Source organism: Bacillus sp. PS108 (assembly GCF_037963335.1).
GTDB lineage: Bacteria > Bacillota > Bacilli > Bacillales > Bacillaceae > Bacillus > Bacillus subtilis.
Genome location: NZ_CP150155.1, coordinates 3,995,834 through 4,053,504 on the forward strand (window position 1 = coordinate 3,995,834; position 57,671 = coordinate 4,053,504).

Here is a 57,671-nt window from a genome sequence, read left to right on the forward strand (position 1 = left end):
ACAAGCGGAACGGCCACCACATATTTCACACCGAGGGTTTTGCATGTTTCCATCATGCCTTTAAATTCAGTGATGATCTCGTTGTGGCCCTTTTCATCACGGTTGTTGAAGAAAACAAGCGCGTTTAGGGCAAGCGGTTTGATGTGATGGGTTTGAAAATATTCCGCAAGATCTGCCAATGAATGATCTTTTAAGTACTCGGGCAGCTTATCCATTGTGCGGATTTCAATATAATCATAGCCGTGCTTTTCGCATAGTTCTAAATCCTGTTTAAGGTTTGAGTTTTCCAATGTTGTCGCTTCATTAAAACAAAGTTTCATGCCAGACTCCCCCATCTGCGTTTTAGATATGAAGGGAGTTCGGCAGGAAGGCTGTCGCCATATCCCGCCGAACTCCATGCTCAGCTTATGCCAGACCTAATTCTTCTTTCATTTTCTTAAGCATAAATCGGCTTGATTCATCCGCTCTTTCATCGACCCAAGCAAATACGGCATTCGTCGCAATTCCGTCGAACTTCATCTCTCTCAGTTTTCTGAAAATCGTATCAAAATCAACCTCGCCTTGACCAATGTCCAAATGCTGGTGAACCGTTACTTTCGCGTCAGGCGGATTGACGATATAGCGAAGACCATGAGCCGCTTTATGATTATAGGTATCTGCAAATAAAACATGTGTGAGGCGGTCGCCGGCTTCGTCAAACATGGTCTCGATGTCGCCTTTGCCGTCATCATAGAAGAACGTATGCGCAGTCGAGTAGACAAGATTGATCCAATCCTTGTCAAGCGCGCGGATCATATCCATCGCACCTTTGTGCGTTTCGATAAAATCGTATGGGTGGGCTTGAAGATTAAGTTTAATACCTTCTTTTTCAAAGACTGGCAGAAGCTCATCCATGGATTTGATAAATTTTTCTTCACTTGTTAAAGGATCATATTTTGAACCGCTGAATTCGCTGTTCATCAAATCCACTTCAAGTTCAACCGCAATTTCGATTGCCCGTTTCCAATTGCGCACCGCTGCCTGCCGGCGGTCTTCATCAGGACCCGCCCAGTGGTAAAGAGGAAGAAGCGATGAAAGCTTAACACCTGTATCTCTTAAAAGGCGCTTTAATTGTTTGATCTTTGCTGAATCGACTTTCGGATATTTATAAAACGGGCAAAAATCCTCGCGCGGAGACAATTCGATATATTCATAGCCAAGCTCCGCCGTTTTATAGACCGTTTCCTCTAAAGTTAAATCATCACGATACATGGATGGATCCAATGCTAACTTCATATTTTCACTCCTCTGTTTTTTAGTTTTGAACTGTTGTAAAAGATTGATAGAATTCCGGTTTTTCCTTCAATTCAACCTTTTCTTTTTGTCCAGATTCCTGGGCTTTTACACACGCGTCAGTCGTGACAGCAGCAATATAGCCGTCCCATGCCGTCGGTCCGCTGACCTCGCCTTTCTTTTGAATCGAATCAATAAAGTCTTGGATTTCCACATCGTACGCAGCGACAAAGCGTCTCTGCCAATCCATCAAAATATCAGTGCTAAATTTGCCTTCTTTTCTCAAGCTGATGCTTGATGGCTCGGGAAGCTTGATGATGCCGTCTTCTCCGACGATTTCGCATTGAATGTCATAGCCGTATTTACAGTTCACATAGATTTCAGCATTGATGACGATACCGCCTTTTGTTTCAATCACAACGATTTGCGGATCTTTTAAATGCGGCAGCGCGTTTTTCGATTTTTTCGGGTAGATGACTTGAACGGACTCGTAGTCATCGTTGACGAGCCAGTGCAGCACATCAATTTCATGAACAAGCGTGTCGACTACGGCCATATCGGTTGTGTAGTTATCTCCTACAGTCGGGTTGCGGTGCGCGCAGTGAATCATAAGCGGTTCGCCAATCACATGGTTATCAAGTGCTTCCTTCAGCTGTACGTAACCGCTGTCATAACGGCGCATGAAGCCGACTTGAACAAGGCGTTTGCCCACTTTGATTTCTTCTTCGACAATGCGCATGCATCCTTCAGCCGTTGTCGCGAGCGGTTTTTCACAGAACACATATTTCTGGGCTTTAATCGCTTTCAGCACGCTTGACTCATGCGCAGGCCCCCAGCTTGTCACTAAAACAGCGTCTACATTTTCGTCTGCAAGCAAGCTGTCATCATTCGGATAAACCGTCGCGTTTAATTGGTATTGCTCAACGACCTTTTGTGCAGCTTCTTGATTAACATCCGTTACAGCTACAATTTCCGCGCCTGACAGCTTGTTCGTGATACGGTTAATATGTTCTTTTCCGATTGCTCCAGTTCCAATTACGCCAATACGTAAACTCATTGACAGCCACTCCTTCTGTTGATTACATAATTTTGCTTTCTGTTTCTTGCTTTACTTGGCTCTGAGGAGATCCGTAGAGTTCCTCTTGAATTTGTTCAAGCGACTTGCCAGACGTATTCGGCGCAAAGAGCAGCCCGATGATCATACTGGCCGTCACACATCCGAGAAGAATTGCAGCCATCGTTCCAATGCCGAAATTGGTGATAATCATTGGGACAAACAGACTCCAAATCCCTATTGAAATACGGACAAGGAAAAACATCAGTCCTTGTGCGGAAGCACGATATTGCGTAGGAAAGATTTCGCTGGCCCATAACTGATAGTTCGCTTGCTGCCCGGCTCCGTTATTGATGCCGATCACGACAATAAACAGGAGCAGAATCGGCAGGCCTTCAACTGGCAGCAGAAACAGTGTCCACCCGATCACCGCCATGAAAGCGGCGATTCCAAATACGGTTTTTCTATATTTGTCGGCAAAGGGCATGAAGATCAAGGCGACCCCCAATCCTGTGAAGATAAACAGCCCCATTTGCAAAAGGTTGGCCATGTTGGCAGATACACCGCCGACCTGCTGATAAATGTATGGCATAAAGAAGCCCATGACCCCGGCAGCTAAGTTCCAAACCAAGTACACACCCATCAAAAACAATATGCTTTTTAGATACATAGGCTTGAGCAAATCAAAATACGATGTCTTATTCAGTACAGCCGGCTTCTCTGCCTGAGCATCCTCCGGCTGATTTTTTGTCTGCCAGGCGTCTGATTCCGGAAGCCTGATTCTCAGGATGTACGTAATCAGCGCAATCACAAGCAGATGGGCAAATACGATTTTATTCCCCAAGAGTCCCAAGTCACCGACCAGTACGGAGAGGAGCAGTACAACGACAGCGCCCGCGGCCCAAGCGACTTGTGCTACGCCGCAATGCCTGGCCCGATTCTTCTTTGGCGCATTTTCCGCAATAATGGTCCATGACGCGGTTATATCAGCTCCTACTGATAAACCGATAATGATGTAACCGCTTAACAACATGGGGAAATTAACCCCGAACAAAACCAAACAAATCCCTAGTGCATAAACCAGCATACTATTGGTATAAACAACCTTCCGTCCGACTTTATCAGCCAGAAACCCGCCAAGCAGCGCGCCGACAGCGGCAGAAATCGCATTCGCGCTCAACGCGCCGAGCAGCCCGATTTGCGTATCGGATAGCTTAAGGTAACTGACCCATAATGATAAACCGGCGGAGCCTGCCACAATTGAACCGGCATCAATATAGTTGGCCAATGCTGCCGCGATTGTCCGTTTATTGAAGGCTGAATCTCCATTGGTATTGCCCATATGTTCATTCCCCATTAAGCCAGATCCAACAACTGCTGATCAATATAGTTTCTCGCAATCAATGCATACTCCAGCGGGTTTGCAACATCGGGGTCTTGTTCAGCTTCAATGACAATCCATCCGGAATAACTGTGCTTCAACAGCAGCTGATATACTTCTCTAAAGTCAATGCAGCCGTCACCGGGAACCGTAAACATGCCTTTTAAAAATGATTGCCGGAACGATTGTCCTTCGAGCCTGCATTGTTCCATGACATTCAGGCGGGCATCCTTAAAGTGCACATGCTTAATGCGGCCGATATGCTTCTCAAGCATCCCCATGTAATCGCCGTCAGAAATATACGCATGGCCTGTATCATAGAGGAGGTGTACATGCGAAGGGTCAGTTCCTGCCATCAGGCGGTCCACTTCTTCCGCTGTTTGGACACCAGTGCCGAGATGATGATGATAGACAAGCTTCAAGCCATGCTGAGCGGCAATTTCGCCAAGGTGATTCAGCCCTTCGCAAAGCCGCTCCCATTCATCATCCGTAAAGTGCGGCTTCTCTGTGAACACGTTTTTCTCCAAGCTTTGCACGCTGTACGTTTGTTCAGAGACAACTGCGACATCCGCGTTTACTTGCTGCAAATACTCACAATGCAGGGTAAATGTCTTTGCCGCTTCACCAAGTCCGTCACGCAAAATAAAACTGCTGAACCATTTTCCTGCAATGCGTAAGTTCCGAAGCTTCAGCTCTTTGTTCAGGATGGCAGGTTCAGGGAAAAAGCCCCCGACCTCCGTGCCTTGAAAACGTGCGACAACGATATCACTTAACAAATGCTGAAGTGTATTTCCCGCTCCAATTTCAGGCATGTCATCATTCCGCCACCCAATGGGAGCGATTCCCCACAGGATTTCATTTTTGCCCATCTATGGTGCCTCCCCTCTAATACTGCTTCGCAGATTCCAGCTTTTTCTCTTTTGCTTCGTATGCCTTCTGAACGCTTTCTTGTTCAGATACCTCTGCCACCCCGACATGCCACCAGCTGTCATAGCCGTCTGTCATTGTTTTAGGCAGCACCTTCATTTCAATTAATGTTGATACATCCTGTTTCTTCGCATCCTCTAACGCCGCTTTTAATTCTTCTACTGTGTTTGCGCGGTAGGTTTTCGCGCCGTATCCCTCAGCGACTTTCGCGTAATCGACATTCAGGATTTGGTTGTCATCTGTGCGGAACTCGCAATAGTAGCTGCCGCTGCCGTGATCCATTTGCAGGTTGTTGATGCATCCGAATCCTGAGTTGTCAAAGAGCAGCACATTGATTTTCTTGTTGTACTGAATCGCCGTGATCAATTCAGAATGAAGCATCAGGAAGCTGCCGTCTCCGACGATTGAATACACTTCTCTGTCAGGGTGGGCCAGTTTAAGACCGAGTGTCCCGGACACTTCATAGCCCATGCAAGAATACCCATACTCCAGGTGATACGTATTCGGAACATTAGAATGCCACAAACGCTGCAAATCTCCTGGGAGTGAGCCTGCTGAACAGATGATGACGCTGTCTTCAGGAATCGTCTCGTTGATTGTCAGCAATGCCGTTGTTTGCGGAAGCTCAGTATTCAACGCGTCAGCATATTCATTCAGGACCTCTTGAGAAAAATGATTTTTGATTTCCGGATCAAATGCTTCCCGCTTAAACGTCACTTTGCTGAGACGTTCGCGTTCAGCTAGCCATTCGTCCTTCAGCTCCCGGATCGTTGTGCCGAACTCGCTCTCATAGCCTTCAAGCAAGCCATGCAGTTTGCCAAGCGTCACTTTCGCATCCGCTACCACTTGGAATGCATCAAGTTTATACGCCTGCATTCGGCTGACGTTAATGTTCAAAAACTTCGCTTTATCAAAATCAAAAGCGGTCTTAGAGGATGTCGCAAAATCTGTATACCTTGTGCCGATGCCGATAATCAAATCAGCTTGGCGGGCCGCTTTGTTTGCCGCAAGTGTACCTGTGATGCCCATTCCGCCAAGGTTGTTCGCAAAATCTGCCTCAACTGTAGACTTTCCTGCCTGTGTTTCAACTAACGGAATGTTATAGGCTTCAGAAATGGCAACCAATTCATCGCGCGCACCGGAATATTTTGCGCCTCCGCCGACGAGAATCACAGGTTTTTTGCTGGATTTAATCAGCTCCGCCGCACCTTGAAGCTCGCGCTCGCTCGGCTGCATGCGATCAATATAGTGAACCCGTTTGACGAAGAAACTTTCATCAAAATCGTATGCTTCCCCTTCAACATCCTGAGAAATACAAATCGTTGCCGGACCTGCTTTTGCCGGATCAGTCATGACTTCAAACGCGCGCAGCAAACTGCTCATCAGCTGCTCAGGGCGCGTAATGCGGTCCCAGTATCTCGATACAGGTTTCAATGCATCGTTTGTCGTAATCGCCGCACTGTATTCTTGCTCCATTTGCTGCAGTACAGGGTCTGGCTGTCTTGTCGCAAATGTGTCTGCCGGAATCAAGAGAACTGGGATATTGTTTGCCAATGCAGTGCCGGCTGCCGCCACCAAGTTAGCCGCTCCAGGTCCGACGGATGTAGACACCGCATATATTTTTCTTCTCAGCATTTGCTTGCTGTACGCTATGGCCGCATGCGCCATTCCTTGTTCATTTTTCCCTTGATAGACTTTCAAATGGCCTGCATCCTGCTCAAGCGCTTGCCCGATCCCTAATACGTTTCCATGACCGAAAATTGTGAAAATCCCTTCGACAAAAGGCTCTTCCTTTCCATCAACATGGATGTACTGCTGGTTTAAGAATTTAATCAGCGCCTGTGCTGTTGTTAAGCGAATTTTCTTACCCACAAACGATCCCACCTTTACTCGATCTTTTTCAATTATGACTGTGCTTCAATAAGCTGTACGATTTCTTCCGCAGTCGGCATCGCTTCTGACGAACTGTGCTTGCTCACCACAATAGAAGCTGAAGCACTGCCGTATTTCAATGCCGTTTCAATGTCTTTTCCGCTGACAAGGCCATAGATAAAGGCTGACGCATAGGAGTCACCGGCCCCAAAAGTTTTCAGCACTTTTGTCTTGTACGCTTGGGCGCGGAATACCTCGCCGGATTTGCTGTATGCGTAAGAGCCTTCGACGCCGTGTTTGATGACAACGAGGTCGGCTGAATGGCCAAATAAATGATTGACGGATTCTTCATTGCTTCCGCCTGTGCGGTTTTCCATCACATCAAATTCATCGCGTGTGCCGATGACGATATCAGACTGCTCGGCAACCAAAGAATAATAAACGGCTGTTTCATCTGATGACTGCCACGTATACGGGCGGTAATCCAGTTCGAACACCACTTTGACCTGATGCTTCTTCGCGTATTGAACAGCTTTTAATACCGCTTCCCGTGACGGGCTTTTGGCGAGCGCTGTCCCGGAAACAAGCAGCATTTTCGCATTTGCGATATAGTCCTCGCTTACCTCTGAAGGCTCAAGATAAAGATCCGCCACATCATCGCGATACATTAAAATGCTGCATTCTTCAGGGCTGAGGATTTCTGTAAATGCAAGGCCTGCTTTGTGTCCATCTTGATCAACAACCATCTGTGTTGTATCAACGCCGGTCTTTCTCATATAGGACTCTATGAATCTTCCATGCTGGTCATCCGGAATTTTGCCGATGAAGCCCGCTTTTAAGCCAAGCTTCGCGCTGCCGATCGCGATATTCGCAGGTGAACCGCCGACGTATTTGGAAAATGTCATCGTCTCTTCCATTGGGCGGTTGTATTCGACTGCGTTCAGGTCAATACATGCCCGGCCGATGGCAATAATGTCAAAAGCCTTCTCTTCATTGAATGTATACTTCATCGTAAACAGCCACTCCTCACTTGTTAGCGTTCTAAAATCCACTCATGCGCCGGGTCGTTATGAAACTTCCATTTTCGCGTCGGCCCTGCCATGACATTTAAATAGTAGGATGTGTATCCGTCCGGAACGCCTACCGGGTGGTATCCCGCAGGAACGATGACAACGTTTTCATTTTCCACAGTCATTGTCTCGTCAATAGAACGGTCATTTGTGTATACGCGCTGAAACACAAAGCCCTGTCCCGGGTCTAACTCATGGTAGTACGTTTCTTCTAAGAAAGATTCTTCCGGCAAGTTGTCTTGGTCATGTTTGTGAGGCGGGTAGCTGGACCAGTTGCCGCTGTCTGTATAGACTTCAACTACTAATAGACTGTTAGCTGAAGGGTCTGAATCCGGAAGAATGTTATGAACAGTACGTTTGTTTGAAAATTGCCCGCGATGCTCAATTCCGTTGTCTTCCGCTTTGATCAGCTTTGTCGGAAGCTGCTTTTCCGATGGAGAATAGCAAAGCGCCACTCTTGCGTCGCTGACCGCTGTGATCTCAAATGCACGGTCATTTGAAATATAGACGCTGTCTGTCGGTTTTCGTTCAAATACGCTTTCGCGCGTGCCGATATTCTCAAAAGTCGACTCATGATCTGTCACTGTAATTTTCCCCGTTACCGCCACAATACAGATTTCTTGTTTTTTCAATTCTTCTGTATAGCTTGAACCTGATGCAAGATCTAACACTTTAAACTCTACATAAGTGAGATCAGAGTTGGATGTCGTTACTTCGTGCACGAGTTTGACCCCATTAGACACTTCATGCGACTGCGGCTTACGCAACAAATAACTCATAGAGAAGCCCTCCTCTTTCTATTGGCAGAATGAGTCCGAACAGCGCACATGGACGCCGTTCGGCTGTTCGTCGTTTAGTTGAAATCAGGTGCCGGATATCTTGCCGTCACCACTTTTTTACGTGTATAGAAGTCGACGCTGTCTTTTCCGTTCGCATGCAGCGTTCCAAAGAATGAAGATTTCCAGCCTGAGAATGGGAAGAACGCCATTGGAGCCGGCACCCCAAGGTTAATTCCTAGCATTCCCGCATCAATGTTTTCACGGAAGTAGCGGATTGCGTTTGAGTTGGATGTGAACAAGCAGGCGCCGTTCGCAAACTCAGACTTATTGGCGATTTCAATCGCTTCTTTCAGGTTTTTCACACGGATGACAGATAAGACCGGAGCGAAAATTTCATCTTTCCAGATCGTCATTTCTGTTGTGACATTGTCAAAGATCGTCGGGCCGACAAAGTAGCCGTCGTCAGACACATTTTCACGTCCGTCACATACGAGTCTGGCACCTTCTTCAAGACCTTTTTCGATATAGCTGAGCGTGCGCTTCTTGTTGTCTTCGCGAATCACCGGTCCTAAGAACACGCCGTCATCAAGGCCGTTACCGATTTTAATGTCCGCCACTTTTTCCTGCAGCTTCGCCATAAATTCATCGGCGATTCCTTCTTCAACCGTCACAACCGCACAAGCCATGCAGCGTTCACCGGCAGAACCGAAGGCAGCTCCAACGATGTTTGTAACCGTGTCTTCAAGATTCGCATCGTTCAAGACAATCGTATGGTTTTTCGCGCCAGTCAGAGATTGAACGCGTTTTAAGTTTTCGCTTCCTTTTTTGTAGACGTATTCGCCTACTGGCTTGGAGCCTACAAATGAAATCGCTTTAATTTCGGGATGCTCGAGGATGCCGTTCACAACGTCATGCGCACCGTATACGACGTTGAACACCCCTTTCGGAAGGCCCGCTTTTTCAAAAAGCTCAACCAATTTCTCTGTTAACAGCGGAGTCCGCTCAGATGGCTTTAAAATAAATGTGTTGCCGAGCGCGATCGCCATCGGGAACATCCAGCAAGGAACCATCATCGGGAAGTTGAATGGCGCGATTCCGCCGACAACTCCGATTGGGTAACGGTAGTTCGCCGCTTCAACGTCCGTTGCGATGGAAGCAAGTGAGTCACCCATCATCAGGGAAGGTGCTCCAGCGGCGAACTCTACGTTTTCAATCCCGCGTCCCACTTCACCTAAAGCTTCTTTTGTGTTTTTTCCGTTTTCAATGGTAATTAGATGAGCAAGTTCTTCTCTATGCTGGGACAGCAGCTGCTGGAAGTTAAATAGAATTCTGGCTCGGCGCGGAACCGCCACCTTTGACCATGTTTCAAATGCTTCAGCCGCCGTTTGCGCTGCGTAATCAATATCCTCTTTTGTAGAAATCGGCACTTGGCATAGCACTTCTTTCGTCGCCGGATTGACGACATCTTCATATTGATCTGTTTTGCTTTCAACCCATTCACCGTTGATATAGTTTTTTAATTTTCTGATTTCTGCCATTCTTATTGCCTCCTTCATTAGTAAACACATACACTTGTATGGATGGTTCAGGATAGATTCATATCAATATCCACTTTTCAGCAAGCCAAGAATTAAACGCTTTCAAAAAAACCAAAAAAATAAATGGCGGATGCATATTTACATACAAGCAACCATTTCACGCACAACAGGTTACTTTTTGGTCATTTCTTGGTTATATTCTAATCGCATAATACCCATAAGTCAATCATAAACACTACATTTTTTCATTATTTTTATTATATTAATCTTTTAATCAAGTAAGAGAGGTAAGAGAAGCCCGTCGAACCTTGCAAAAGATATACACCGATGTTATCATTTTTTAAGCAACTATTGATTAACTTTTGGTTTTTATTATATATTTATGTTACGTAAAGATTCAAGAAGGAGTTTTTAATATGAAACTGATGCGGATTCAGGAAATGGAGGAGTACATTTTATCGCATGGCACTGTTTCCTTAGATGAGCTGTGCCAGGTGTTCAATGTCTCCAAAAACACAGTCAGACGTGATATCAACAAGCTAACAGAAAAGGGTGCGATTGAAAAAGTATACGGCGGCGTAACATCTATTGAAAAAACCGCATTAGTTCCTTTTGAAAATCGCACCATTCAGCACCAGGATGAAAAAACAAAAATCGCCCATTATGCTTCCCGATTTATTGAAGATCACGATTTGGTCTTCATTGATTCAGGAACGACGACAAAGTCTATTCTTGATACGCTTGATCCAGCCAAAAATGTCACCATCTTAACCAACAGTTTAGACATTATCAATGCGGCGTCAGCTTTGAAGAATATCAACTTAATCATTATCGGAAACAACTATAAGAGAAAAACCCGCTCCTTTGTCGGCATGGACGACCCGGCTATGCTTGATAAGTACAATATCAACAAAGCCTTTATGTCCGCTACCGGAACGACGCTGACACACGGATTGACCAACTCGGATCTGCTGGAGTATGAAATTAAAAAGAGGATTTCGGAAAAAGCAAAAGAAGTGTATCTATTGGCTGACCATTCTAAATTCGGAAAATCAACGCTTCTGACGTATGCACCGTTTGACAGGCTGCATTGCATTGTAACCTCTCAGCCATTAGACGACGAGTACACGCAGTACTGCAATGAGCATCAAATCGGCATTCATCTAGCCTAACGTTTACAATAGTGTTGAGAGTCTATCATCCATTTTATTCTAGGAGGCAGATCATGAAAAAAGCGAAGCTCGGAAAATCAGACTTGCAGGTATTCCCTATTGGATTAGGAACAAATGCTGTCGGAGGACATAACCTCTACCCGAACCTAAATGAAGAAACCGGAAAAGAATTGGTGCGCGAGGCGATCCGTAATGGCGTGACAATGTTAGACACCGCTTATATTTACGGAATCGGCCGTTCCGAAGAATTAATTGGTGAAGTGCTGCGTGAATTCAACCGTGAAGATGTTGTCATCGCGACAAAAGCCGCTCACAGAAAACAAGGCAATGACTTTGTCTTTGATAATTCACCAGAATTTCTTAAAAAATCAGTTGATGAAAGCCTGAAGCGCTTGAATACCGATTATATCGATTTGTTCTACATTCACTTCCCTGACGAACATACGCCTAAGGATGAAGCCGTTAACGCGCTGAATGAGATGAAGAAAGCCGGAAAAATCCGCTCCATCGGTGTATCCAACTTCTCTTTGGAGCAATTAAAAGAAGCAAACAAAGACGGTTTGGTAGATGTATTGCAAGGCGAATACAACCTGTTAAACCGTGAAGCAGAAAAAACATTCTTCCCGTATACGAAGGAGCATAATATTTCATTTATCCCTTACTTCCCGCTCGTATCAGGTTTATTGGCAGGAAAGTATACAGAAGATACAACGTTCCCAGAAGGCGACCTGCGAAACGAACAGGAACACTTCAAGGGCGAGCGTTTCAAAGAAAATATCAGAAAGGTCAACAAGCTTGCGCCGATTGCCGAAAAACACAACGTGGATATCCCTCACATCGTATTGGCCTGGTATTTAGCAAGACCGGAAATTGATATTTTAATCCCGGGAGCAAAACGTGCCGATCAGCTGATTGATAACATCAAAACAGCCGACGTGACGCTTTCTCAAGAGGATATTTCATTTATTGATAAGCTGTTCGCATAAGAAGAAAGCAGCCTTCTCCATTGGAGAAGGCTGTTTTTTTGTGCGATAAATTCCTAAATAACTGATTTTGAAGCAAAACCTTACAAAATGAGCCATAAATCCGATAAAATAAAGGTAGTTTATCTCAGAAAGAAAGTGATTGAGAAAGCAAAAGTATGAAACGTTTATATCATCTAGCTCATATGAAATAAAGCTAACCCAGCTTCTTTTATTTGCTGGTCAGAATAGCGGACCGTTTAGGCGGTCTATGGAGGAAACAGAATGAAACTTAAATATGTAAAAGCCTTAGTCGCAGTAATTGTTGCTTTAGGTGTACTGCTGCCATCAACGATTTCTCATGCAAAGAGCTTTAGCGGCCGCTCATCATCTAGTTACAGCAGCCGAAGTTCAAGCTCGTCATACAGCGGAAGCTATAAATCAAGCCCGAAATCAAGCTACAGCTCAGGATCAAGCTCTTCTAGCAAGAAATCCAAGACGTCTGACGATTCATCATCATCGATTTCGCTTAAAAAGAAGCCTTCGGAAAAGGCAAGCTCATCAAGCTCTAAAAAATCGTCAGGGACCTTTTCCGGCGCTACATCAAAAGTAACCGGAAAGACATACAGCGGAAAAACGTCTAAAGCTTATGTTGGCGGACGTTATGTTTCAGTCAATCATTACTATCACGCAGGTTTCGCGCCATCAGGATGGTTTGGATATTATAGCGGATTTACAATGGGTATGTTCATGATCAGCATGATGCACCCATGGGGTTACACCTATCATCCAGTCGGAGGCCCAGGCTATGTTTCGTATGGCGCTTCACCCATTGCCTGGATCGTTGATATCATTGCTTTGATCATTATTTTAATCATTGTCATCGCGTTGATTCGCGCATTTAAAGCACCGAAGACGTACAGAAGGAGATTTTAGGCAATGAGATTAATATTAAATGAGCAAGAAATTGTAGACGGAATTTGCGTGTATATTTCCAATGAAGAAGATATCTACCCTGAAGACGTTGAAGTAAAAGAACTATCGTACAACAAGCGTACAGGGTTCTTCGCTGAAGCCACATTTGGCCTGCACCACAAGCAGCTTATGTCAGATGACATTTCAGAAGGCATTATTCAGTTCTTAGAGGAATACCACAACTTCAATCCGGACGTTACCGTCGTTGAATTGCAATTTGATAAGAAAAAAGGCTTCTCCGCCTTGGTTTTCGTCAACGAAGCAGAAGAATAAAAATGTCTTAATCAAAACCTTACTCCGCGCGGGTAAGGTTTTTTATAATGGTTTCTCTGAGCATAAAGTTATTTCGTTTTTCCCAAACTCAGCGGATCTGTGATCATCTCTTTTGGCTTTAATGTTTCCGTTTGTTCAAAACAAATGTTTCAAATGAGATAGGAAATGGGTACTAATCTATTAACTTTGTTATACATTTTAGATACTCATTGGCTCAACAACTGAGGAGGAGACATTTGTGAAGAAAGACACAAGGAAATATATGATCTACTTTTTCGGCGCTTTAGGGGGACTGCTATATGGCTACGATACAGGTGTTATCTCCGGAGCACTCCTGTTTATCAATAACGATATTCCTTTAACGACATTGACAGAAGGATTGGTTGTCAGCATGCTGCTCCTTGGCGCGATTTTCGGTTCTGCCTTGAGCGGCACATGCTCAGACCGCTGGGGCAGGAGAAAGGTTGTATTTGTCCTTTCCATCATTTTCATTATCGGAGCGCTCGCTTGCGCATTTTCTCAAACAATCGGCATGCTGATTGCATCTAGGGTGATACTCGGGTTGGCCGTCGGCGGTTCAACGGCACTTGTGCCCGTGTATCTTTCCGAAATGGCACCGACGAAAATTCGCGGGACACTCGGCACAATGAACAACTTAATGATTGTCACCGGGATTTTGCTCGCCTATATCGTTAACTATCTGTTCACACCGTTTGAAGCGTGGCGCTGGATGGTCGGTCTGGCCGCAGTGCCTGCCGTGCTTTTATTAATCGGCATCGCGTTCATGCCAGAATCGCCAAGATGGCTCGTGAAGCGCGGCCGTGAAGAAGAAGCGAGACGAATCATGAACATCACTCATGATCCAAAAGACATCGAAATGGAATTGGCAGAGATGAAGCAAGGAGAAGCAGAGAAAAAAGAAACGACACTCAGCGTCCTAAAAGCCAAATGGATTCGCCCCATGCTTCTGATTGGCGTCGGCCTTGCCATTTTCCAGCAGGCGGTCGGCATTAACACGGTCATCTACTACGCGCCAACCATTTTTACGAAGGCCGGTCTTGGCACATCAGCTTCGGCGCTCGGCACAATGGGGATCGGCATCCTCAACGTCATCATGTGTATCACTGCCATGATCTTAATTGACCGTGTCGGCCGCAAAAAACTTCTGATCTGGGGAAGTGTCGGCATCACACTGAGCCTTGCTGCTTTATCAGGCGTGCTCCTAACGCTCGGACTTTCCGCATCAACAGCGTGGATGACAGTAGTCTTTCTAGGTGTCTATATCGTCTTTTACCAGGCGACATGGGGTCCGGTAGTGTGGGTGCTCATGCCTGAGCTCTTCCCGTCCAAAGCACGCGGAGCCGCGACAGGGTTCACGACTTTGGTGTTATCGGCGGCTAACCTGATCGTGTCGCTTGTCTTTCCGCTGATGCTAAGCGCGATGGGCATCGCATGGGTCTTTATGGTTTTCTCAGTCATTTGTCTTCTCTCATTTTTCTTCGCGTTCTACATGGTGCCGGAAACCAAAGGGCGAAGCTTGGAGGAAATTGAAGCAAGCCTGAAAAACCGGTTTAAAAAGAAGAAAAGCACCCAAAACCAAGTGCTGAATGAGCGTACATTATAAAAAAAGGAATCGTCTCCTTATGGGACGATTCCTTTTTCTGTTTACACCATGACCTTGCAAATATTGTTCGTAAATTCCACGGGGTCCTGAATCGGCAGGCCTTCGATGAGAAGCGCCTGATTGTACAGAAGGTTTGTGTACAGGCTCAGCTTCTCTTTATCTTGTTCAAACGCGTCCTGCAGCGTTTGGAATACCTCGTGATTTGGGTTGATTTCCAGCACTTTTTCCGCCTTCACATTTTGGCTGTCAGGCATCGCGTTTAAGATTTTTTCCATCTCAATTGTCACTTCGCCGTCAGCAGCAAGGCAGACTGGATGTGATTTAAGCCGTTTTGAGATTCTGACGTTTTTCACTTTGTCTGACAGAATGTTTTTCATTTCCTCAAACAGATCCTTATACTTGCTTTCCTCTTCCTCGGACTGCTTTTGATCCTCATCCGTGTCTATGCCAAGGTCTCCGCTTGATACGGACTTGAATTCTTTTTCCTGATAAGAAGCCAGCATTTTAATTGCAAACTCATCGATGTCCTCAGTAAAGTAGAGGATTTCATAGCCTTTGTCAGCCACCATTTCCGTTTGCGGCAGTTTCTCAATGCGGTCGTAAGAATCACCGGTCGCGTAATAAATAAATTTCTGCTCCTCTGGCATTCTGGAAACATACTCGTCTAAGCTGACCAGTTTTTTCTCTTTTGAAGAGTAGAATAATAGGAGATCCTTCAATTGATCCTTATTCGCGCCAAAATCATTGTACACGCCGAATTTCAGCTGTCTGCCGAACGACTTGTAGAACGTCTCGTATTTCTCGCGGTCTTTTTTCAACAGGCTTTGCAGCTCGCTTTTGATTTTCTTGCTGATGTTTTTCGCGATCAGCTTCAGCTGGCGGTCATGCTGCAGCATTTCTCTGGAAATATTCAGCGATAGATCCTCAGAATCGACCATGCCCTTCACAAAGCTGAAGTGGTCCGGTAGCAGGTCTGCGCACTTATTCATGATCAGCACGCCATTGGAATACAGCTCCAAGCCTTTCTCATATTCCTTGGAATAGTAGTCGAACGGCATGTTTTCAGGGATGAATAGAATCGCATTGTAGCGAACCGCTCCATCCACGCTGATATGAACGTGTGTCAGCGGTTTATCAAACCCGTAATGCTTTTCAGCATAGAATTTTTCATAATCCTCATCTGTCAGCTCGCTTTTGTTTTTTCTCCAGATCGGCACCATGCTGTTGACCGTCTGCTCTTCCTGCACCTCTTCAAATTCATTTTCGCTGCCTTCCTTCGGCTTATTAATGGTTGTATCCATTTTGATCGGGTAGCGAATGAAGTCGGAGTACTTCTTGATGATCGCTTTTAAACGATATTCCTCTAAAAACTCGTCATAGCTGTCATCTTCTGTGTTCTCTTTGATTTTCAGGATAATGTCTGTACCGACAGAATCCTTTTCACACGGTTCAATCGTATAGCCGTCTGCACCCGCAGACTCCCATTTATAAGCCTCTTCGCTGCCAAGCGCTTTACTGATGACTGTCACGACATCGGCAACCATAAATGCCGCGTAAAAACCGACACCGAACTGCCCGATAATGTCATGTCCGTCTTTCAGCTCGTTTTCCTTTTTAAACGCGAGGGAACCGCTTTTTGCAATTGTTCCAAGATGCTGTTCAAGCTCATCCTTTGTCATTCCGATCCCCGTATCAGAGATGGTTAATGTTCTCGCATCTTTGTCAGCTGCGACCTTTATGTAGTAACTGTCTTTATCAAACGTAAGCGCATCGTCCGTAAGCGCTTTGTAATAGATTTTGTCAATCGCATCACTCGAATTGGAGATTAACTCGCGCAGGAAAATTTCTTTTTGGGTATAAATGGAGTTAATCATCATATCCAACAAGCGTTTAGACTCTGCTTTAAACTCTTTTTTCGCCACTCTTGATCGCTCCTTTACCATTATGTAAACCCTTTTCAGCATCTATTTATCACATAAGATGACAATTGTCAATTAGATTGATAGATGCATATATATGTAAATTTAACATTAGTTGGATTTGTTTTCACTCTTTTTCTCACTCATTCTCATAAAAAAGAGAGGCTTCATCATCCTCTCTTTTTTTCTGTGTCATTCCAGCGGCCAAACTCCCGCTTCATCCATATATGCACCGGGTAGAAAAACAAACCGAACGGTATCAAAAACAAAAGATTATGCCATGAAGCATTCAGAAATGCGCTTGCAGTCACCGGAAACGTAATCTCTTGCAATAAAAAAGAGATGACAGTCAGCACAACAAATGCAGATGGAATGGTAATGAAGCAATAAAACTTGAGCTCCTTCTTATGCTGTACCTTCAAACATACAAACCTCCCAACAATTTCTAATTCATCTTAACATATGCTGGCCTTTCTTTTCTCGCATGTTTATCACTGCACATAGCGGGAAGACAAATAGAAAAAGGAGGTCTCGTATCATGGGAAGACTTGAAAACAAAACAGCAGTGATCACAGGCGCCGCGACAGGCATTGGGCAAGCGACGGCAGAGGTTTTTGCCAATGAAGGCGCGCGTGTGGTCATCGGAGATATCAATAAAGATCAAATGGAAGAAACAGTTGACGCAATCAGAAAAAACGGAGGACAGGCCGAATCCTTTCACCTCGATGTGTCAGATGAAAACAGTGTGAAAGCATTTGCTGATCAAATCAAGGATGCATGCGGAACGATTGATATTCTGTTTAATAATGCCGGCGTTGATCAGGAAGGCGGAAAGGTGCACGAATATCCGGTTGACCTGTTTGACCGCATTATCGCCGTCGACCTGCGCGGCACATTCCTTTGCAGCAAATATCTGATTCCGCTCATGCTCGAAAATGGAGGCTCCATCATCAATACCTCCTCCATGTCAGGCCGTGCCGCTGATCTTGACCGCTCGGGCTACAACGCAGCAAAAGGCGGCATCACCAACCTGACAAAGGCAATGGCAATCGACTACGCACGGAACGGCATCCGCGTCAATTCCATTTCACCGGGTACGATCGAAACCCCACTGATTGACAAATTAGCAGGCACCAAAGAACAAGAAATGGGTGAAAAATTCCGCGAAGCCAACAAATGGGTCACGCCGCTCGGCCGTCTCGGCCAGCCGAAGGAAATGGCAACAGTGGCCCTGTTCCTCGCGTCAGACGACAGCTCATACGTCACAGGAGAGGACATCACCGCAGACGGCGGCATCATGGCATACACATGGCCAGGGAAAATGCTGATTGATGAGAAATGGAAGAAAGAAACGAAATAAGAGAGGGGATGTCCCTCTCTTTTTGTCTTTCAAAGCAATACAACCTTATACTTTTTCACATCCAAAAACTGCAAAAATTCCCTCGCCAGCACTTCAGGCGGATGCGTCTTTCCTTCATCCAGCCGATACAAAAGCAACCCGATAATCATTGCGGATACATAATGGGCATAAAGCTTTTTCTCTGCGTGAATATCAGTTTGCTGATGCAGATAAAACGATTCCAGCGCTTTGAACATACCAGGTATCACATGAGGAACACCCCATTCCCGATTGAGAAAATGGACAATGGGCATGTTTGACAAAGCAGAAAGCAGACTGGCGAGCGCCTTCTCCGCTTCCTTTAAGGAAAATTCATTCGGGCTGGAGGCAATCGTCAGGTGATCAATGATCTCCGCACATGATCGCTGTATCAGGGTTTGGAGCAATTCCTCCTTATTGGCATAGTGATCATAAAAGGTTGCACGGCGGATATTGCTTTTCCGGGTAATATCCGAAATTGTGATGGCTGCGTAGTCTTTTTTCTCCGCCAGCACGTCCAGAAATGCCTTCTGGAGCGCCTCTCTCGTTCGAACCACACGCCTGTCGATTTGCTTGTCCTTCTCTCGCTCTCCTGGCACAGCTTGTCCAAACAGCCAATAAAATCTCTTTTGAGAAACAAGCTCCCATACCTTTTGGCTGATAGCTTCCGGAGTCGCGGCCGCATCCTCATTCAGCCAATACAGGATAATCGCGTACGTGTACAAGGCCCGGTAATGTCCGTAAATTTCCCGTTCGATCGGCGTCAAATTCACATGGACCGGAGTCAGCAGAACATCCTGCTGAAACACATCCTTAAAAAAACGATGGAAATGCCCTCTGTTCATCATCACAGAAAAAAAGGATCGATGCTCATGAACAAAGGACAGCGTCGGATGCACCGTTTGCCGTTTTTTGTTCAAATGGAGGGTATCCATATGACTGAAGGCGCCAAAAAGCGCTTTGCCCAGCCCTTCCTTCTTGTCTTCGATTAAATCCTCAATGATTGAAAACTTATCCTCATAATAAAGGTAGAGCGATCCGCGGCTCACTTTGGCCTTCTCAGCGATTTCTTTCATTGTGATGTGTTGAATATCTCTTTCTTTCAATAAGGCCAGCAGCGCCTCTTTCACTTGAGCTTCGGCAGATTCCGGCACAAAAGACACCCCCAATCATTAGACAAATGTTCGATATATGTACGGTAACGTATAGATGGTTCACCGTTGTCTTTCTTACAGAAAAGGTACCACCTTATAATAGGTCCGAGAAAAGAAGAAAGCAAATGAGGGGGATTTTACAATGGAACAGCAAGTAAAGGACGACATCCAGCGTGTCTTTCAGCTTCAGAAAAAACAGCAAAAAGCCTTGCGCGCTTCAACAGCGGAACAGCGGAGAGAAAAGCTTCAACGCTTTTTAGATTCCGTCATCGAACATGAAGAAGAAATCATCGAAGCGATCCGCAAAGACGTCCGCAAACCATATCACGAGGTCAAAAAAGCGGAAATCGAAGGAACAAAAAAAGCGATCAGAGATAATATGAATAACCTGGAACAATGGATGGCGCCTAAAGAAGTCGGTTCATCGTTAAGCCCTGACGCAAACGGAATTCTTATGTACGAGCCTAAAGGCGTCACACTCATCCTCGGCCCGTGGAACTATCCGTTTATGCTGACGATGGCGCCGCTTGCCGCTTCTCTCGCAGCCGGAAACAGCGCGATTGTGAAGCTGTCCGATTTCACGATGAACACGAGCAACATTGCCGCTAAAGTAATAAGAGACGCTTTTGATGAAAAAGAAGTCGCGATTTTTGAAGGAGAGGTTGAGGTGGCAACCGAACTACTTGATCAGCCGTTCGACCATATTTTCTTCACTGGAAGCACAAATGTCGGGAAAATTGTCATGACAGCGGCTGCCAAACACTTGGCATCTGTCACACTTGAGCTTGGCGGCAAGAGCCCGACGATCATTGACAGTGAATACGATCTGATGGACGCAGCGAAAAAGATCGCCGTCGGGAAATTCGTAAACGCCGGCCAAACCTGCATCGCACCTGATTACCTGTTCATTAAAAAAGACGTTCAGGACAGGTTCGCGGGGATTTTACAAACAGTCGTCAACGCTGGATTTATGGAGGATGATCATACCCCAGACCGCAGCAAATTTACGCAGATCGTCAATGACCGCAACTTCAACCGCGTCAAAGATCTGTTCGACGATGCCATCGAAAGAGGGGCGGAAGTGGTGTTCGGCGGCGTATTCGATGCCAGCGACCGCAAGATCTCGCCAACCGTTTTGAAAAACGTCACGCCTGACATGAAAATCATGCAGGAGGAAATCTTCGCACCGATCCTGCCAATGATGAACTATGAAGACATCGACGAGGTCATCGATTACGTAAATGACCGCGATAAACCGCTTGCACTTTATGTGTTCAGCAAAAACCAAGACCTGATTGACAACGTCCTTCAGCACACGACATCAGGAAATGCCGCCATCAATGATGTCGTCGTCCATTTTAGTGACGTCAACCTGCCATTCGGCGGTGTCAACACAAGCGGAATCGGCTCCTATCATGGGGTATACGGATTCAAAGAGTTTTCTCATGAGAAGGGTGTATTTATTCAAGCCTCTAAATAATCGTAATGAAGAGAATCTGCATCATCTTGCAGATTCTTTTTTATCGTTCTATTCACCTAAAGACAAAAAGGTAAAATAAAGAAATAAATAGTGATAAAATACCATTTTCATTACGAGACCAAATTCCTCTCGTCTATTTCATTGAAACCGCACAGCCACTAACGTATAATATCCCAGAAAACTTCAAAGGAGAGAACATTATACATGGAAAAACCAGCTGGATTTTGGATTCGGGCAGTTGCCTCTATTATTGATGATTTAATTATCTATTTTTTTGCTTTTATTATGATCCAAATTAACACCTTAATTGTCCTGCCACTCATTGATGCAGGAAGCTCCTATATGACAGAAGGTCAATATAAATTTTATATCCTGATATTCGGAACGATCCCTGTTATCGCCATCATATATATCTTCGGCATTCTTTATTATAGCTTGCTGACTTCTTCAAAAATGCAAGCAACACTAGGCAAAAAACTCATGGGCATCATCGTTGTCAATCAGTATGGCGAGCGAATTTCATTTTGGCATAGCTTTGGCCGTTTTTTCGCTTACATACCATCCGGAATTTTGTATATCGGTTACATTATGGCGGCTTTCCCCTCTAAACTGGCATTACACGATTATATTTGCGGGACAAAAGTTGTCTATAAAAATAAGTATCTTGATTGATCAAAAAACAGGCTGCCGAGTTAACCTCGCCAGCCTGTTTTACTATTTCCCAAAAGCCATCATCGCTTTCATACGAAATGACTTGACCATCATAACATATTAACCCATTTTATAATTCTACTTCACAAAACCATCACAAACTAGAAAACTATGTAAGATTATGAGTAGACGTTTTTTCAGCACCCGAACGAAATGCAGTCACAAACCAAATAACGTTAACAATAGTCGCAGAGAGACTAACTCCGAAAACAACGATTACCTCAGAAAGCAGATGGTCACTAAAGAAACTAAACATCAAGATAAAACCGGCTGAAGACAAATGAATCAAAAGCCCGAAGCCGCAAAGCACCGCCATGACATACCTCATTGCATCGACTCCGAGCATATAAACGAGAAATGGAATGAAATACAATACAAGGATCATACCGACAGCTGACCACATGCCAACTGAATTAAACTGATTGGCCGCCGCTCCCGTTCCGGCCAGCGGCGAAAGTGAAGCCGCCACAATCACGGCGCAAAAAAGAAACGCAGAAATGGTTGTCATGATCGCCACGCTATTTTTTTTAGACATCAAACTCCTCCTTTAATAGAAATATTAACCTTTTTTATTATAAGTAAGTTGAATGTTATATTCATTATATTTTTTAAAAAAATCCAGAACATACAAAAATGATATGATTATTTCTAGTATATTTATATAGTAAAAAACAAAGGATAAAAGACTCATTTTTCTGTAATGTCAGGATTTTATCACCATACCATATTGCATGTACTTGTTTTTCAAAGTATACTATTCCAGATTAATTCAGAGGAGAGAGAAATATACATGGAAAAACCAGCAGGATTTTGGATTCGTTTTTTAGCTTATTTTATTGATGGCATTATTGTATCTGTTCCTAGTTATATTATTCTATTTGTGATCAATTCTGTTTTTGTAGCTGGGGCTGTGGCAACAAACCCTTACATGACGGAAGAAGAGTATTTAGTGAAATACATGACGCTTGCATTTTTGCCTACTATGCTGATCATGATCGTCATCAGTGTGTTATATTACGGGCTGCTCACAGCTTCTAAAATGCAAGGCACACTTGGCAAAAAAATTCTTGGCCTGAAAGTGGTCAATGAACAAGGTGAACGGGTTTCTGTCGGACAGGGAATTGGCCGTTACTTTGCCTATATCTTATCTGGAATCATCTTTTATATCGGGTTTATCATGATCGCCTTTGGAGAGAAAAAAGGCCTGCATGACATCATTTGCAAAACACGTGTCGTGTATAAATAATAGAAAAAAGTCTAGACGCCAATAGGCATCTAGACTTTTGTTTTCTTTACAATAGGCTGCCACGACAGATACGTAGCGCTTCTCCACAGCCACTCAAACGGCCCCATCCGAAAGACACGAAGCCAAAGGTGGCTGAAGGCCATTTGAACGGCACAAACAGCAATTGTAATGAGCACACCCGCAGCAGGGTACACTTTTCCATACAGGCCCAAGCCGTAATGATAAAAAATCCAAGTACACACAATAGACTGCATCAAATAATTGGTAAATGCCATCCTCCCAACAGCGGAGAATGATTGCAGCACTGTTCTCACTCTTGTTTTATGATAAAGATAGACAACCGTTGTAACATAGAAAAACATGAGGAAAGGCGCGCCAATCAGCAGAAATAGTTCCTTTTCCGTTACACTGTACAGCACATGGGCGCCGATGCCGATGACAAGCCCAGCCATCCATAATCGTTTTAATCCTTTGCGATGCTTTTCCGGTTCATGCAAATACCGTGATTTTGCTGCCTCAGCTCCCAGCAAAAACATGCTGAAATAAGGAATGGATGCAAAGAAGAAGTTGAGCGGATTATACGTAAGCATGCCATTCGAAGACATATAAACAAGACGGTCATGGATCCGCTGTTCTGCAATGTCCTTCAGGCTGCCGCTTCCATAAACATGAATCGCTTGTGTTGCCTGCTGTGTTACCGCTTGTACCCATTCCTGTCCGTTTGATTGATCAAAACTTATCAACATGAACGGAATGGAAAACAGAAGATACAAAGAGACCGCCCATATCAGCAGTGTTTTCGGCTTTGCTTTTCGAAACAAGAGCAGGACAAAACCGAGCAAGGCATATTCTGTTAAAATATCCCCGTCCCATATCAAAAAGGCATGAATCGTTCCAAACAAGAGAAGCGCCATTAACCTTCTCACATATAACGGAACAAACCGTTTCCCTTTGTTTTCTGCTCTCTCCATCATGACAACCATGCCAAATCCAAATAAAAAGGAAAACAATAAAATACATTTTGTTTGAATGAAGAATTTCAGTATATCTGCGGCGGCAAAATCAGCTTCAGACCACTTATCCATGAAAAAATTCTCTTTTCCAAGCATAGACAAATACATATCCGGATAACTGAAATGTGCCAGATTGACAAATAAGATGCCGAAAATCGCCATTCCTCTCAGCACATCAAGCACACCGATCCGCTCATTTGTTAAAGTCGGCTGTAATGAAGACATAGCCATCACGCTCCTTTTTTCTGTACCTTAAGGGTATGAAAAAATGAAGCGCGGAAACATCGATTTAGGTGTCAGGCCGGCATGAAAACCTTACAATCTTGTCATCTTTATGGTTTCATCACCTTTAAATCTAATGCTTCGATATTCTGCAAAACGCGATCAAAGCGCAAAGCCTGAGGCTCACATGGGAAGATGTGGCCTTCATACGGGTCGCCCAACGTCCGGAAAAACGGTTCAAATAAACCAGGAACCAATACGCCCACCATCTTAGTATAGTGAGAATCAAGGCGATAGGAGTGAACGGTATTTGCAGGGACATGCAGGAAATCTCCCGGATTCAGCTGAATTTCCTGGCCATCTGCCCACATCGTCATCTGGCCTTCAAGGCAATAAAATGTTTCTGTATGATGTTCATGGTAGTGATCAACGATTCGGTCACCTTTAGGGCCTTCAGAGGATACGACGATAAACTGGCCATCTGTATTTTTTTGTGCAGCCACAATGCGGTGAAGCTGATCTCCCGTCAACAGGCGATCTCCTTCTCCAGATTCAAGAACGTATGGAACGGCTCCATCTGGGAGCTCTGTAAGTTCCGCTAATTTGGCCGAACATGCAGGCTTTTCTTCATCTAGAAATACAATGTCCGCTACAGCGGCTGCTTCTGCAAACCGCTCGTTTGAGACTTCTTCGCTTGCGTACGGCGGATGTTCAGCGTGATCATACGGATTCCCAATAACGGAATACAAGTGCGCTACGTTTCCTTTCATCGTGTAAGACACCAGTCTTGTTCTGTGGCTCTGCATCCGGTAGCTGTGCGGTGTTCCCGCCGGAATGTTGGCATAATCACCTGATATTAATAAATAGCGTTCACCATCAAGTGTCAGTTCCAGTTTCCCGTCCAAAACGAGAATTCCTTCATGTGTGTCCTTGTGGACGTGAAGCGGAAAGGCATCTCCTTTTCCCCCGGAAAGAAGCACGATCTCAAACAAATCACCTGTGCTCCTCCCATTCGCCATCACCGTGGCAACCTGTCTGCCGAACAGATAGCGCTCGCCTTCTCCGCTCCGGAGCAAATAAGGCATTTTTTCTTTAGGCAATGAATGTGTACATAATGTTTTCATATTATCGCTTCCTCCAATTTAGACCAGTCTATATACTATAACTTTTTTTTACTAGACCGTTCTATATAATTGTAGGAGAAAGGATAACAAAATGCTACCCTTTTTTTCTCACCAGCACTGGTATTTGTTCGGCAATGAGAAGAAGAGGCGTTTTGTCTTTATTCGTTAACGAAAGCATGATGCCGCCCTCAATCATCGAATTAATCAGCGTTCCAAGCTGATTTGCTTCTTCTTCTGCAAATCCGTTTTCCATTAATTTTCTGGCAAAAACCGCTTCCCAGCTTTTAAACACCTTCATGCAAACCGTCCGCAGCGGTTCACTGATTAACGCTGTCTCACTCGCCAGCAAACCGACTGGAATACCTTTAATGCTTTCTGTGTTGTCAAATTGGCTGGCTGTTTTTTTGATAAAAAGCTGAATCGCTTCAACAGGATCAGAGGATTCATCCATGCTTTGCTGTATCAGATGTTCAACGATCTTACCTGTATATGTAACCGCTTCAATTGCTAGTTCTTCTTTGCCATTCGGAAAAAAGTGATAAAGCGATCCTTTTGGAGCACCGCTTTCTTTTACAATCTGGTTCAAACCTGTCGCGTGATATCCTTGCAGCTGGAACAGACGTGACGCCGTGTGAAGGATTTTTTCACGTGAATCTCCTCTGCTAGTCATTAAAACATTCCCTCCTAGGTATGGTAGAGCGACTTATATAATATAAAAAAGAACCCTGTGATTGTCAAAAGGGGTAAGACCCTTCCGGATGGGGTAATGTACAAAAACAGCGTCTAGGAGGGATCTCTCAATGACAATCGATCATTCAGTCACAAATACAGAGCAGCTTGAACAACAGAACCCCGCCATAAAAACAAAGCTCAAACTGAAAAAGCTTAAGGATCAGGTGATCGTCATTACCGGCGCTTCAAGCGGTATCGGACTTGTCACGGCGAGAATGGCAGCTGAAAAAGGCGCAAAGGTCGTGGCAGCAGCGCGAAATGAAGAGGCGCTGAAGGAGCTCACTGATGAACTTAAGGAAAAAGGGCACGACGCCATATGGGTAAAGGCGGATGTCGGAAAAGAAGAGGACGTCAACCGCATCGCAGAAACCGCGATCAGCACATTCGGCCGCTTTGATACATGGGTCAACAATGCGGCCGTCTCGACTTTCGGACACGCCATGGACGTCACCGTCGAAGACATGAAGCGCATGTTCGACACAAATTTCTGGGGACCTGTTTACGGAACAAGAGCGGCTGTCAAACACTACACCGGCAGAGGTGTGCCGGGCGCACTCATTAATGTAGGAAGCCTGTTCGGAGACAGGGGAACGGTCATTCAATCCACATATGCATCTGCCAAATTTGCGCTTCACGGCTGGACGGAAAGCATCCGAATGGAGCTCGAAAAGGAACAGGCGCCCGTCTCGGTAACGCTCATCCACCCGGGCAGAATTGACACACCTTATAACGAGCACGCGCACAGCTACCTCGACAAACAGCCGGCTCATTACCGCTCCATGATCTATCCGCCGGAAGCAGTCGCCGAAGCTATCCTGTTTGCCGCCGAAAACCCTAAGCGCGACATGTACATCGGCTCACAGGCCAAAGCCATCGCCATGCTGGGCGCGCTTTTCCCTCGTCTGACCGACAGACTGATGGAAAAAATCATGTATCACAGCCAGCATGCCGAAAGACCGTCCAAACCGCGAGAAGAAAGCGCTCTTTATGATGCGGGCTGCGGTATGCATGACAGAGGCACAAATAAAGGATGGATGAGGTCAAGAAGCTACTACACAAAAGCGACGAAGCGCCCTATTGTATCGGCGGCTGTTGTTGCCGGACTAGTGGCTTGGGCTGCCGCCAAACGATGCAGATAATCTCTGACCATGATAGAAAAACCCATGCTGTTCCAGCGAACCATGGGTTTTTCAGCTGTTAATCGATAAAAGCCTTGTTCATACGCTGCAGCAGCTCGCCAAACATCTCTTTTTCCTGTGTTGACCATTCTTTCAGCATCTGTTCATAACGTTCAAGGCGCTTTTGCTGATCGGCTTTTAATAGTTGTTTGCCGAGTTTTGTAATGGTAAACAGGCTGACTCTCCCATCAGATGGGTCTGAGAAACGATAGATGAGCTCCTTTGCCTCTAATGCAGCTGCTTGTCTTGAAAGAGTAGAAATATCAAGCTTAAACGATTCTGCCAATTCCTTAACACGAGCAGGCCCAAACTCATCCAATTGTCTCAGTAATAAGTACGAAGATCTCTCCAAATTCCCTGTTCTTTTCTCTGATTGATCCAGATAAACAGCTCTCCTGATAAAAGTCGTCAGCTCATATTCAATTAATTCAACTGGATTTTGATTTTGCAATCGCTCTCGCTCCCTATTCCAATCTCCGGCATTGACAACATCATATATACTTGTATAATACAAATGTACATTAACTGAATAAATACAAGTCGTTATATGACTAAATCAATTATTATACTTGTATAGTACAATCATATAAAAAGAAAGTAAAGCGATTCCTCAGAACCATCCTAGAAGCAAGCACCAGAAAGGAGGAAGCTGTTCTGATTGGAGAGCAGCACTTGATGTGAAAGTCATACGAATTATTTTGCAAGTGTTGATATTATATGTATTTTTTATGATCGGGGAAGCCATTCAGCATCTGTTTCATTTATCTGTATCAGGAAGCATCGTTGGATTGGTATTGCTTCTGATCTGCTTGGGCCTCCGTATTGTTCCCGTCTCCATCATTGAAGACGGAGCAGGGTTTTTATTATCCTTCCTTCCATTGTTGTTCATCCCGGCAATGACAGGAGTGATAAACTATCCGTCTCTCATTTCATTCAATGGCCTGATGCTGCTGATTACAGTCGTTCTGAGCACCATCGTCACGATCATTGCGGCTGGATTCGCCAGCCAGCTATTAGAGAAAAAAGCAAAAAAACGGGAGGAGAAAGAGAAATGCAGCAAGCATGTATCGCGATCATTATAATTCTTTTAACAGTTGCCGCTTATTTAGCGATGGTCAAACTCTATAAGCGATTCCCGCTTCCATTTCTGATCCCCGTTCTGACAACGACCATTTTGATTGTAGCGGTTTTGATGATGTTCCATGTTTCCTATGAAGGCTATATGATCGGGGGGAAATGGATCAATACTTTGCTTGGGCCGGCTGTTGTGGCGCTGGCCTATCCGCTTTATAAACAGTGGCATATCATTGTCAAACATTGTATTCCCATTTTAGGCGGCGTCCTGGTCGGATTATGCATGGGAATGATCAGCGGGCTGATCTTCGCAGAAGCATTCGGGATTGATCATGATCTCTTATTATCCATTCTGCCAAAGTCGATCACAACCCCTGTCGCTATTCAGATCGCCGCCGGTCTTGGCGGCGTCCCTTCCATGACAGTCGTATTTGTCATGATTGCGGGCTTTTCAGGCGTTATCCTCGGGCCGCTTTTCCTAAAATGGCTTCGCATACGCAGCTCCCTTGGACAAGGCATTGCATTAGGCAGCGCCTCCCATGCACTGGGCACCTCCAAAGCATTGGAATATGGGGAATTGGCCGTATCCATGAGTTCCGTCTCCATGACGCTTTGTGCGGTGCTCGGCTCATTCTTCGGCCCGCTCGTCGTCTGGCTGTTTCATATTTAACAAAGAAAGACTGCCCCGGGGGAGGGCAGTCTTTTTCGTTTAAGAAGCAAAAAAATCAATCAGCGGCTGAAAGTCCTTAGATAAATCAACGTCATTCGGTTCTGCTTGAAGCAGGCGGTCAATCATACGCTCCAGTTCCTCAATATGATGTTGATCTGTGTATTCAATGAAGTTTAAGCTTTCAAGCCAATCCCGGTATGAATGTTTGGCTTTGCCATAGCTGTTTCCAAAGACAAGGCAAGGTGTTTTGGTGATAATCGAGAAAATCATCGCGTGAAGGCGGTCGGTAATCACCAATTTACTGGAGCCGATGCGGTCCAGCATCTCCATAAAATGCTTTTCACGATCAGCGTAATCGATGGTGTCGACCGTATCCAGCACCGTATCGGTACGCTCTGTGTAAGTTGTTTTTTCTGCCCATTTCTTCATCTGTGAAATAAAATCTTCGTCAGTCACTTTCTCCTTATCCGCTCTTAAAATAAAGAGAACGCCGTCCCGCTCGAGCTCTCGCGGCACAATATCCAAGGAAAGCACCATGTCCGGTGTAAAGATCACATTGGAGTTGAAGGTCTCCTTCACAACATCCAGTGTTTGCGTCTCACGCGCAGCAATCGTTAAGTTTGTATTTTGATGGTACGCATCCTGTGTTTTTTTCTTTTCCTTCTGTCCTTCCTCTGTATCCTCAAAATAAACGGATTGTGGCAGAGAAATTGATTTGTAGTCTTTAAACGCCGAAAAGACCTTTCTTCTGTCTTCCTCAATATCAAGATAAAGGTTTCCTAAATTCCCTCCGCCTGTAAAGCAGACAATATCGTCTTCACGAATGATCTCTTTCACCAGTTCAATGCCCTCATCCGTCGCATAATCCATAATCTCAATGTATTCATAATACGGAAAATGATTTTTGACAAATTTCTCTTCCGCATACGCAATCGCTTGGTCGCCAATGTTTGTGTAACTAGGGGAACCAAACAAAAATACTTTTCGTTTATCATTTAACAGAGCTTCCGGCTCCACATTTGGCGCAATGCCTTTTACTAGTTTTTTGCCTTTGATTTCTTGTACAGTCATATCTGCGTCCTCCTTCTGGGATGAATTCCTCATTGTGTGTTAACTGTCTCTACCCAAAAAGAAGGATGGCTATGCATTGGCATGTGCATCGGCTATATCAGAAACATCGTTTTCGCCAATTTGATAGACGCTGCAATGTCCCGCGCCGTTCTTTCCATATATTCCGCGGCATGTTCAAACGCATCTTCTAGCGGCACGGCTCCGGGGACGATGCTGAAAAGCGCATCGATCCCGTGTTGATAGACGACATCACTGTCTCGTGATACTGATCCCGCAATACCGATGACGGGCACATCGTATGATTTAGCCGCCTTGGCTACGCCGATCGGCGTTTTTCCATGAACCGTTTGGCTGTCGATCCGTCCCTCGCCGGTAATCACAAGATCTGCATCCTGAACGATACTTTCAAAATCAATCGCATTAAGGACAATATCAATGCCTCTTTTCAGGTCAGCCTGAAGATAAGTCAGCAGGCTCCATCCAAGACCGCCCGCTGCACCGGCGCCCTCTGTATCTCGGAAGGTTGATCCGAGCTCTTTTTCTGCCATATCAGCGAAATGGCTTACGTTCTGGTCTAGTACATCCAGCATGTCGGCCGTCGCGCCTTTTTGCGGCCCGAAAACAGCCGTAGCGCCCTTTGGTCCTGTTAACGGATTGTCCACGTCACAGGCAACTTCCAGTTTGACATTCCGCAATCTGGAATCAAGCCCGCTAACATCTATTGATGCAAGCTGAGATAACGCGCCGCCCCCTGGGCCAATCTCGCGGCCTGAGTTATCAAGAAGCCTTACGCCCAATGCCTGAATCATCCCGGCTCCCCCGTCGTTCGTGGCGCTTCCGCCGATTCCGATGATCAAACGCTCCGCTCCTGCATCAAGAGCTGCCCCGATTAATTCTCCCGTTCCCCTTGTTGTAGTGATGAGCGGATTTCGCTTATCTACAGGCACCAGATGCAGCCCTGAAGCAGCAGCCATTTCAATCACAGCTGTTCTCCCATCTCCCATCATGCCAAAGAAAGCTCTCACCGGTTCCCCCAGCGGCCCTGTGACAACTTGCTCTATGATCCTTCCATTGGTCGCATCGACCAGAGATTGAACGGTTCCCTCGCCGCCATCCGCCACCGGCAATTTTCTGTAATCAGCACCCGGAAAGACCGATTTGAAACCTCTTTCTATCGCTTCGGCTGCCTCCAGAGCTGATAAGCTTTCCTTAAAAGAATCAGGTGCAATGATGATTTTCATCCAAATCGCCTCTTTCAAAACATGATTCACTTACGCTAGTTATCTCCAATGTACCATATTTCATTTAGAAATAAATACCATAATGATCGGGAAAAATTTTATTAAAAATTAGAAATGAAAGTGTTTGCATAAAAGAAATATTCACGTTATCATACTTGTATACAAGTATACTTCTTGAGTGAGGAAGGTGAGTGTATGCTAGACTCCAAAGACCTGTTGTATCCCGCAAAATGGCTCTCAAAAGCGTCAACCGGAGTTCGTGTCGCATACGAGCTGAGAATGCGGATCGTTTCAGGCCTGATTGAAAGCGGTACCATTTTATCAGAAAATACAATCGCCGCCGAGTTTTCAGTAAGCCGTTCGCCGGTTCGCGAAGCGCTAAAAATACTCGCATCCGAAAAAATCATCCGCTTAGAACGAATGGGAGCGGTCGTAATTGGTTTAACTGAGAAGAAAATCGCGGAAATTTATGATGTGCGTTTACTATTAGAAACATTTGTCTTTGAACGGCTTGTCAAAATAGACATTGAGCCTTTAGTTAAGGATCTCAGCAAAATTCTTGAAATGATGAAAGTCTCAATCAAATATGAGGACGCTGACGAATTTTCATTTCAAGATGTGCTGTTCCATGAAACCATTATCCGAGCGATTGATCATTCATACATTCAGATGATCTGGAACAATCTAAAACCCGTCATGGAAAGCTTTATTCTTTTATCGATGCGGGTACGGTTAAAGGAAAAGTATGAAGACTTCACAAGGATTTTAGATAACCACGAGCTTTATATTCAAGCCATCAAAACAAAGGATAGGGCGCTGATGATTCAGTCTCTTCACCAAAACTTTGATGATGTGCAGGATAAGGTAGAAGACCTATGGCTCTCACAACAAATGCTGGCAAAAGGAGCTGAATACAACAATGACTAGTTATATGTTAGGAATCGATATCGGCACGACAAGCACAAAAGCTGTGCTGTTCAGTGAAAACGGAGATGTGGTACAGAAAGAAAGCATCGGCTACCCGCTCTATACACCGGACATCTCAACAGCTGAACAAAACCCGGAAGAGATATTTCAGGCAGTCATCCATACAACAGCGAGAATTACAAAACAGCATCCCGAAAAACAGATCTCTTTCATTTCGTTCAGCAGCGCCATGCACAGCGTCATTGCAATCGACGAAAATGACAAGCCGCTGACGCCATGCATCACATGGGCCGACAACCGAAGTGAAGGCTGGGCGCATAAGATCAAAGAGGAATTGAACGGACATGAGGTGTACAAACGGACGGGAACACCGATTCATCCGATGGCACCGTTAAGTAAAATTGCCTGGATCACGAATGAAAGGAAAGAAATCGCTTCCAAGTCAAAAAAATATATCGGCATCAAAGAATACATTTTTAAACAGCTGTTCAATGAGTATGTCATCGATTACTCATTGGCATCAGCGACAGGCATGATGAACCTGAAAGGCTTGGATTGGGACGAAGAGGCACTGCGCATCGCAGGCATCACGCCGGATCACTTATCCAAACTCGTGCCGACAACCGAGATCTTTCAGCACTGCAGCCCGGAAATAGCGATCCAAATGGGAATCGATCCGGAAACGCCTTTTGTCATCGGCGCCAGCGACGGCGTGCTGTCCAACCTCGGTGTCAACGCCATTAAAAAGGGCGAAATCGCCGTCACCATCGGTACAAGCGGTGCCATCCGGACGATTATTGACAAGCCGCAAACCGATGAAAAAGGGAGAATTTTTTGCTATGCCTTGACGGACAAGCATTGGGTTATTGGGGGGCCTGTGAACAATGGAGGCATCGTCCTTCGCTGGATCAGAGACGAGTTTGCCTCCTCCGAAATCGAAACAGCGACACGGCTGGGCATTGATCCATATGACGTGCTGACGAAAATTGCCCAACGCGTCAGACCCGGTTCTGACGGTCTGCTGTTCCACCCATATCTCGCCGGAGAACGCGCTCCGTTGTGGAATCCGGATGTACGCGGCTCATTTTTTGGCCTGACCATGTCGCATAAGAAAGAGCATATGATACGCGCGGCATTGGAAGGCGTCATTTACAACCTGTACACGGTGTTCTTGGCGTTAACTGAATGCATGGATGGCCCGGTAACCCGCATCCAAGCGACAGGGGGATTTGCAAGGTCGGAGGTTTGGCGCCAAATGATGTCGGATATCTTCGAATCAGAGGTTGTCGTTCCGGAAAGCTACGAAAGCTCATGTCTCGGCGCCTGCATTTTAGGCCTGTATGCAACAGGAAAAATTGACTCTTTCGATGCCGTGTCCGACATGATCGGCAGCACATACAGACATACGCCGATCGAAGACTCAGCCAAGGAATACAGAACATTAATGCCGATTTTCATCAATCTATCAAGATTATTAGAAAATCAATATACACAAATTGCAGATTATCAGAGGGGCTTAATCACACACAAATAGTACATGACATGAAGGGGAGGGAATTACCATGCCGTTAATCATCGTTGCACTTGGGATCTTAGCATTACTATTTCTGATTATGGGCTTAAAATTAAACACATTTATTTCCCTGCTGGTCGTATCGTTCGGCGTGGCACTGGCACTCGGGATGCCGTTCGATAAAGTTGTCAGCTCCATCGAAGCAGGAATAGGGGGGACTCTTGGCCACATCGCGCTCATCTTCGGACTCGGTGCGATGCTGGGCAAGCTGATCGCGGATTCAGGAGGCGCACAGCGCATTGCGATGACGCTCGTCAACAAATTCGGTGAGAAAAATATTCAATGGGCCGTTGTCATTGCCTCATTTATTATTGGGATTGCGTTATTTTTTGAAGTAGGACTGGTTCTATTAATTCCGATTGTCTTTGCGATTTCAAGAGAATTGAAGATTTCTATTTTATTTCTCGGAATCCCGATGGTCGCGGCACTATCCGTTACACACGGTTTCCTGCCGCCGCACCCGGGACCTACGGCGATCGCCGGTGAGTATGGCGCTAATATTGGAGAAGTGCTGCTGTACGGCTTTATTGTTGCTGTTCCGACAGTGCTCATCGCAGGGCCGTTATTTACAAAGTTCGCGAAAAAAATCGTTCCTGCATCATTTGCGAAAAACGGCAATATTGCATCACTCGGCACACAAAAAACGTTTAATCTTGAAGAAACACCCGGCTTTGGAATCAGTGTCTTTACTGCAATGCTCCCGATTATCATTATGTCGGTCGCGACCATTATCGACCTGCTTCAAGAAACAATCGGGTTTGCAGATAACGGAGTTTTAGCTTTTATCAGATTGATTGGAAACGCATCGACTGCTATGATTATTTCGTTATTGGTCGCAGTCTATACAATGGGCATCAAGCGCAACATTCCAGTCAAAACCGTGATGGATTCTTGTTCAACTGCCATTTCACAAATTGGCATGATGCTTTTGATCATCGGAGGAGGCGGCGCCTTCAAACAAGTGCTGATCAACGGCGGTGTCGGCGATTACGTAGCAGACTTATTCAAAGGAACGGCATTATCGCCAATCATTCTGGCATGGCTCATCGCGGCGATCCTGCGCATTTCTCTAGGATCGGCGACTGTTGCCGCACTCAGCACAACAGGTCTGGTCATTCCGTTATTGGGCCATTCTGATGTTAACCTGGCGTTAGTCGTACTCGCAACAGGCGCCGGAAGTGTCATCGCTTCACACGTCAATGACGCCGGCTTCTGGATGTTCAAGGAATACTTCGGATTAAGCATGAAAGAAACATTCGCCACATGGACATTGCTGGAAACCATTATTTCCGTTGCTGGACTGGGATTCATTTTATTGTTAAGTTTAGTTGTATGAAATTAAGAAGGAGCTGTAACACATGTTCAATTCGATTGGTGTCATAGGCTTAGGCGTAATGGGAAGCAACATCGCCTTAAACATGGCAAATAAAGGTGAAAACGTCGCTGTCTATAATTACACCAGAGATTTAACGGACCAGCTTATCCAAAAGCTGGATGGACAATCTCTCAGCCCGTATTACGAGCTTGAGGACTTTGTTCAATCGTTAGAAAAACCAAGAAAAATCTTTTTGATGGTCACAGCGGGAAAACCCGTAGATTCCGTCATCCAATCATTAAAGCCTTTGCTTGAAGAAGGCGACGTCATCATGGACGGAGGAAACTCCCACTATGAAGACACAGAAAGAAGATATGACGAGCTGAAGGATAAAGGGATCGGCTACCTGGGAGTCGGCATTTCCGGCGGTGAAGTCGGTGCATTAACAGGGCCTTCCATCATGCCGGGCGGAGATCGCGACGTCTATGAGAAAGCCGCTCCTATCCTGACGAAAATCGCAGCTCAAGTCGGAGATGACCCTTGTTGTGTCTATATCGGACCAAAAGGGGCAGGGCACTTTACAAAGATGGTGCACAACGGCATTGAATATGCAGACATGCAGCTGATTGCAGAAGCGTATACGTTTCTAAGAGAAACGCTTCATCTGCCGCTAGATGAAATTGCATCTATTTTTGAAACATGGAATCAAGGTGAGCTGAAAAGCTATTTAATAGAGATTACAGCTGAGATTTTACGCAAAAAAGACGAAAAAACAGGACAGCCTCTGATCGATGTCATCCTTGATAAAACCGGACAAAAAGGCACTGGAAAATGGACGAGCATGCAGGCGATTGATAACGGCATCCCGTCCACGATCATCACAGAGTCCTTGTTCGCCCGCTACTTGTCATCCTTAAAAGAAGAACGGATGGCAGCTCAAGACGTATTAGCAGGCCCGGAATCCGAAGAAAAACACTTGGATAAAGACACCTGGGTTGAATACGTCAGACAGGCTCTTTACATGGGGAAAGTATGCGCCTATGCACAAGGCTTTGCCCAATATAAGATGTCATCTGAGCTTTACGGCTGGAATCTGCCGCTCAAAGACATTGCCTTGATTTTCCGAGGCGGCTGCATCATCCGCGCTGATTTCCTAAACGTGATCAGCGAAGCATTCAGTGAGCAGCCAAATCTGGCAAACCTGCTGATCGCGCCTTATTTCACAGATAAGCTCCATGACTATCAAACAGGCCTGCGAAAAGTCGTTTGCGAGGGTATCAGCACCGGAATCTCTTTCCCATGCTTAACTACCGCGCTCTCTTATTACGACGGCTACCGCACAGGGCGTTCCAATGCGAACCTCTTGCAGGCGCAGCGCGATTACTTTGGCGCTCACACGTACGAACGGACTGATATGGACGGCGTTTTCCATACGAATTGGTCTGAATAACCTGTCATCAAAAACACGGTCAGTTTTCAACTGAACCGTGTTTTTTTCTTCTATCCCAAACAACAGAAGACATAAGTTATGTTTTAAATATCATAAACAGTGATACAATAATAGCTAGAAACAATCCCCAAGATCATCATGTGACAGCAGCTTGCTGTTCCGTTCTATTCTGCTTTTGGCCATTGTCCTTTGCCCTTGCCCATGGTGTCATAAAATGTTCAAATGCCAAAACGGCCTGGCATTCTGATTTACAAAAATCCCTGAAAACCTTGTCTAATTGAGAATCAGCCTCTCATTTGTTATAAAAGAAATGCATAAATCCTACCTGTCACACCTTTAGTAAGATGAAAAAAAGTAGGTTATGGCTTGACAAAAAATATATATTAATTAATAATTCATATATAATTAGAATTATTATTGAAAGCGAATATGCTTTCTAATACATTTTTAGGAGGAATATACATTATGTCTTTAATCGGTAAAGAAGTACTTCCATTCGAAGCAAAAGCATTCAAAAACGGTGAATTCATCGATGTAACAAACGAAGATTTGAAAGGCCAATGGAGCGTATTCTGCTTCTACCCAGCAGATTTCTCTTTCGTGTGCCCAACTGAGCTTGAAGATCTTCAAGAACAATATGCTGCTCTTAAAGAATTAGGTGTTGAAGTATACTCTGTTTCTACAGATACTCACTTCGTACACAAAGGCTGGCATGACAGCTCTGAAAAAATCAGCAAAATCACTTACGCAATGATCGGTGACCCATCTCAAACGATCTCTCGCAACTTCGATGTTCTTGACGAAGAAACTGGCCTTGCTGACCGCGGAACATTCATCATCGATCCAGATGGCGTTATCCAAACTGTTGAAATCAATGCAGGCGGTATCGGCCGTGACGCAAGCAACCTTGTAAACAAAGTAAAAGCAGCTCAATACGTTCGTCAAAACCCAGGTGAAGTTTGCCCGGCTAAATGGGAAGAAGGCGGCGAAACTCTTACACCTAGCCTTGATCTAGTAGGTAAAATCTAAGGAGTGCATTCAATTGGTACTTGATGCAAACATCAAAGCACAATTAAATCAATATATGCAGCTAATTGAGAATGACATTGTTCTCAAAGTTAGCGCAGGCGAAGATGACACTTCTAAGGACATGCTGGCTCTCGTTGATGAGCTGGCTTCCATGTCATCGAAAATTTCAGTTGAAAAAGCTGAATTAAACAGAACGCCAAGCTTCAGTGTCAATCGTGTCGGAGAAGACACTGGCGTGACTTTCGCCGGTATCCCTCTGGGCCACGAATTCACATCATTAGTGTTGGCGCTGCTCCAAGTGAGCGGCAGACCGCCTAAGGTGGACCAAAAAGTCATTGATCAGGTGAAGAAGATCAGCGGTGAATACCACTTCGAATCTTATATCAGCCTGACATGCCACAACTGTCCTGATGTTGTACAAGCTTTAAACATGATGAGCGTGCTGAACCCGAACATTACGCACACGATGATTGACGGTGCAGCATACAAAGCAGAAGTTGAAAGCAAAAACATTATGGCAGTGCCGACCGTTTACCTGAATGGCGAATCCTTCGGAAGCGGCCGTATGACGCTTGAAGAAATTCTTGCGAAAATGGGCAGCGGCACAGATGCATCTGAGTTTGCTGACAAAGAGCCGTTTGACGTTCTTGTGGTCGGAGGCGGACCTGCTGGTGCTAGTGCAGCGATTTATACTGCACGTAAAGGCATCCGCACTGGGGTTGTCGCTGAACGCTTCGGCGGACAGGTTCTCGACACCATGAGCATCGAAAACTTCATCAGCGTCAAAGCGACGGAAGGACCGAAGCTAGCGGCAAGTCTTGAAGAGCATGTGAAGGAATATGATATTGATGTCATGAACCTTCAGCGTGCGAAACGCCTTGAGAAGAAAGATCTGTTCGAACTTGAACTCGAAAACGGCGCTGTCCTGAAAAGTAAAACAGTGATCCTTTCAACAGGTGCACGCTGGCGCAATGTCAACGTACCCGGTGAACAAGAGTTCAAAAACAAAGGTGTCGCATACTGCCCGCACTGTGATGGGCCATTGTTTGAAGGCAAAGACGTTGCGGTAATCGGCGGCGGAAACTCTGGTATCGAAGCAGCAATTGATCTTGCAGGTATTGTGAATCACGTTACTGTACTAGAATTCGCGCCGGAACTGAAAGCAGACGAAGTCCTGCAAAAACGTCTCTACAGCCTGCCTAACGTTACTGTCGTGAAAAACGCACAAACAAAAGAAATCACAGGTGATCAGAGTGTTAACGGCATCACATACGTAGACCGCGAAACAGGCGAAGAAAAACACGTTGAACTTCAAGGTGTATTCGTCCAAATCGGTCTCGTGCCAAACACAGAATGGTTAGAAGGAACGGTTGAACGCAACCGCATGGGCGAAATCATCGTCGACAAACACGGCGCAACAAGCGTACCAGGCTTATTTGCTGCCGGCGACTGCACAGACAGTGCGTACAACCAAATTATTATTTCTATGGGATCAGGTGCAACTGCCGCTCTCGGCGCGTTTGATTACCTAATCCGTAACTGATATAAGAAAGCCGCTATATTGCCAGATTGGCAGGATAGCGGCTTTTTCTTTTTCTACAGAAAAAACCCGAACCAGGCACTACGGTAAAAGTGCTCGATTCGGGCCAGCTTCTTATAGTTCCTCGCCGTTCGTTTGAATGACATTTTTGTACCACTCAAATGAATCTTTTTTATATCGCTTCATCTCGCCTGTTGTGAAGAGACGATATCAATAATGCCCCAAGGCGTATAGCCCAATTTTTGAATGTAAAGAGCTTAGCCTCCTAGACACCCGCCCTACCTAAAAAGGTGCAAGAGATTCTCTTGCACCTAAATATTAGAATTTCAAACGTGATTTTACTTATAATAATTATAATTATTAAATGTTGCGATCATATCTTCTTGTGTTCCTTTGTTTCCGCGGTTCGTATTAAAGTATAACGTGCCATCATCAAAATCAACAGATTCTATTTCAAAAAGTGTATAGGCACCGCTGGTAATCCGGAAAGATAAGTTGTTACGGGTGAACAATTCTTTCGAAAAGTCAGCTGTTTGAGTTGCTTTTTGTTCTTTAATCAAACTATTTATATCCAAAGGATACGTTAATATAATGCTAACATTAGAGGCATTTCCATTTGCATCTGGTTTTGAAAGCGGCACATATAAGGTTCCTTGATAGAAGGAAATCCCTTGCTGGATGTATTTAGAAACATCTTCTATCTTATTATTTACTATAGCTTTCGTATAATTGAGTTTAAAAGTAGCCTCATAGTCAAATCGTCCAGTTTTATCATTAAATGTACCAACGAAAAACCTTTTTCCTGATCTAACGATAAATTTATCTGTTCCGACAGAATATGTAATGCCACTTACAGATAAATTAGAACCCTTATAATTCAAAACATAAGTTTTGGCAACTTTGTATGTTTTCTTTGTTGTATCTACACTCAGTTTTATTATTTTATTGACATATTTAGTTCCATCTGACATTGGAGCAACATAAATGCTTACATTTTTATCACCTGCAGATGCTTTTACAGCTAAATCATTAGCGTGACCTAAATCATAACTAGTACTATTTGTGTCTGAATTTTTAAGTAGTGTAACAGTTCTATTACTCGATGTACTGCTCATTTTAATAGAGAATAATTGAGTTTTTTGAGTTGCGCTGTTCAGTTTTGCTGCATAAATAGCATTATTGTTGCGATCCACACACATTCCCTGCATCGCAGTAAAATACCCTGATTTTGATAAAGGTGTATAAGTTGTATACGTGTTAAAGTAACCGGATTGAGCGTATACAGTTGTGGCAGCTAAACTGCTTATAGCTAAGACAACCGCCGTTATTAAGACTTTTGGTTTGCTAAACATCCACGCCATCCTCCTATATTTTATTTCCAAATTATATCATTAAAGAGATTTTATCGTCAATGCATTACCCATTTATGTAAATTCGACTTCTTACCTTATAATTCAAGAAATTATTTGCTTAACCCTTAAATATGAAAACAAAAAGACCTACCAACGTCTGAGACTTTTGGAGGGAAAATGAATATCTTGGTGATTCAATGTAATGAAATTCAGTAATTTTTATATATAAGTGTTTAACAGGCAAAATATCTCTGTTAGTATGGCAACCAAAGGAGGAGGATCAATGATGCAAAGAATAATGAAGCTAACCACAGTAAAACTGGCGGCCTTGGTATTCCTAGTAGGTGCCTTATCCCTCCCGGTTTTACCCATTGCAGCGGATGCTACAGAATCCCAAGCTACATACAAAGTTGAAAACCTCAACGATAGTGAGCTGAAGATGACGTTCGATCATGCAGATGTTCAGATTGCTGATGGAAATGCAATATTAAAAGATCATGTAACGGGCGAAGAACAAGTTCTCCCTAAAAGCTCAACTGACAAAAATGGTGATCCTGTTACACTACAATACGAAAAAATCGATCATGGCGTTTTAATCAAAGTAGTAAACCAAGAGTCTGGACAAACTAGCGGTACAATCAGTACCCAATCAGTTGGAAAATGTATTCTGGGGACTGGCGGCGGTGCGATAACTGGCGGCGGTACACTAGGTCTTGCAGGAGCTGCCGTAGGAACAGTCACAATCCCCGGCATTGGAACTGTAGGGGCTGGCGCTGTTGGTGCGATTACGGAGCGGTTGGCGGTGCGATGACAGGCGCTGCTGCATCTTGCTTCTAATATAGAACTCTTCTTTCATTAACTACGGAAGGTGGTCGACATGTACAAAATCATCATTCCTGCCATACTAGCCATCTTTGCGCTCTGGATACTCTTACAGATTTCACTAGAGATGAGCATCGTTAAGAATCCAATGAACTACTTTATCGTATTCATTATCTTTTTCCTCTTTGTAAAGATGGTGAAAGAAAAACAATAATAGTTTGGGCGATGCAAACAGAAAAACATCCTTCCCTTAACAAACTCAGCCAGTCACATGCATTAATCTTGATGTTAATGATATATAGGTGCACATAAAAAGCTACTTCATTGTGAAGTAGCTTCCTTTATTAAATGCCCATTTTGATCCATCTAGTTTTAGAAAAGCGAAGGATAATCGCATTTATGATAATAATTGAAGCTAAATACAAAATAATAAATAAAACATCATTACTCCCAAGTGTCATGTTATCAGATTGCAGCACTCTTTCTATTCGGGGATACATAGTGTTACCTGCCTCAAAAGGAGCAATGAAACCAAACGTTTTATTGCTTATAGCTACTAAGATAACAGAAGTCATCCAATAAACGATACTGACACCTATACTAATTAATATATTAGGACATAACATGCTTATAGTTCCGATAATTAGAATATACTGCAGTATAACTGCAGAAAATAAAAAAAGTAATAATGCAAAATGCGAAAAATCATGGTACATCAACGATATGATTAGCAGGCCTAGCGCTATAAATGCAAAACATTCTAAAAATAAAACAGCTATCTTTTTATAAAAGAAAGTATAGATGTTCTCTCCAATTAACTTGTAAAAGAGAATATTTTTGTTTGAATACTCTCTATTAATAAAGAAAGCTATAACAAATGAAAATAACATCAAACCAAACTGGGTCGCAACAGTATAGGAGCTAAAGAAAAACATTTCAGGTGTAACATTGCTGACTTTATCAATTCCAACAAGTAAAAAATAACCCAGCAAAAATAAAAATACAAACATTGCTCCTAAAATAATGATAACTTTGTTGCTAATACTCTTTTTAAACTCTAATTTCATCTCAAGCCCCCACTGTTTTATTACTCATTTATATACACTTCAATTAATTTATCCACTGAATGATATTGTTGAATTTTTTGGTGATTAAATATATAATAATCCCCTTCTATTGCCTTTAAATCAGACAAATCATGTGTAATGTTGATGATAATCTTCTCGGGGTTCTCCTGAATATACTTGTTTAAGAAGCCATGAATCTCTATAACCGTTTTTTTGTCTAATGAATTCGTTATTTCATCTAAAACAATAATATTTTTATCCTCTAATAAGAAACTGAGCAATTTTAATTTTTGCTTTTGTCCATCACTCAAATTTTTGATCAGAACTTTTCCATCAATATTATCCAGATTAAGTAAATGTGCGATTTTATCTATCATTTCTGCATCAAATTTTTTACTCAAAAAGTGTAATAAAAAGTCCTTAGAAACATCATTAGGTATATTCGACGAGCTGGATATTAAAGAAACATTTTGACGAATATCTCTACCAATTCTTTTGCTATTATTCAACAAAAAGTCTTTAGCCAGCTGTGATTTACCGACTCCATTTTTTCCGACAACGTGATTAATTTTCCCGCTCGAAAAATGCAAGTCGGTGTCCTGAAGTAACGTTTTGCCTTTCACTTTTAAAGTGTAATTCGCTATATTCATATACATACTCCTAGGAAATATTTGTATTTTCAAGGTGCCTTTTTTGTTCCGGTTTGGAACTGTAAGAAATGTTTTTTGATGATTAATCTGGATATCTTTTACTCTAGTTTACAATATATAACACTCAATGTACAACAACGGCAGTTTCCTCAAGGCAATTCCTTACAAGATAACTGACAAATAAGCTAAATAAATGGATCGTCAATACCATATCAATGCATATTGATAACAACAATAAGGAGGATACTGAACCTTTTAGCCTAAGCCCTTGACTAAATAACCTCCTCCGTAGATTCTGCTGAAAGATTTTTCAGCTCTAGCTGCCTTAATCTTTCACTCGTTTTAATTGTCTCTAAAAGGACTTATGCGGTACTATCATATAAAGGTCCAATGTTTAAAAATAATGTCATACTTTTAAATTCACCTTATCATGCACATGCTCATAAATAGGGGGTTTATTCTAAAAAGGGGATGGACGGTTTTGGAAAGCAAGTACCTAGATCTACTCGCGCAAAAATACGATTGTGAAGAAAAAGTGGTAACAGAAATCATTAATTTGAAAGCGATATTGAACCTGCCAAAGGGCACCGAGCATTTTGTCAGTGATTTGCACGGGGAGTATCAGGCATTCCAGCACGTGCTGCGCAATGGTTCAGGACGAGTCAAAGAGAAGATACGCGACATCTTCAGCGGTGTCATTTACGATAGAGAAATCGATGAATTAGCAGCATTGGTCTACTATCCGGAAGACAAACTGAAGTTAATCAAACATGACTTTGATGCGAAAGAAGCGTTAAACGAGTGGTATAAAGAAACGATTCATCGAATGATTAAGCTCGTTTCATATTGCTCCTCCAAGTATACCCGCTCCAAATTACGCAAAGCACTGCCTGCCCAATTTGCTTATATTACGGAGGAGCTGCTATACAAAACAGAACAAGCTGGCAACAAGGAGCAATATTACTCCGAGATCATTGATCAGATCATTGAACTTGGCCAAGCCGATAAACTGATCACCGGCCTTGCTTACAGCGTTCAGCGATTGGTGGTCGACCATCTGCATGTGGTCGGCGATATTTACGATCGCGGACCGCAGCCGGATAGGATTATGGAAGAACTGATCAACTATCATTCTGTTGATATTCAGTGGGGAAATCACGATGTCCTTTGGATCGGCGCCTATTCCGGTTCCAAAGTGTGCCTGGCCAATATTATCCGCATCTGTGCCCGCTACGACAACCTGGATATTATTGAGGACGTGTACGGCATCAACCTGAGACCGCTGCTGAACCTGGCCGAAAAATATTATGATGATAATCCAGCGTTCCGTCCAAAAGCAGACGACAACAGGCCAGAGGATGAGATTAAGCAAATCACAAAAATCCATCAAGCGATTGCCATGATCCAATTCAAGCTTGAGAGCCCGATTATCAAGAGACGGCCGAACTTTAATATGGAAGAGCGGCTGTTATTAGAGAAAATAGATTATGACAAAAATGAAATCACGCTGAACGGTAAAACATATCAACTGGAAAACACCTGCTTTGCGACGATTAATCCGGAGCAGCCAGATCAGCTATTAGAAGAAGAAGCAGAAGTCATAGACAAGCTGCTATTCTCTGTCCAGCATTCCGAAAAGCTGGGCCGCCATATGAATTTTATGATGAAAAAAGGCAGCCTTTATTTAAAATATAACGGTAACCTGTTGATTCACGGCTGTATTCCTGTCGATGAAAACGGCAATATGGAAACGATGATGATTGAGGATAAACCGTATGCGGGCCGTGAGCTGCTCGATGTATTTGAACGATTCTTGCGGGAAGCCTTTGCCCACCCGGAAGAAACCGATGACCTGGCGACAGATATGGCTTGGTATTTATGGACAGGCGAATACTCCTCCCTCTTCGGAAAACGCGCCATGACGACATTTGAGCGGTATTTCATCAAAGAGAAGGAAACACATAAAGAAAAGAAAAACCCGTATTATTATTTACGCGAAGACGAGGCAACCTGCCGAAACATCCTGACAGAATTCGGCCTCAATCCAGATCACGGCCATATCATCAACGGCCATACACCTGTAAAAGAAATCGAAGGAGAAGACCCAATCAAAGCAAACGGAAAAATGATCGTCATCGACGGCGGCTTCTCCAAAGCCTACCAATCCACAACAGGCATCGCAGGCTACACGCTGCTATATAACTCCTACGGCATGCAGCTCGTCGCCCATAAACACTTCAACTCCAAGGCAGAAGTCCTAAGCACCGGAACCGACGTCTTGACGGTGAAACGATTAGTGGACAAAGAGCTTGAGCGGAAGAAAGTGAAGGAAACGAATGTGGGTGAGGAACTGCTGCAGGAAGTTGCGATTTTGGAGAGTTTGCGGGAGTATCGGTATATGAAGTGAGGGATAGGGGGTTCAGAGAAGATATTCTCTGGACTTTTTTATGGTTATTCAACATCTTTTTTTACACTGCAAATTGATGATCACTTTCTGTCATTTTTTGCGTCTCTTTCATCTCTCCATAAACAAAAGGTAGAGTTCACAACGGCTCCTTCCCATTAACAGGTATATTAAAGTGTCCTACTTGTGGCGGTGCAATGGTACAAGGGAATGCTAACAAAAAGAACAAATATTACGTTTATGGCCGTTTTAAAAATAGTGGTTCTAAAGCATGTAAATCGAATCTTGTAAATAAGGAGTATGCGGAACGAGAGGTATTGTCACAGGTTATGAAGTACCTTAACAATCTAAACCTTTCTATGCCATTACAATTAGTAGTTATCGATAACTTAAAGAGTGAATTGGAACCAATTGAAGAAGAACTTAAATCAATAGAAAAAAATTTAAGAGAACTAAAAAGAGAGAAACACGAACTCTTGCAACTTTATACAAAGAAAATAATCGCCATAGCTACGCTTAGTGAACAAATGGAAAGAGCCCAGAATGAAGAAAGTGAACAGAAGGAATTTAAAATACTGTTAACAAAGCAGATTGAATTAAAGAATAACAATGACTTATTAACAGTAATTAACCGTATCGCTAATGATTTTAATTCTTTTATTACTTATTAGACGACTATGATAAAAAAGAATTACTTCGTTTTCTTATTAAAGAAATTCAAGTAAATACTGGAGAAAAGCCCAAAGATTGAACAATTAAGAAAATCGTCTATAAATTTGATCAAGAGCTATTTAAAGTGATAAGTCATGGACTTGTTTAACTACTTGTTAGCTTTATATTATGGATGTGTATTTATTCTTATTCTGAAGCTGAATTAGCAGTCTATTTCAAATGAATAGACTGCTAAATTTTACACAATAAGATAATTTTGTTTAACAATCCTGTACTTAATTACAAATAGTATAATAGGCAGATTGGGAACAGTGAAATCTCTATAATAAGTTTAGTACCTCAGTAGGCTTTTGCTCTTCATCTCATCAATCCAACTTGTTACCGTATCTAATTCGGCATAGTCAATTGGATACTTTTTACTGTCACATATTCTCTTTCCCTGTGGCTCTATATATGAAGTCGTTGCAACAATTCCTTTATCTACTTCTTTGTCTACAACGTCAAAGTATAGTGCCTTAACAATATTCACACCTACTTTATTTGATTTTTTATGTCGCTTACATTGAATAATAATGGCTTCTGGCTTTTTACTGTCTTTATTTTCCTTTACTGCATATACATCTATGCCTCCATCTTTCCTCCCCTTACCCAATGTTACTATATAGCCATTTCTGCGAAAAAACTCAGCTGTGAGTGCTTCAAATTGTCTCCAATGAATTCCGTCAACATCCTTATTTTGGGCATGGAGATAATCAATAAATCTTTGGTCAATAAATTCCTCTTTGTTGTCAGGGAGATTTTCACTTTGAAATAAATCACTCAAAGGTATTTCCCCGTCCCATTCTTCAATCGAAAATTTATTTGTGACACTATGATCAATTGTTTGTATCAAGTCTTTAATAAATAATAACGTTATAAATTCACCTGCACCCGACATTTCCTTCAACTTATTATGGAATTTTTGATTAATTAAGAGCGGCCCCTTATTCTGACTTGTATATTCAGATAAGGCTTTGACTAGTTTTGCCAAGTCATCCTGATATTCAGGAAAGTCCAAAGCCAATTTTAGGAGAAACGGGGCTGGAACGCTATCTCTATTCCCTAACCCCACTCTAATTATAGATATAATCTCTTCAAATTCCTCTCCCCGTATTGTTATTAAATGTTGGTTATCTTGATTTCTAATTGATTCAAACAGATCACTATATGATGTATCTCCCATGAGTCTGAAAATATCATCATCTGTAATAAGTAATCCTGTTTTAATTCCTATCATATCTTGGATAGTGTTTAATAAGCTCCCTTTACTCATCCATGCTCTCATTAAAAATCCCCCTATTAATAGCATTAGGCTAGCTATGATAGACAAATACTACTAATCCCATTTTCTCTTTTTACTATTTTCATAGTATTATAAAAGCGAAAGGAGGACAAATATGACAACAGAAATAAAAAGAGTGGCAAATTACGCCCGCGTAAGCACAGAAGAACAGGCAAAAGAGGGATTTAGTATAGCTGCCCAACTTCAAACACTTCGGCAATATGCTTAAGTTTATAAATGGGAAGTAGTCGATGAGTATGTCGATGAAGGAATTAGCGGTAAATCAGTAAATGGACGTCCTGAAATGCAGAGGCTAATTAATGATGTTGAAAATGAGAGATTCAATGCCGTTTTAGTATGGAAAATATCTCGACTTTCAAGAAATATGTTAGACACATTCATGATTCTAGATAAGTTTCAAAAATATAATGTGAAATTTATATCCTACTCGGAAAACTTTGATACTAGTAGCCCTATAGGACGATTAGTACTTAAAATTATGGCTTCTATTGCTGAAATGGAGCGTAATACAATATCCGAAAATGTAAAGCTTGGAATGAAACAGCGAGCATTAGAAGGGCGTTGGAACGGTGGAGTTGTATTTGGATATGACATTGTTAAGAAAGAACTTGTTATCAATGAAAAGGAAGCAGAAGTAGTACAGCTAATCTATCATATGTATGCAAATGGTAAAGGCCTAAGAGCAATTTCTAACAACTTAATTAAAGAAGGATATAGGACGAAGCGAAGCCGATATTTTTCTATTAACGGTGTAGCACAAACCCTAGCTAGACAATGTTGTATATAACGGTAAAATCAGTTGGCTAAAAGTTGAGAATTGGGACACCAAACGGAGAAAAGGTAAAAATCAAAATCCCATCCTAGTTAAAGGAAAACACGAAGCTATAATTTCGGACGAATTATGGAACGTAGTACAAGCAAGAAGAAAAAGTAAATCATTTAAGCAGCGACAATCAAATGAACCATTTTTACTTAGTGGTCTTTTACGTTGTCCTGATTGTGGTCAAGGAATGGTACCATCGATTACAACATATACACGAAAAGATGGGTCGAAACGACAACATCGTTATTACGTCTGTAGCGATTTCCATAATAAAGGATCTGCTGCTTGTAAAGCTAATTCCATAAGGGCAAATGAAGCAGAAGATACGGTTATTAAGAAAATTGAACAATTCAGCTCTAATAAGAAGAATTTATATAAGACGCTCACAGACATTAGTTCTAATTCCGCTCATTCGATAAACCTACTGAATAAAGAGTTAGAAGGGATTGAAAAAAATTAAAGGAAATTGGAAATTACATATGGAAGCATTTGAGAAAAATACTCTGCCTATTGATATTCTGCAAGAAAGATTACAAAAGGTCTCCAATAAAAAAATAGAGTTAGAACAAAGAAAAAATGAGATTATAATTCAATTAGGTTCTATTGATTCAAAATTAATCCAACCAGAGTTGATCGAAAATTACTGAAAAAATTCCTATCAGTTTATAGGAAGATATCTAGGGAAAATCAAAAACAATTACTTCAGCTGCTAATTGATAAAACTACAATAGAGCAAATAGATAGATCAGAATATAGAACTTGAATTTGATTTTACTGAAATGAATATATCCAAAACGTTTATACTAATCCACTTGCTATATCGTGAAACGGATAATGAACACACATTTTCAATACCCGCTTCCGATAAAGAATTACCACCTTACCTACAACAATTTTTGCCACTATTTGTGGTACGGTTCCCCCCGATTAATCCGAAAAGCCCGATAAATCTGCTCCACCAGAATCAACCGCATCAACTGATGAGGAAACGTCATTTTCGAGAACGACAGCTTTTCATCCGCTCGCTTCATCACTGCGTCACTCAATCCGAGTGATCCGCCGATGACGAAGGTGATTTTGCTTTTTCCATATGTAGCCAGCTTATCTATTGTATCGGCTAGTTCTTCGGATGTTTTCATTTTTCCTTCGATGGCGAGGGCGATGACGTGGGCGTCGGGGCTGATTTTCGATAAGATGCGGTCGCCTTCTTTGTCTTTTATGATTTTCATGTCCTGGTCGCTTAGGTTTTCCGGCGCTTTTTCGTCCGGGAGTTCGATGATGTCGATTTTTGCGTAGGCTGAAAGTCGTTTCGTGTATTCTTCAATGCCTTGCTTGAGGTATTTTTCTTTTAGTTTTCCGATTGTCACAATATTGATATTCACAGGTCATCCCCACTTTAAAAACAAGTTATTCATATATATTGTCCACAATTGTGGATATCTTTTCTGTATTTTGTGTAAGATCATTCGTTCCCCACTATATATACTGCGGGGTCTCCGCATAATTCACAGGCTGTGGATAAACTGTTAGTATGTTCGATTTTTCTGATTTCGGGCGGCAGCTCGTGGTCGTCTATGTACATATCCAGCACGGTTTCGATGTGTTCTTCACAGGAATAATAGGTTTGTTTCATGTTCTAATCCTCCGATGGTTTCTTGCGTTTTTGCAAATATTCTCTTCCCAATATAACCTATTTATTCACATGTTAGTAGTGCTTCGGGCTGAGTTTTATCCACAATTCGACAAACAAGCTGTTGATGACTCTATTTCACTCGTATGTTAGTTTGGATGTAACCGATGTGTGGGGAGGTTTGCATTTGCGCTTTAGATGGGTTTGGCTTTTTGTGATCATGTTGCTGCTTGTTGGGTGTCAGCCGTCTTATTGGATGTTGGAGAAGGATCGAATCGGTGAAGGCAGTCCAGACTTAGAAATATACGCTAATTACCTTCAAATACATGATGATGTAAAAGGATATCAAGTCTTCACCATATCAGAAGGCAAAAAAATGGTCGTCGTGTCTCTCGGAAGCAGCGAGAACGAAAAACAGCTTGAGGTGTCAGACGTCAAATTCTCACCTAAAGAAACGATTGTAACTGTGAAACGAAAACCAGCTCCTAAGGCAACTGAGAAAAACCCTTATATTTTGATTGGACTGGACAAAATCGAAGAGGATTTTATCGTACAGGATGAAACGGGAAGTCGATTTGAAGAAACGGATTACCAGCAATAAAGCCGGCGTTCTAAGAACGTCCGGCTTTTTCTTTTACTTCAATGTTCCATGAGGGTCGATGACGAATTTTTTGGCTGCGCCTTTGTCGAAGTCGCTGTAGCCTTTTGGCGCGTCGTCCAGAGAAATGACGGTGGCGTTGACTGCTTTTGCGATCTGCGCTCTGCCGCTCAGGATCGCTTTCATCAAATTGCGGTTGTATGTCATGGCGGGCGTTTGTCCGGTGACGAAGGTGTGGGCTTTGGCCCAGCCGAGTCCGAAGCGGATTTTTAGTGAGCCTGTTTTGGCGTCTGCATCCTTTGCGCCGGGATCTTCGGTCACGTATAAGCCTGGAATGCCAAGGCTGCCTCCGACCTGGGTGACGTCCATGATTGAGTTCAGCACAGCGGCAGGCGCTTCTCCTTGATTGCCGTGTCCGGATGCTTCAAAGCCGACACAGTCCACTGCGGCATCAACGGTTGGTTCACCTAGTATTTGTTCAATTTGCTCGCCGAGGCGGTCGTGTTTTTACACGTTGACCGTTTCACAGCCGAAGCTTCTCGCCTGTGCCAGCCTGTCTTCGTTCAGATCGCCGACAATCACGGTTGAGGCACCTAGGAGCTGAGCGGAGTGTGCAGCTGCCAAGCCAACAGGCCCCGCTCCCGCGATATAAACGGTTGAACCTGTTTGCACGCCCGCTGTGTAAGCTCCGTGGAAGCCGGTCGGGAAAATGTCGGACAACATGGTCAAATCGAGAATCTTTTCTAACGCCTGTTCTTTATCAGGGAATACCAAAAGCTGAAAATCAGCGTATGGCACCATGACGTATTCAGACTGGCCGCCGACCCAGCCGCCCATATCGACGTAGCCGTAAGCCGATCCGGGCTGGCCCGGATTGACATTCAGGCACACATGCGTTTTCTGCGTTTTGCACATCACACAGCGTCCGCAGAAAGGAACGGATACGATATCGCCCTTTTTGATAAATTCGACATCCCGCCCCGTTTCAATGACTTCTCCGGTGATTTCATGTCCGAGCACCAAGCCTTCAGGCTCCGTTGTGCGGCCTCTGACCATATGCTGGTCGCTTCCGCAAATGTTGGTTGTAATGACCTTGAGAATAACCCCATGCTCACATTTTCGGTTCACATTCGCCTTCGGAACGCCGGGCCCGTCCCTCAAGATTAACTCCGGATAACCGATATCCTCCACCGCTACAGTCCCTTTGCCTTTGTACACAACCGCTTTGTTTCCTGTCAACGCCATTCCTCCCATTCATGTGTTTGGACTCTTGGTCCTTGAACACGACTTCGGTTCGGCATGACTCTTTCCCTTTTTCACGACTGTTTTTTCTGTATTCTTATAACAACAAATATGCCAAGAAAGCATCCAATAATGGTTCCGCCGATGTCTAAGAAGTCGACTTTACATCCATTTAACAAGAACACAGTAATGGCCGAAACCAGGCAGATCATAACTGCCAGAAGAATAACCCGTTTGGTGCGCATGTAATTCCTCCTTTAGATTCGTTTCTAAACCATACCCAAAATCCTCTGCAAACTTCGGTTCAACAAAAAAAGAGACTTCACACCAGTCTCTTCATAAACAGAGATCACTCAAAAAATTTCCTGAGAAATAATGTGACAACACTGGCTGCTAACGCAATTGCAGTATAAAGCACAACCCAAAACATGAATGAACTGTTGCCAGAGGCTAACGTAAACAACAATATCAAACTCGCAATAAAGACGATGAGCGGACCAATCCAAACTCTCTTACATATGAAATAACACGCTGCACCAATTACGCCTGATATCATCGGAAAAACAAAAACGATGAGCAGTATAACGGCTCCCAAGTCGGAACCCCCTTCACCTTAAAAATCCCTCATCACCTCAACATCATACAGCTTCAAATGACTCTTCGGCGTCACGACATCCTTTACCTTCCCAATCTCTTTTTCTTTCATTTTCTTTCCGGTTTTCAGGCTGTACTGTTCAATGTAGGCAGGCTTGTGATACGTGTATGTGAAGAAATAGAGGCTGCTGCCTTTTTGGGTGATTTCTTTGAAATCGGCTTTCATTTTGTCCGGGGAAAGGGTGAAGACGATGCTTGTTTTTCCTGTCTTGGCATCGATTTTGTGTACCTTTCCGAAGCCGTCAATGAAATACAGGTTCCCGTCATAAGGGAAAAAGCTGTTTTTAAAGCTGAAGGGCATGGAGCTGTATATCGTTTGTTCGTCGTTTTTGTATTCGGCGATATCGTGCAGCTCTACTTCGCCGCTTTTTTTGTTGATCTTGACCATTTGATAGAGATTGTGGGCTTTTTGGCCGCGAACCATAACATACACAGCTTGGTCGTCCACGGCAAGCTGGGATTCGACTGAGGCTCCTTCCCGGTACTGCCATTCCGTTATGCTGAGATAGGAAAGCTTCTTCTGATCTGCTTGAATCTGAAGGAGCTGATAGCCTTTTCCGTCAGCTGTCGGGACGAGTGCGTAAATGGCGCCATCATGGAAACCGGAGGCTCGGATGTAGTAGGGGATGACGTCTTTTTTCCACTCTCCGTCCATTTGGCGGTACAGCTCTGAGCGGTATCCGTCTCCCTTTTTGTCGTAGCCGGAGTTGTATAAGGTGTAAAAGCCGTCCGTGTTTTGCAGAAAGCCCGCGCTGTCGCCTGTGTGCTGATAGGCTCTTTTATGGGAGCGCAGGCCGTTTTTGAGCGTGTAAATCGTGTTTTTGTCCTCCAGCATCACATTTTCGCCGTGAACCTTGGCTGATCCCAGCTCAAGGCCCTTCATCTGAAAGGAAGAGAGCGACCCGTCCTGGCTGATAAACAGGGCGTAGCTTTTCCCGCCGCCAAATGCATCCTGATCCGCAGAGGTTGAGAAATATAACAGGACTTCTTTGTCATCCAAGAAACCGGAGTCTCGGAGATCCTGGTGACTTACAGTTTTATGGCTAGGAGAAATGAAGACAAATAGTGCGATTCCTGCGAGAATCAGCATGGCGATGGTAATCATCCACTTTTTCATATCCTTCTCCTTAGTAAATGGTCATGATGGTTGTCGTATACGAAGAACTTGTGATGTCCCGCGGATACACGCCTAAGCCTCCGTTGCTGTCTATATCAATGCCTGCTTTCAGCAAAAAGGCAGACCATAGGAGCTTTGAACAGTTTTTGGCGCCGTCATGGCCGGTATTTCTGTTATTGACGAAGTTAAATGAGTATGGGTCGCCGACTTTTGATACCGCCCAGTCGGCAGCAGCTGTTTTTTGAGATGAGGATACGCTGACGGTTTGCACAATGGAGTTGTCTTCCACGTCTCTGGCATTGTAAGCGATCTGCCTGACGCCGTCGCTCGGGACAGATTCAACAATTTTGTCAGCAGCGGAGTACATGCCGACGTGGCCGTGATTGTAGTAGGCTGTGTAGGAGTTCGTGTAATAGATATTGCCTTTCGCGCTTGTCGGGAGTTTTTTCGTGCCGGACGACCCGCCCATGATAGACATGCCGCTTTCCTTGGCGAGCCGGTCTCCCTCTGCTTTATCAGCCGTGATTTCCTTATAGAACTGTTTTAGGATAACGTCCTGCTTTATGTGCTGCTGTTTGGCAATCTGGCTGGCAGATTTCATGACTTCTTCCGGTGTCGTGCCTGGCTGCAGTGCGGCGATTTCTTCAGCATAATTTGTGGTCTTTACGGCTTTGGCGGGAGAAACAAACAGGCCGCCGCACATTGTAAACGCTACCAAAAACATCGACACTCGTTTCTTCAACTTCATTACATCTCCTCTTTTCTTGTGAGTGTAGGAAAGGTAATTTCCTCATCCACATTATATTAGGAAAATAAGGAAAGTAACTAGGTTATTTACAGAATTTTTAGAAATCGTTTACAGAAAAAGGCCTTTATCAGGCCCTTTTCGTTAAATCTTCTTGCTCATCACTACGTCTGTTTCTTGAAATCCGGTTTGCTCATATAGCTTTCGCGCCGTCTGATTATGAGCAAAGACATGAAGGGACAGCTTGCGGATTCCCATACTGCGTGCCGTTTGATCTAATGCCGCCAATGCTTGCTTTGCGTAGCCCTTTCCACGATACGGTTCATATAACCCGAAATCATAAATAAACGCTTCCTGCTGCGGATGCTCCGGTTCAGCATGTATCCAGAGCCAGCCAACGATATCCTTTTCATTCAGCTTGAGGCTCCACAAATGGTGATGGGGTGTTTCCAGCCCTCTCGGAAGCAGATCAGTAAACGCCTGCTTAGACAAAAGCTGTGCATCTTCAGGCAGCCATGTTCCCGCTTTTACCTTTTCTTCCGCGTAATGCTTTGTTGTGTATGTGAGATAAGACCGAAATTCTTCTGACTGCATTGGGGTCAGCATGATTGTCATATCATCTCTCCTTCATATATTGACTAGAGGATTTTACATAAAATAGAAAGAGGTGTTACTATCAGAATAAGCAACTGAGATTGATAAGTCACTAGAGAAAGGAGTTTCACATGAATAAGATCGCACCCGCAGAAATCGCTAGCATGCTCAACGATTGGTACCTTGCCATCAAGAAACATGAAGTTGAAGAATCCTCCCGTTTATTTGAAGAAGTGAAGCCTTTATTGGATGACATGGAAGAGGATCAGGAGGTGCTTGCCTACTTCTCCTTATTGGAACTGCGCCACAAGGTTTTGCTTCACGAGGCGAGAGGACAGGGCTTTCAGCATGAGGAGCCTTCTCATATGAATGCTACGTCTGACATGCTGAAATATTACTTTTTTCTGTTTGAAGGCATGTATGAGGCCTATAAAAATAATTATGACATTGCCATTGGGCTGTATAAAGATGCAGAGCAGTATCTCGACAACATTCCCGATCCGATTGAGAAAGCTGAATTTCACCTGAAGGTCGGAAAGCTCTATTATAAGCTGGGACAAAATATTGTGTCCCTCAATCATACACGGCAAGCGGTCAAAACGTTCAGGGAAGAGACCGATTATAAAAAGAAGCTGGCTTCAGCCCTGATTACCATGTCAGGCAATTTTACAGAGATGAGCCAGTTTGAAGAAGCTGAGGCTTATTTGGACGAAGCAATTCGGATCACGAGTGAATTAGAGGATCATTTTTTTGAAGCCCAGCTTTTGCATAACTTCGGCCTTCTTCATGCGCAAAGCGGCAAATCAGAAGAAGCGGTTTCGAAATTAGAGGAAGCCTTACAGAACGAAGAGTATGCCCGCTCCGCCTATTACTATCATTCTGCCTACTTGCTGATACGAGAGCTGTTTAAGATCAAAAAGAAAGAACAGGCCTTATCTTATTACCAAGAAGTGAAGGAAAAATTGGCTGCTGAGCCGAATAGAATATGTGAGGCAAAAATAGACATTTTATATGCCATTTATGCAGAAGGGGGTCATGCGGAAACGTTTTACTTATGCAAACAATATATGGATGACTTGTTGTCCGAGAAAGAGTATGACAGTGTAAGAGAACTTTCCATTTTGGCTGGCGAACGGTATAGGGAACTTGAGCTTTACAAAGAAGCTGCCCACTTTTTTTATGAAGCATTACAAATTGAAGAACTGATTAAACGAACGGAGGTTATATAAATGAAAAGATTTCTGATTGGCGCAGGCGTCGCAGCGGTGATTTTATCAGGTTGGTTTATTGCGGACCATCAAACCCACTCACAGGAAATGAAAGTCGCTGAGAAAATGATTGGATAAATGAAAAACCCCCGCGGGTGCGGGGGTTTAATTTAACGAAAGAATCCTAAAACGGTTTGTAGTTTTAGGATTCTTTCATCTTTTCAGCGTGATTGAAAACCCTTGAAGTCTAGGAAGAACGAGCATTGGAGCGCAGCGAATGTTTGGAATTCGTGAGCACCGAAGCGCAGGCCTGACAACGAATGCGAGGGTTTGTCGACACGCTGAAACCCCCGCGGGTGCGGGGGTTTTCTTATTATAGCAGCTTCTTCCCTAGCAGGGATTCTACGAGCTCTACTGCTGTTTTACCTGTTTTGTTTTTGTGATCAAGGATCGGGTTAACCTCAACGAATTCAGCTGAGGTAATGATGCCTGCGTCATACAGCATTTCCATAGCCAAATGGCTCTCCCGGTAGCTGATGCCGCCGACGACAGGGGTTCCGACACCCGGTGCGTCGTTCGGATCAAGTCCGTCCAGATCAAGGCTCAGATGGACGCCATCACATGCTGATAAATAATCAAGGGTTTCTTCAATGACCTTTGTCATGCCAAGACGGTCGATTTCGTGCATTGTGTACACCTTCATGCCACTTTCCTTAATGTACTTGCGCTCCCCTTCATCAAGTGACCGGGCGCCAATGATGACGACGTTTTCCGGTTTGATTTTAGGCGCGTAGCCTTCAAGGTTAACAAGTGACTCGTGGCCAATGCCGAGGCTGACCGCGAGCGGCATGCCGTGAATATTGCCCGATGGTGAAGTTTCAAGTGTATTCAAATCGCCGTGCGCGTCATACCAGATGACGCCGAGATTATCGTAATGCTTCGCTGTGCCTGCAAGCGTGCCGATCGCAATACTGTGGTCACCGCCCAGGACAAGCGGGAATTTTTTCTCTTCAATGACTTTGTTGACCTTTTGCGCGAGTTTTTCATTTCCCGCCAAAACGGAATTCAGGTTTTTCAGTTCCTCGTCATTTTTGATTTTTTCACGGTTGATCGGAATGTCTCCAAGATCTTCAACCGTATATCCCATGTCTGACAGCCTCTCGATCAGATGAGCGTACCGGATGGCACTCGGACCCATATCCACTCCGCGTCGTGCTTGTCCTAAATCCATTGGCATTCCAATAACCGAAATCGTTTTATCCATCTGTGATTCCACCTCAACATTTAAGATAATGTCCTATGCGGGTTATAACAAAGATGACTTACGGACAACGTTTTAAAGCTCTAGCTGACGATTCGCCTGCTGGCGTTTTTTAATGACGACATGATAAATGATGTAGCAAATGATCATAAACGGTACGCCGCAATACAGCGCGATACGCTGCTCCGGATCAAATGCAAGACTGATGAGCACGACCGTATTTAATGTTAGGCCGATCAGCGGAAGCACCGGGTACAGCGGTGTTTTAAATTTCAAATCTTCTATCTTCCCGCCCTCACGGATATATTTGCGTCTGAACATGATTTGGGAAAGCGAAATCGTAATCCAGCCGACCTGTGCGCTCATACCCGCCAAAGATAACAGTACCATATAGACAGTTTCAGCCTGCGCAAACTTTGTCAGAAGTGATAGGCAGGCCACAGCCATCGTTACGATTAACGAGTACATCGGTACACCGCGCTGATTTGTTTTTCCGAGCGCTTTGAAGGCCTGTCCTTCATTGGCCATTGCGTACAGAATACGT

General features: G+C 43.8%; 59 protein-coding genes and 3 pseudogenes (2 of these 62 running past the window's edge). 28 read left to right on the top strand and 34 right to left on the bottom strand.

Annotated features, from left to right (window positions below; all coding sequences use genetic code 11):
- The 9 genes from iolI to iolA form a co-directional block, all read right to left on the bottom strand.
- On the bottom strand, window positions 1-320 hold the beginning of the coding sequence (gene iolI / locus NSQ16_RS20745) for a 2-keto-myo-inositol isomerase (protein ID WP_134983167.1). The gene continues 517 nt to the left of window position 1, outside the view; only the first 320 of its 837 coding nucleotides appear in the window; the start codon lies at window positions 318-320; its stop codon lies off the left edge, out of view.
- Window positions 321-405: 85 nt separating this feature from the next.
- On the bottom strand, window positions 406-1,275 hold the full coding sequence (locus NSQ16_RS20750) for a sugar phosphate isomerase/epimerase (RefSeq protein ID WP_015250852.1): 870 nt from the start codon (window positions 1,273-1,275) through the stop codon (window positions 406-408).
- 19 nt (window positions 1,276-1,294) lie between these two features.
- Window positions 1,295-2,329 (bottom strand): bifunctional inositol 2-dehydrogenase/D-chiro-inositol 1-dehydrogenase, encoded by a 1,035-nt coding sequence (gene iolG, locus NSQ16_RS20755; protein ID WP_014481414.1) that lies wholly within the window; start codon window positions 2,327-2,329, stop codon window positions 1,295-1,297.
- A gap of 22 nt (window positions 2,330-2,351) precedes the next feature.
- Window positions 2,352-3,668: a myo-inositol transporter IolF gene (gene iolF, locus NSQ16_RS20760; protein WP_160221919.1), complete on the bottom strand. Its 1,317-nt coding sequence runs from the start codon at window positions 3,666-3,668 to the stop codon at window positions 2,352-2,354.
- A 14-nt stretch (window positions 3,669-3,682) separates the two neighbouring features.
- Window positions 3,683-4,576 carry a myo-inosose-2 dehydratase gene (iolE, locus tag NSQ16_RS20765; RefSeq protein ID WP_069703573.1) on the bottom strand — a complete coding sequence of 298 codons (894 nt, stop codon included), beginning with the start codon at window positions 4,574-4,576 and terminating at the stop codon, window positions 3,683-3,685.
- A gap of 16 nt (window positions 4,577-4,592) precedes the next feature.
- Window positions 4,593-6,506: a 3D-(3,5/4)-trihydroxycyclohexane-1,2-dione acylhydrolase (decyclizing) gene (iolD, locus tag NSQ16_RS20770; protein WP_160221920.1), complete on the bottom strand. Its 1,914-nt coding sequence runs from the start codon at window positions 6,504-6,506 to the stop codon at window positions 4,593-4,595.
- A gap of 32 nt (window positions 6,507-6,538) precedes the next feature.
- Complete coding sequence (gene iolC, locus NSQ16_RS20775; protein ID WP_014478485.1) at window positions 6,539-7,516, bottom strand: 5-dehydro-2-deoxygluconokinase; 978 nt, start codon at window positions 7,514-7,516, stop codon at window positions 6,539-6,541.
- A 23-nt stretch (window positions 7,517-7,539) separates the two neighbouring features.
- Window positions 7,540-8,355: a 5-deoxy-glucuronate isomerase gene (gene iolB, locus NSQ16_RS20780; protein ID WP_032676941.1), complete on the bottom strand. Its 816-nt coding sequence runs from the start codon at window positions 8,353-8,355 to the stop codon at window positions 7,540-7,542.
- A gap of 74 nt (window positions 8,356-8,429) precedes the next feature.
- Entirely contained in the window at window positions 8,430-9,893 is a 1,464-nt protein-coding gene (gene iolA / locus NSQ16_RS20785) for a methylmalonate-semialdehyde dehydrogenase (protein ID WP_339232455.1), read from the bottom strand.
- Window positions 9,894-10,309: 416 nt separating this feature from the next.
- On the opposite strand from iolA, the gene iolR reads away from it, so the two are divergent.
- From iolR to NSQ16_RS20810, 5 genes are all read left to right on the top strand, one after another.
- Complete coding sequence (gene iolR / locus NSQ16_RS20790; RefSeq protein ID WP_003227050.1) at window positions 10,310-11,065, top strand: myo-inositol utilization transcriptional regulator IolR; 756 nt, start codon at window positions 10,310-10,312, stop codon at window positions 11,063-11,065.
- A gap of 53 nt (window positions 11,066-11,118) precedes the next feature.
- Entirely contained in the window at window positions 11,119-12,051 is a 933-nt protein-coding gene (locus NSQ16_RS20795; RefSeq protein WP_003227049.1) for an aldo/keto reductase, read from the top strand.
- A 261-nt stretch (window positions 12,052-12,312) separates the two neighbouring features.
- Complete coding sequence (locus NSQ16_RS20800) at window positions 12,313-12,963, top strand: hypothetical protein (RefSeq protein ID WP_024572429.1); 651 nt, start codon at window positions 12,313-12,315, stop codon at window positions 12,961-12,963.
- Between the two features lie 3 nt (window positions 12,964-12,966).
- Window positions 12,967-13,275 (top strand): YxcD family protein, encoded by a 309-nt coding sequence (locus NSQ16_RS20805; RefSeq protein ID WP_003227046.1) that lies wholly within the window; start codon window positions 12,967-12,969, stop codon window positions 13,273-13,275.
- A 238-nt stretch (window positions 13,276-13,513) separates the two neighbouring features.
- Window positions 13,514-14,899 carry a sugar porter family MFS transporter gene (locus NSQ16_RS20810; protein WP_217024029.1) on the top strand — a complete coding sequence of 462 codons (1,386 nt, stop codon included), beginning with the start codon at window positions 13,514-13,516 and terminating at the stop codon, window positions 14,897-14,899.
- A gap of 41 nt (window positions 14,900-14,940) precedes the next feature.
- On the opposite strand, the gene htpG is transcribed toward NSQ16_RS20810, so the two are convergent.
- On the bottom strand, window positions 14,941-16,821 hold the full coding sequence (gene htpG, locus NSQ16_RS20815; RefSeq protein WP_085185355.1) for a molecular chaperone HtpG: 1,881 nt from the start codon (window positions 16,819-16,821) through the stop codon (window positions 14,941-14,943).
- A gap of 167 nt (window positions 16,822-16,988) precedes the next feature.
- Complete coding sequence (locus NSQ16_RS20820; protein ID WP_014481429.1) at window positions 16,989-17,240, bottom strand: hypothetical protein; 252 nt, start codon at window positions 17,238-17,240, stop codon at window positions 16,989-16,991.
- 116 nt (window positions 17,241-17,356) lie between these two features.
- On the opposite strand from NSQ16_RS20820, the gene NSQ16_RS20825 reads away from it, so the two are divergent.
- Complete coding sequence (locus NSQ16_RS20825) at window positions 17,357-18,178, top strand: SDR family oxidoreductase (protein WP_017696078.1); 822 nt, start codon at window positions 17,357-17,359, stop codon at window positions 18,176-18,178.
- Window positions 18,179-18,207: 29 nt separating this feature from the next.
- Here NSQ16_RS20825 and NSQ16_RS20830 read toward each other — a convergent pair whose 3' ends face one another.
- Window positions 18,208-19,350 (bottom strand): TetR/AcrR family transcriptional regulator, encoded by a 1,143-nt coding sequence (locus NSQ16_RS20830; RefSeq protein ID WP_339232459.1) that lies wholly within the window; start codon window positions 19,348-19,350, stop codon window positions 18,208-18,210.
- A gap of 142 nt (window positions 19,351-19,492) precedes the next feature.
- Between NSQ16_RS20830 and NSQ16_RS20835 the strand changes: the two genes are divergently transcribed.
- Window positions 19,493-20,830, top strand: a complete 1,338-nt coding sequence (locus tag NSQ16_RS20835) for an aldehyde dehydrogenase family protein (protein WP_339232461.1) — start codon at window positions 19,493-19,495, stop codon at window positions 20,828-20,830.
- A 204-nt stretch (window positions 20,831-21,034) separates the two neighbouring features.
- Window positions 21,035-21,502, top strand: a complete 468-nt coding sequence (locus NSQ16_RS20840; RefSeq protein ID WP_029726141.1) for an RDD family protein — start codon at window positions 21,035-21,037, stop codon at window positions 21,500-21,502.
- A 148-nt stretch (window positions 21,503-21,650) separates the two neighbouring features.
- On the opposite strand, the gene NSQ16_RS20845 is transcribed toward NSQ16_RS20840, so the two are convergent.
- Entirely contained in the window at window positions 21,651-22,076 is a 426-nt protein-coding gene (locus NSQ16_RS20845) for a DUF5391 family protein (protein WP_085185347.1), read from the bottom strand.
- A gap of 255 nt (window positions 22,077-22,331) precedes the next feature.
- On the opposite strand from NSQ16_RS20845, the gene NSQ16_RS20850 reads away from it, so the two are divergent.
- Window positions 22,332-22,787 carry an RDD family protein gene (locus NSQ16_RS20850; RefSeq protein ID WP_015250840.1) on the top strand — a complete coding sequence of 152 codons (456 nt, stop codon included), beginning with the start codon at window positions 22,332-22,334 and terminating at the stop codon, window positions 22,785-22,787.
- A 29-nt stretch (window positions 22,788-22,816) separates the two neighbouring features.
- On the opposite strand, the gene NSQ16_RS20855 is transcribed toward NSQ16_RS20850, so the two are convergent.
- From NSQ16_RS20855 to yxaF, 3 genes are all read right to left on the bottom strand, one after another.
- The gene (locus NSQ16_RS20855) at window positions 22,817-24,025 is read right to left on the bottom strand and encodes a DUF418 domain-containing protein (protein ID WP_003227027.1); all 1,209 of its coding nucleotides are present in this window, start codon (window positions 24,023-24,025) and stop codon (window positions 22,817-22,819) included.
- Window positions 24,026-24,132: 107 nt separating this feature from the next.
- The gene (gene qdoI / locus NSQ16_RS20860; RefSeq protein WP_003227025.1) at window positions 24,133-25,146 is read right to left on the bottom strand and encodes a quercetin 2,3-dioxygenase; all 1,014 of its coding nucleotides are present in this window, start codon (window positions 25,144-25,146) and stop codon (window positions 24,133-24,135) included.
- 94 nt (window positions 25,147-25,240) lie between these two features.
- Window positions 25,241-25,816, bottom strand: a complete 576-nt coding sequence (gene yxaF, locus NSQ16_RS20865; protein WP_003227022.1) for a transcriptional regulator YxaF — start codon at window positions 25,814-25,816, stop codon at window positions 25,241-25,243.
- Window positions 25,817-25,946: 130 nt separating this feature from the next.
- Here yxaF and NSQ16_RS20870 point away from each other — a divergent pair, with 130 nt between their 5' ends.
- A complete protein-coding gene (locus NSQ16_RS20870; RefSeq protein ID WP_106610966.1) occupies window positions 25,947-27,017 on the top strand; it encodes an SDR family oxidoreductase in 1,071 nt (356 codons plus the stop codon).
- 58 nt (window positions 27,018-27,075) lie between these two features.
- On the opposite strand, the gene NSQ16_RS20875 is transcribed toward NSQ16_RS20870, so the two are convergent.
- The gene (locus tag NSQ16_RS20875) at window positions 27,076-27,507 is read right to left on the bottom strand and encodes a MarR family transcriptional regulator (RefSeq protein ID WP_003243994.1); all 432 of its coding nucleotides are present in this window, start codon (window positions 27,505-27,507) and stop codon (window positions 27,076-27,078) included.
- Window positions 27,508-27,733: 226 nt separating this feature from the next.
- Between NSQ16_RS20875 and NSQ16_RS20880 the strand changes: the two genes are divergently transcribed.
- Window positions 27,734-28,138, top strand: coding sequence for a CidA/LrgA family holin-like protein (locus NSQ16_RS20880; RefSeq protein ID WP_038428093.1), 405 nt, complete (start codon window positions 27,734-27,736; stop codon window positions 28,136-28,138).
- Window positions 28,108-28,800 (top strand): LrgB family protein, encoded by a 693-nt coding sequence (locus NSQ16_RS20885; RefSeq protein ID WP_069703571.1) that lies wholly within the window; start codon window positions 28,108-28,110, stop codon window positions 28,798-28,800. Before NSQ16_RS20880 ends, NSQ16_RS20885 begins: the two co-directional genes overlap by 31 nt.
- 39 nt (window positions 28,801-28,839) lie before the next feature.
- Here NSQ16_RS20885 and NSQ16_RS20890 read toward each other — a convergent pair whose 3' ends face one another.
- Window positions 28,840-29,871 carry a polysaccharide pyruvyl transferase family protein gene (locus NSQ16_RS20890; protein ID WP_106610967.1) on the bottom strand — a complete coding sequence of 344 codons (1,032 nt, stop codon included), beginning with the start codon at window positions 29,869-29,871 and terminating at the stop codon, window positions 28,840-28,842.
- Window positions 29,872-29,963: 92 nt separating this feature from the next.
- A complete protein-coding gene (locus NSQ16_RS20895; RefSeq protein WP_106610968.1) occupies window positions 29,964-31,112 on the bottom strand; it encodes a glycerate kinase in 1,149 nt (382 codons plus the stop codon).
- A 195-nt stretch (window positions 31,113-31,307) separates the two neighbouring features.
- On the opposite strand from NSQ16_RS20895, the gene gntR reads away from it, so the two are divergent.
- The 6 genes from gntR (at window position 31,308) to ahpF (ending at window position 38,949) form a co-directional block, all read left to right on the top strand.
- On the top strand, window positions 31,308-32,039 hold the full coding sequence (gntR, locus tag NSQ16_RS20900; RefSeq protein WP_003243132.1) for a gluconate operon transcriptional repressor GntR: 732 nt from the start codon (window positions 31,308-31,310) through the stop codon (window positions 32,037-32,039).
- Window positions 32,032-33,573 (top strand): gluconokinase, encoded by a 1,542-nt coding sequence (gene gntK, locus NSQ16_RS20905; RefSeq protein WP_106610969.1) that lies wholly within the window; start codon window positions 32,032-32,034, stop codon window positions 33,571-33,573. The genes gntR and gntK overlap by 8 nt, the downstream gene beginning before the upstream one ends.
- A gap of 28 nt (window positions 33,574-33,601) precedes the next feature.
- Window positions 33,602-34,948: a gluconate permease GntP gene (gene gntP, locus NSQ16_RS20910; RefSeq protein ID WP_003243139.1), complete on the top strand. Its 1,347-nt coding sequence runs from the start codon at window positions 33,602-33,604 to the stop codon at window positions 34,946-34,948.
- Window positions 34,949-34,970: 22 nt separating this feature from the next.
- Window positions 34,971-36,377 carry a decarboxylating NADP(+)-dependent phosphogluconate dehydrogenase gene (gene gnd, locus NSQ16_RS20915; protein WP_106610970.1) on the top strand — a complete coding sequence of 469 codons (1,407 nt, stop codon included), beginning with the start codon at window positions 34,971-34,973 and terminating at the stop codon, window positions 36,375-36,377.
- A 465-nt stretch (window positions 36,378-36,842) separates the two neighbouring features.
- A complete protein-coding gene (gene ahpC, locus NSQ16_RS20920; RefSeq protein WP_003243686.1) occupies window positions 36,843-37,406 on the top strand; it encodes an alkyl hydroperoxide reductase subunit C in 564 nt (187 codons plus the stop codon).
- Between the two features lie 13 nt (window positions 37,407-37,419).
- Entirely contained in the window at window positions 37,420-38,949 is a 1,530-nt protein-coding gene (gene ahpF / locus NSQ16_RS20925; protein ID WP_003243077.1) for an alkyl hydroperoxide reductase subunit F, read from the top strand.
- Between the two features lie 111 nt (window positions 38,950-39,060).
- On the opposite strand, the pseudogene NSQ16_RS20930 reads toward ahpF, so the two are convergent.
- A pseudogene (locus NSQ16_RS20930) lies at window positions 39,061-39,185 on the bottom strand (hypothetical protein); the annotation flags it as partial.
- Between the two features lie 99 nt (window positions 39,186-39,284).
- Window positions 39,285-40,298 carry a hypothetical protein gene (locus NSQ16_RS20935; RefSeq protein ID WP_106610971.1) on the bottom strand — a complete coding sequence of 338 codons (1,014 nt, stop codon included), beginning with the start codon at window positions 40,296-40,298 and terminating at the stop codon, window positions 39,285-39,287.
- Window positions 40,299-40,584: 286 nt separating this feature from the next.
- Between NSQ16_RS20935 and NSQ16_RS20940 the strand changes: the two are divergent.
- Both NSQ16_RS20940 and NSQ16_RS20945 read left to right on the top strand, forming a co-directional pair.
- Window positions 40,585-41,135 (top strand): annotated as a pseudogene (locus NSQ16_RS20940) (Pathogenicity island protein).
- 40 nt (window positions 41,136-41,175) lie between these two features.
- Window positions 41,176-41,334 (top strand): hypothetical protein, encoded by a 159-nt coding sequence (locus NSQ16_RS20945; protein ID WP_009968424.1) that lies wholly within the window; start codon window positions 41,176-41,178, stop codon window positions 41,332-41,334.
- Window positions 41,335-41,464: 130 nt separating this feature from the next.
- Here the strand turns inward: NSQ16_RS20945 and NSQ16_RS20950 are convergent, their stop codons facing one another.
- A complete protein-coding gene (locus NSQ16_RS20950) occupies window positions 41,465-42,187 on the bottom strand; it encodes a peptide ABC transporter permease (protein ID WP_106610972.1) in 723 nt (240 codons plus the stop codon).
- A 20-nt stretch (window positions 42,188-42,207) separates the two neighbouring features.
- Window positions 42,208-42,837, bottom strand: coding sequence for an ATP-binding cassette domain-containing protein (locus tag NSQ16_RS20955; RefSeq protein WP_106610973.1), 630 nt, complete (start codon window positions 42,835-42,837; stop codon window positions 42,208-42,210).
- A 481-nt stretch (window positions 42,838-43,318) separates the two neighbouring features.
- Between NSQ16_RS20955 and fbp the strand changes: the two genes are divergently transcribed.
- Both fbp and NSQ16_RS20965 read left to right on the top strand, forming a co-directional pair.
- Complete coding sequence (fbp, locus tag NSQ16_RS20960; protein ID WP_106610974.1) at window positions 43,319-45,244, top strand: fructose-1,6-bisphosphatase; 1,926 nt, start codon at window positions 43,319-43,321, stop codon at window positions 45,242-45,244.
- Window positions 45,245-45,408: 164 nt separating this feature from the next.
- Window positions 45,409-45,912, top strand: coding sequence for a recombinase zinc beta ribbon domain-containing protein (locus tag NSQ16_RS20965; protein WP_257435494.1), 504 nt, complete (start codon window positions 45,409-45,411; stop codon window positions 45,910-45,912).
- 332 nt (window positions 45,913-46,244) lie between these two features.
- Here the strand turns inward: NSQ16_RS20965 and NSQ16_RS20970 are convergent, their stop codons facing one another.
- Window positions 46,245-47,237: a restriction endonuclease gene (locus NSQ16_RS20970; protein WP_163182286.1), complete on the bottom strand. Its 993-nt coding sequence runs from the start codon at window positions 47,235-47,237 to the stop codon at window positions 46,245-46,247.
- A 268-nt stretch (window positions 47,238-47,505) separates the two neighbouring features.
- Between NSQ16_RS20970 and NSQ16_RS20975 the strand changes: the two genes are divergently transcribed.
- The 3 genes from NSQ16_RS20975 to NSQ16_RS20985 are packed head-to-tail and all read left to right on the top strand — an operon-like array spanning window position 47,506 to window position 48,725.
- Entirely contained in the window at window positions 47,506-48,042 is a 537-nt protein-coding gene (locus NSQ16_RS20975; protein WP_230488751.1) for a recombinase family protein, read from the top strand.
- 7 nt (window positions 48,043-48,049) lie between these two features.
- Window positions 48,050-48,538, top strand: coding sequence for a recombinase zinc beta ribbon domain-containing protein (locus NSQ16_RS20980; protein ID WP_230488750.1), 489 nt, complete (start codon window positions 48,050-48,052; stop codon window positions 48,536-48,538).
- Window positions 48,525-48,725 (top strand): hypothetical protein, encoded by a 201-nt coding sequence (locus tag NSQ16_RS20985; RefSeq protein ID WP_230488691.1) that lies wholly within the window; start codon window positions 48,525-48,527, stop codon window positions 48,723-48,725. The genes NSQ16_RS20980 and NSQ16_RS20985 overlap by 14 nt, the downstream gene beginning before the upstream one ends.
- A gap of 255 nt (window positions 48,726-48,980) precedes the next feature.
- Here NSQ16_RS20985 and rlmH read toward each other — a convergent pair whose 3' ends face one another.
- Both rlmH and NSQ16_RS20995 read right to left on the bottom strand, forming a co-directional pair.
- Window positions 48,981-49,460, bottom strand: a complete 480-nt coding sequence (gene rlmH / locus NSQ16_RS20990) for a 23S rRNA (pseudouridine(1915)-N(3))-methyltransferase RlmH (RefSeq protein ID WP_085185321.1) — start codon at window positions 49,458-49,460, stop codon at window positions 48,981-48,983.
- An 80-nt stretch (window positions 49,461-49,540) separates the two neighbouring features.
- Complete coding sequence (locus NSQ16_RS20995; RefSeq protein WP_003236479.1) at window positions 49,541-49,711, bottom strand: CxxH/CxxC protein; 171 nt, start codon at window positions 49,709-49,711, stop codon at window positions 49,541-49,543.
- Window positions 49,712-49,895: 184 nt separating this feature from the next.
- Between NSQ16_RS20995 and NSQ16_RS21000 the strand changes: the two genes are divergently transcribed.
- Complete coding sequence (locus NSQ16_RS21000) at window positions 49,896-50,309, top strand: hypothetical protein (protein ID WP_085185319.1); 414 nt, start codon at window positions 49,896-49,898, stop codon at window positions 50,307-50,309.
- A 33-nt stretch (window positions 50,310-50,342) separates the two neighbouring features.
- Here NSQ16_RS21000 and fdhA read toward each other — a convergent pair.
- The 6 genes and pseudogenes from fdhA to NSQ16_RS21030 form a co-directional block, all read right to left on the bottom strand.
- Window positions 50,343-51,560 (bottom strand): annotated as a pseudogene (gene fdhA, locus NSQ16_RS21005) (formaldehyde dehydrogenase, glutathione-independent).
- A gap of 62 nt (window positions 51,561-51,622) precedes the next feature.
- A complete protein-coding gene (locus NSQ16_RS21010) occupies window positions 51,623-51,793 on the bottom strand; it encodes a hypothetical protein (protein WP_069837897.1) in 171 nt (56 codons plus the stop codon).
- A gap of 104 nt (window positions 51,794-51,897) precedes the next feature.
- A complete protein-coding gene (locus NSQ16_RS21015; RefSeq protein WP_085185317.1) occupies window positions 51,898-52,143 on the bottom strand; it encodes a DUF2651 family protein in 246 nt (81 codons plus the stop codon).
- 18 nt (window positions 52,144-52,161) lie between these two features.
- Window positions 52,162-53,319 carry a hypothetical protein gene (locus NSQ16_RS21020; RefSeq protein WP_097080570.1) on the bottom strand — a complete coding sequence of 386 codons (1,158 nt, stop codon included), beginning with the start codon at window positions 53,317-53,319 and terminating at the stop codon, window positions 52,162-52,164.
- A 10-nt stretch (window positions 53,320-53,329) separates the two neighbouring features.
- A complete protein-coding gene (locus NSQ16_RS21025) occupies window positions 53,330-54,067 on the bottom strand; it encodes a YiiX/YebB-like N1pC/P60 family cysteine hydrolase (RefSeq protein WP_106610976.1) in 738 nt (245 codons plus the stop codon).
- 141 nt (window positions 54,068-54,208) lie between these two features.
- Window positions 54,209-54,679, bottom strand: coding sequence for a GNAT family N-acetyltransferase (locus NSQ16_RS21030; RefSeq protein WP_106610977.1), 471 nt, complete (start codon window positions 54,677-54,679; stop codon window positions 54,209-54,211).
- 110 nt (window positions 54,680-54,789) lie between these two features.
- Between NSQ16_RS21030 and rapG the strand changes: the two genes are divergently transcribed.
- On the top strand, window positions 54,790-55,887 hold the full coding sequence (rapG, locus tag NSQ16_RS21035) for a response regulator aspartate phosphatase RapG (RefSeq protein WP_085185309.1): 1,098 nt from the start codon (window positions 54,790-54,792) through the stop codon (window positions 55,885-55,887).
- Window positions 55,888-56,004 carry a Phr family secreted Rap phosphatase inhibitor gene (locus NSQ16_RS21040; protein WP_003226961.1) on the top strand — a complete coding sequence of 39 codons (117 nt, stop codon included), beginning with the start codon at window positions 55,888-55,890 and terminating at the stop codon, window positions 56,002-56,004.
- Between the two features lie 235 nt (window positions 56,005-56,239).
- On the opposite strand, the gene rocF is transcribed toward NSQ16_RS21040, so the two are convergent.
- Complete coding sequence (gene rocF, locus NSQ16_RS21045; protein WP_003226959.1) at window positions 56,240-57,130, bottom strand: arginase; 891 nt, start codon at window positions 57,128-57,130, stop codon at window positions 56,240-56,242.
- A 72-nt stretch (window positions 57,131-57,202) separates the two neighbouring features.
- Window positions 57,203-57,671: the end of an amino acid permease gene (locus NSQ16_RS21050; RefSeq protein WP_003242721.1), read on the bottom strand. It continues 935 nt past the right edge of the window; the window shows 469 of its 1,404 coding nt (coding positions 936-1,404); its start codon lies beyond the right edge, outside the window; its stop codon occupies window positions 57,203-57,205.

Coding starts and splice junctions, on each gene's coding strand:
- ahpC (WP_003243686.1), top strand. CDS start 36,843: ATGTCTTTAATCGGTAAAGAAGTACTTCCATTCGAAGCAAAAGCATTC.
- iolA (WP_339232455.1), bottom strand. CDS start 9,893: ATGGCAGAAATCAGAAAATTAAAAAACTATATCAACGGTGAATGGGTT.
- gnd (WP_106610970.1), top strand. CDS start 34,971: ATGTTCAATTCGATTGGTGTCATAGGCTTAGGCGTAATGGGAAGCAAC.
- iolR (WP_003227050.1), top strand. CDS start 10,310: ATGAAACTGATGCGGATTCAGGAAATGGAGGAGTACATTTTATCGCAT.
- NSQ16_RS20835 (WP_339232461.1), top strand. CDS start 19,493: ATGGAACAGCAAGTAAAGGACGACATCCAGCGTGTCTTTCAGCTTCAG.
- NSQ16_RS20800 (WP_024572429.1), top strand. CDS start 12,313: ATGAAACTTAAATATGTAAAAGCCTTAGTCGCAGTAATTGTTGCTTTA.
- gntP (WP_003243139.1), top strand. CDS start 33,602: ATGCCGTTAATCATCGTTGCACTTGGGATCTTAGCATTACTATTTCTG.
- NSQ16_RS21040 (WP_003226961.1), top strand. CDS start 55,888: ATGAAAAGATTTCTGATTGGCGCAGGCGTCGCAGCGGTGATTTTATCA.
- NSQ16_RS20885 (WP_069703571.1), top strand. CDS start 28,108: ATGCAGCAAGCATGTATCGCGATCATTATAATTCTTTTAACAGTTGCC.
- NSQ16_RS20750 (WP_015250852.1), bottom strand. CDS start 1,275: ATGAAGTTAGCATTGGATCCATCCATGTATCGTGATGATTTAACTTTA.
- NSQ16_RS20895 (WP_106610968.1), bottom strand. CDS start 31,112: ATGAAAATCATCATTGCACCTGATTCTTTTAAGGAAAGCTTATCAGCT.
- NSQ16_RS20870 (WP_106610966.1), top strand. CDS start 25,947: ATGACAATCGATCATTCAGTCACAAATACAGAGCAGCTTGAACAACAG.
- NSQ16_RS20935 (WP_106610971.1), bottom strand. CDS start 40,298: ATGTTTAGCAAACCAAAAGTCTTAATAACGGCGGTTGTCTTAGCTATA.
- iolF (WP_160221919.1), bottom strand. CDS start 3,668: ATGGGCAATACCAATGGAGATTCAGCCTTCAATAAACGGACAATCGCG.
- gntK (WP_106610969.1), top strand. CDS start 32,032: ATGACTAGTTATATGTTAGGAATCGATATCGGCACGACAAGCACAAAA.
- NSQ16_RS20945 (WP_009968424.1), top strand. CDS start 41,176: ATGTACAAAATCATCATTCCTGCCATACTAGCCATCTTTGCGCTCTGG.
- NSQ16_RS21010 (WP_069837897.1), bottom strand. CDS start 51,793: ATGCGCACCAAACGGGTTATTCTTCTGGCAGTTATGATCTGCCTGGTT.
- NSQ16_RS20855 (WP_003227027.1), bottom strand. CDS start 24,025: ATGTCTTCATTACAGCCGACTTTAACAAATGAGCGGATCGGTGTGCTT.
- NSQ16_RS20825 (WP_017696078.1), top strand. CDS start 17,357: ATGGGAAGACTTGAAAACAAAACAGCAGTGATCACAGGCGCCGCGACA.
- iolE (WP_069703573.1), bottom strand. CDS start 4,576: ATGGGCAAAAATGAAATCCTGTGGGGAATCGCTCCCATTGGGTGGCGG.
- NSQ16_RS21025 (WP_106610976.1), bottom strand. CDS start 54,067: ATGAAGTTGAAGAAACGAGTGTCGATGTTTTTGGTAGCGTTTACAATG.
- NSQ16_RS20995 (WP_003236479.1), bottom strand. CDS start 49,711: ATGAAACAAACCTATTATTCCTGTGAAGAACACATCGAAACCGTGCTG.
- qdoI (WP_003227025.1), bottom strand. CDS start 25,146: ATGAAAACATTATGTACACATTCATTGCCTAAAGAAAAAATGCCTTAT.
- NSQ16_RS21020 (WP_097080570.1), bottom strand. CDS start 53,319: ATGAAAAAGTGGATGATTACCATCGCCATGCTGATTCTCGCAGGAATC.
- rocF (WP_003226959.1), bottom strand. CDS start 57,130: ATGGATAAAACGATTTCGGTTATTGGAATGCCAATGGATTTAGGACAA.
- NSQ16_RS20890 (WP_106610967.1), bottom strand. CDS start 29,871: ATGACTGTACAAGAAATCAAAGGCAAAAAACTAGTAAAAGGCATTGCG.
- NSQ16_RS21030 (WP_106610977.1), bottom strand. CDS start 54,679: ATGACAATCATGCTGACCCCAATGCAGTCAGAAGAATTTCGGTCTTAT.
- yxaF (WP_003227022.1), bottom strand. CDS start 25,816: ATGACTAGCAGAGGAGATTCACGTGAAAAAATCCTTCACACGGCGTCA.
- NSQ16_RS20955 (WP_106610973.1), bottom strand. CDS start 42,837: ATGAATATAGCGAATTACACTTTAAAAGTGAAAGGCAAAACGTTACTT.
- NSQ16_RS20950 (WP_106610972.1), bottom strand. CDS start 42,187: ATGAAATTAGAGTTTAAAAAGAGTATTAGCAACAAAGTTATCATTATT.
- gntR (WP_003243132.1), top strand. CDS start 31,308: ATGCTAGACTCCAAAGACCTGTTGTATCCCGCAAAATGGCTCTCAAAA.
- NSQ16_RS20805 (WP_003227046.1), top strand. CDS start 12,967: ATGAGATTAATATTAAATGAGCAAGAAATTGTAGACGGAATTTGCGTG.
- NSQ16_RS20845 (WP_085185347.1), bottom strand. CDS start 22,076: ATGTCTAAAAAAAATAGCGTGGCGATCATGACAACCATTTCTGCGTTT.
- iolB (WP_032676941.1), bottom strand. CDS start 8,355: ATGAGTTATTTGTTGCGTAAGCCGCAGTCGCATGAAGTGTCTAATGGG.
- NSQ16_RS20795 (WP_003227049.1), top strand. CDS start 11,119: ATGAAAAAAGCGAAGCTCGGAAAATCAGACTTGCAGGTATTCCCTATT.
- NSQ16_RS20970 (WP_163182286.1), bottom strand. CDS start 47,237: ATGAGAGCATGGATGAGTAAAGGGAGCTTATTAAACACTATCCAAGAT.
- rapG (WP_085185309.1), top strand. CDS start 54,790: ATGAATAAGATCGCACCCGCAGAAATCGCTAGCATGCTCAACGATTGG.
- iolG (WP_014481414.1), bottom strand. CDS start 2,329: ATGAGTTTACGTATTGGCGTAATTGGAACTGGAGCAATCGGAAAAGAA.
- NSQ16_RS20840 (WP_029726141.1), top strand. CDS start 21,035: ATGGAAAAACCAGCTGGATTTTGGATTCGGGCAGTTGCCTCTATTATT.
- NSQ16_RS20850 (WP_015250840.1), top strand. CDS start 22,332: ATGGAAAAACCAGCAGGATTTTGGATTCGTTTTTTAGCTTATTTTATT.
- iolC (WP_014478485.1), bottom strand. CDS start 7,516: ATGAAGTATACATTCAATGAAGAGAAGGCTTTTGACATTATTGCCATC.